The organism is Bacillus sp. B28 (assembly GCF_029536185.1).
Taxonomy (GTDB): Bacteria; Bacillota; Bacilli; order Bacillales; family Bacillaceae; genus Bacillus; species Bacillus halotolerans.
The window spans coordinates 1,487,794-1,545,464 of record NZ_CP120511.1 but is presented as its reverse complement, the minus strand read 5'-3'; the positions used below and the strand labels follow the sequence as shown (position 1 = coordinate 1,545,464).

Genomic DNA, 57,671 nt, shown 5'->3' with positions numbered 1-57,671 from the left:
CCCACGTAGACTTTATGGTTGGTTCTAAGGATATGAACATTGATGGAATTACTGAAGACGGAAAAAGAGAACCTATCTTTAGAAATGGAAATTGGGCTTTTTAAATAAAGAAGAAGGCTTTCGCCTCCTTCTTATTTTTTTGCTTCATACATTTGCAGATTGGCATAAACTGTTTCTAATATTGGTGTTGACAGAGACAAACGCTTTGCTTTATCAAGCAAAAAGCCGTGCAGATGATCTCCTTCAGTCGTTTGGCCATTTTCCATATCACGGAGCATGGAGGATTTCATATGATAAGACATGCTTGTCATTGTGCGGAAGCTGTCTTCTTCAAGCTCTGGATCAGCCGGAACTCCTTCCTTGCGCAAGATCATGCCGATTTCCCCAATGAGTGTTCGCGCAGTGTGCCGGCCGCTCTCTGTTTCAAGGATTGGTCCAAGCGGTCTTTGAAATAAGGTTGTCATTCCTGCTTGTGCTGCAATAAACAGATATTTTTTCCAGATGTCTTTCTCAATATGCCCGCTAATGATGACCTCTGCCTTCACTCCTGCAAATGCTTCCTCAAGCTTTTTTATCCGTTCCGTGCGCTCACCGTTCCATTCACCGAACACAAAACGATGCGACGCACTTGTATGGTTGATTTCTCCCAGATTGTTTAAAGCACTTTCTATGAAACACAGCCCGCCCAGCACCTGATCTTTCGAAAATGCCGTAAATAGCTGCTCGTAGTGACGATAACCGTTTAAGAAAGGAATAATGACTGATTCGCTGTGGACAAAAGGTTTGACATCGCTAATCACCTGACCGAGTGAATATGCTTTAGAAGCGATGATGACCACATCAAACTGTTCTTTTTCTCCTGCAGTGATTACTGCGGGCTGAAAGAACACGTCACCCTTTTCACTATGAATAACTAGTCCCGTTTGTTTTAACTGTTCAGCTCTTTTTTGGCGGACAAGAAACGTCACCGCATTCCCTTTCTCTGCAAGCCGTCCGCCAATATAACCGCCTACTCCACCTGCTCCGACAATTAAAAATTTCAAGTTAATGTCCCCTTTCTTTTCTATGTACAAAAAAAAGCAGAGAATTCTCTGCTTTTTTTATTACGCGTATAGTTCAGCCAGTTTTTTCTGCACATCAGCATTTTCAAGGAACTCGTCATAGCTCATTTGCTTGTCAACAATGCCATTAGGCGTAATCTCTATGATTCTGTTGGCAATCGTCTGTACAAATTGGTGGTCATGTGATGTAAACAGCATAGCGCCTTTAAAGCTGATTAAGCCATTATTGAGCGCTGTAATAGATTCTAGGTCTAAGTGGTTGGTCGGTTCATCCAAAATTAAAATATTGGCGCCAGAAAGCATTGCTTTCGAAAGCATGCAGCGAACCTTTTCTCCCCCGGATAAAACATTTGCTTTTTTGTGTACTTCTTCACCGGAAAACAGCATGCGTCCTAAGAAGCCGCGTAAAAAGCTCTCACTTTGGTCATGAGGAGAATATTGGCGAAGCCAGTCTACAAGATTTAAATCACTGCCTTCAAAATATTCGCTGTTGTCTTTAGGGAAGTACGCTTGAGATGTCGTCACGCCCCATTTAAATGTTCCGCTGTCAGCTTCCATTTCCCCGGAAATGATTTTGAACAGAGTAGTAACAGCCAATTCGTTACGCCCTGTAAAAGCAATTTTATCTTCTCTATTCATAATAAAGCTGACATTGTCGAGAACTTTTACACCGTCAATTGTTTTCGTTAATCCTTCTACCCGGAGAACGTCATTACCGATTTCTCGTTCCGGTGTGAAATTGACGTAAGGATAACGGCGTGAAGACGGTTTAATATCATCAAGAGAAATTTTATCAAGAAGTTTCTTTCTTGAAGTCGCCTGTTTTGATTTAGACGCATTTGCGCTGAATCTGGCCACAAACTCTTGTAGCTGTTTAATTTGCTCTTCTTTTTTCTTGTTCGCTTCTTGAGAAAGCTTCAAAGCAAGCTGGCTTGATTCATACCAGAAATCATAGTTTCCGACGTAGATTTGGATTTTGTTAAAATCAAGGTCAGCAATATGTGTACACACTTTATTTAAAAAGTGACGGTCATGGGATACAACAATCACAGTGTTTTCAAAGTTAATCAGAAACTCTTCCAGCCACTGAATTGCCTGAAGGTCTAAGTGGTTCGTCGGCTCATCAAGAAGCAGGACATCGGGCTTGCCGAATAATGCCTGAGCCAAGAGAACTTTCACTTTTTCGGAGCCGCCAAGATCTTCCATCTTCTTCGTGTGAAGATCTTCTGAGATGCCGAGACCTTTTAGAAGGATCGCAGCTTCACTTTCTGCTTCCCATCCGTTCAGCTCTGCAAATTCACCTTCGAGCTCTGCCGCACGAATTCCGTCTTCATCCGAGAAATCAGGCTTCATGTAAATTGCGTCTTTCTCCTGCATGACCTCGTATAAACGCTTATGTCCCATAATCACAACTTTTAGCACTTCATACTCTTCGTACTCAAAGTGGTTCTGTTTCAGGATGGCAAGACGCTCGCCAGGACTCATATGAACATCGCCTGTCTGAGGCTCAATTTCTCCTGATAACACTTTCAGAAACGTTGATTTACCAGCACCATTGGCACCAATTAACCCGTAGCAGTTGCCTGGGGTAAATTTAATATTTACATCTTCAAATAACTTGCGATCCGCAAAACGCAAGCTCACATTATTTACTGCAATCATTTAATATCCTCCATCATGTCTATCATCATTAAAAGTATACCATGAATGGAAGACAAGAGAAATGCTTCACTGATAAAAGCAGGCAGAAACACTTCTACACTAAAAGGGCGAAGCTGTGATACAATTGAAGACAAAGAGGATGCATCCAGATGGAAAATCATACATTCTTACTCGGAGGAACACATTGAGGCTTTTAACACTGACTGAATATTGCTTATTGATCTTTTTTACAGGCTTTTACCTTGCCGTAACTGGCTTTACCGCCAAAGATATCGGATTATATATCGGGATCGCCCTGATTTATATCTTCTCACATATCTTCTCTAAACGGTTATTAGAAAAACGCGGCAAAGAGAACAAGCAAGTGCACCTTTTCTTCAGTGTGCTGGCCATTATCGGTTCAGTATTTGTCACTGTATTATGCATTGCATTAGTCGCTTCTTTTTCCAATTAAAAAACGCCTGCTGTCCAAAGGCCAGCAAGGCGTTTTTATTTGGTTTGGCGCATTTCATTAAACGGGAAAAATACAAACTTCGACGTACCCACAATCCGATCTTCCGCAATCAGTCCGAGGCCATTTCTGCTGTCCATGGAGTTTAGCCGGTTATCCCCCATGACGAAATATTTGCCTTTCGGTACTTTCACCGGGCCAAAGTCGCCTGTAAGACTGACACCAAGCTTTTCTGCCTCTTTTTTGTTTTTAGACAAATAAGGCTCGGCAACTTTTTTTCCGTTTATATAAAGCGTGTCATCCTTCATTTCCACGGTTTCTCCAGGCTTACCGATCAATCGTTTGACGTAATGGATTTTTGAAGTCTCACCATTGATAATGACGATATCTCCCCGCTCCAGGTCACCGATATAGTGTACCGTTTTATTGACAAACAGTCTTTCGCCGTCATGTAAAGTGGGGTACATAGATGAACCTTCGACTAAATACGGTTCAAATAGGAAGTGGCGGATAATGAGTGCCAGCAGGACAGCAATGACAATTGCTTTTCCCCATTCCCAATACGTATTTGTTTTTTTCTTCCCCGCTTTTTCAGTTTTTGTTTGATTTTCTTCGGTCAAAGTGTTTCCTCCTAGACGATTGCTATGTCAGTTGTTTCCCTTCTTTTACTTTATCATAATTTATTATAAAATACATAACTTAACCGCGCTGCCGCGAGAAGATAGAGAAAAAGCGTCCTTTAGTAACAGGACGCTTTTTTTCCTTATTTTTCAGTTACAGGTTTTTTCACGATACCTAGGATCATCGCCATAATCACAGCACCAATTACAATACTTAATAAGTAAAGGAGCGGATGGTTTGTAATAAAGGCTACGAATATGCCCCCGTGAGGTGCAGGAAGGGTTACACGGAAGAATTCAGTTAATCCGCCGGCAACCGCTGCACCGACCACAGCCGCTGGAATGACGCGAAGCGGATCCGCCGCAGCAAACGGGATTGCGCCTTCTGTTACGAAAGCCGCACCCATGAAGTAGCATGTAATACCTGCTTCACGGTCACGCTGAGAGAACTTGTTTCTGAAAATTGTTGTTGCAAGTGCGATACCTAATGGAGGAACCATACCGCCGGCCATGATCGCTGCATGAGGCGCATAGTTGCCTGCATCAATCATCGCAATACCGAACGTGAAGGCTGCTTTGTTAAGCGGACCGCCCATGTCAATCGCCATCATACCGCCTAAAATAATACCCATTAACACCAAGTTTCCAGTACCAAGGCTTTGAAGCCAGTCTGTTAAGAAATTCATGAATGCTGCTACAGGTGTATTGATTACAAATTGCATTAATACGCCAGTGATAAAAATACCAAACAGCGGATAAATCAATACAGGCTTCAATCCATCAAGGGACTGAGGGATAAACACAAATACTTTTTTCAATAAAATCACGACATAACCAGCAAGGAATCCGGCAATCAAACCGCCTAAGAATCCAGCATTCGCTTGAGTGGCCATAAACCCGCCGACCATACCAGGAGCAAATCCCGGACGATCTGCAATACTCATCGCGATAAAGCCGGCCAGAACTGCAACAATCAGTTTTAATGCATTGTCGCCGCCAATAAAGTTCAATGCTGCAGCAAACGTATTGTAGCTAGGATCATTCGGATCTGAAGAATGGATACCCCAGAAGAATGAAATTGCAACGAGTATACCGCCGCCCACTACGAATGGAAGCATGTTGCTGACACCGCTCATAAGGTGCTTATAAAACGCGTTTCCAATGCCGCCGGATTTGGCTTTTGGTTCATTTTCATCACTTTGTGCAGAAGAACCGCCGCCGCTGCCTTGATAAATCGGTGCGTCTTGATTCACCGCTTTTTCGATAAGCTCTTGCGGACGTCTGATACCTGCCGTTACTGGAACCTGGAGCACGCGTTTGCCTTTAAAGCGCTCCATTTCAACCTGCTTGTCCGCTGCGACAATGATTGCAGGTGCATCTTCAATTTCTTGAGCAGTTAACTTGTGCTTAATACCGCTTGAACCATTTGTTTCAACCTTAATTTCAACACCAAGCTCTTTCGCTTTTTCTTTAAGGGCATCCGCTGCCATGAAAGTATGGGCGATACCTGTCGGACAAGCTGTAACCGCTAGGATTTTACCTTTTCCGGCTGGTGCTGGTGCCGTTTCTTCTTCTTCTTCCTCTTCGTCATCATCTTTATCATGCTGATTGATAATGTCAATAATCGCGTCTTCTGATTCGGCTTCAAGCAGCTGTTTGCGAATTTCTTCACGCATTAACAGCGTAGACAGTCTTGACAGTGCTTCAAGGTGAGTGTTGTTTGCACCTTCAGTCGCTGCAATCATGAAGACCAAGTGTGCCGGCTGGCCGTCTAGTGATTCATAATCGACACCGTCTTTTGAACGCCCAAACGCAATCGCCGGGTTGATAACGCTTGCCGTTTTCGCATGCGGAATAGCAATTCCTTCACCGATACCCGTTGAACTTTGGCTTTCACGATTTAAAATGGCTTCTTTATAGGCTTGTCTGTCATTTAATTTTCCAGCCTTATCAAGAACTGTGACCATTTCGTCAATCACGTTTTCTTTTTCTTTGCTTTCAATATTAAGCTTTATCGTATGCTTCGTTAAAAGCTCAGTTATTTTCACTTTTGTTTCCTCCTCTATAGACGTGTGACCTTAACTTCAGGAAGAAGCTGCTGGACAAATTCTTCTGTACCAAGTTCCTCAGAAAACGCGGTAGCGCTGCCTGATGTAACTCCTAAGCGGAATGCCTCTTCAAGCGGCAGCTGCTTGGAAACACCGGCAAGAAAACCTGCAACGACAGAATCTCCTGCTCCGACTGAGTTTACCAATTTCCCCTTTGGTACGTTTGCAAAGTAAACGGCATCCTTCGTAAACAGAAGCGCTCCGTCACCGGCCATGGATACGATTACATGCTCAGCGCCTTGTTCTACAAGCTTTTTCCCATAAGGAACAGCTTCTTCAACAGATGAAATCGTTGTTCCGAACATTTCACCAAGCTCGTGATGGTTCGGCTTCATCAAAAACGGTTTCATTTCTGTTGCTTTCATAAGCGCTTCGCCAGAGATATCTAACACAACACGTGCGTTCTGCTGTTTGCAAGCCTCTGCGATTTTTTCATAGGTATTTTGAGGCAGTGAAGAAGGAATGCTTCCAGCAAGAACGACAATATCCCCCTCCTGCAAAGATGTAAACTGTTCTAAAAAGGCATTGAAATCTTCGTCTGAAATCGTTGGTCCCTGACCGTTAATTTCCGTTTCATCACCAGTTTTCAATTTTACATTGATGCGGGTATCTTCTTTTACTTCAGAAAAAGCTGTTTCCAGGTTTTCTTCGCGCAAAAATGTTTTGATATATTCTCCGGTAAATCCGCCGATAAATCCGAGCACTTTTGACTGAACATGATGTCTTTTCAGCAGTCTCGATACGTTGATGCCTTTTCCCCCTGGATACTTTGTATCGTATGCGGAACGGTTTAGGCCTCCTACAGTAAAATCTTCAACGTGAACAATATAATCGACAGATGGATTAAGTGTTACAGTATAAATCATGGTTTCACTACCTTTACGACAGTTTTTTCTTGGTAATTATCGAATGTAAGCTCTTCAGCGTCAGTCGTAATGATTGTTGCGTCGCCTATGCCGGCAAATGCCGAAAATGAAATTTCTCCAAATTTCGAAGGGTCCGCTAAGACGTAAGCGTGTTTTGCCTGTTTGACAGCCTTCGTTTTCAATAGGGCTTCATCAGGGTCAGGCGTTGTGAAGCCGGCCTCTGTATGCACACCGTTTGCCCCCAGAAAACTCTTATCGAATCTGTACTGATCCATGGCAATCAGTGAAGCGCCTCCGATAACCGCGCCCGTTCTGTGCTTTACATATCCTCCAAGCAGATAAAAAGATATTTCTTTCCTTATCAATGCGTCGATGTGCATAACCCCGTTCGTGACTACAACGATATCTTTGCTTTTATCCATAAAATCAATCATGTGCAAAGTCGTCGTGCCCGCATCGAGATAAATGCAATCCCCTTCCTCCAAAAGTGAAGCGGCTTTTTCAGCAATCTTCAATTTGTCTTGAAGGTTTTTGGATGATTTTTCAAGCATATCAGGTTCAAGTCTGATATCGGAAAGCTTGGCAGCTCCCCCGTGAACACGCTTTAAAAAACCGCGTTCTTCAAGCGTCGATAAATCTCTTCTGATTGTAGATTCAGAAGCATTTGTAAGATTTATGAGCTCTTGAATCTTTACCACATCATGCTTTTCTATTTGATCAATAATCAACTGATATCTTTCAGGAGTTAGCATGCTTCACCTCCTAATGAAAACGTATTCATTTTGAATACAATTTCATTGTAAACGCTTTTTTTACAATAGGCAACTAAAATCATTCAAATTCATTCAATAACTATCAAAATCTTTCACGTTTCTCCATATTAACGTATGTATATAGGGTTTGTAAACTGTAAATTCGACAAAAATAAGGACAATTGTATGACTTTTTCTTCTTATCTTAATGTAAAAAGTCTTTTATATTCATAGTAAAAAGCACCAAACATAAAAAAACCTCATGCATATGCATGAGGTTACTCGTAACGCAGCGCTTCAATCGGATCGAGCTTGGCAGCTTTATTTGCAGGAAGCATTCCAAAGACAACGCCAATAAGCATACTGAACAGCACGCCTCCGCATACGACCTGCCAGGATACTAATGACGGCCAGCCGGCAATGGCAGAAATCAGCGCGGCCCCTCCGTATCCGATCCCGATCCCTATTAGTCCGCCGATAAGCGTTAATACGACTGATTCGATTAAAAACTGGGTCAGAATCTGTCCTCTCGTCGCTCCGAGAGACTTCCGAATCCCAATTTCCCGCGTTCGCTCTGTCACTGACACGAGCATAATATTCATGACACCGATTCCGCCGACTAAAAGCGAAATGCCTGCAATTGAGCCGATAATCGTGGTCATGATTGTTGTGATCTTTCCAATTCCTGCTGCAATCTCTTCCATGTTCATGACTTGATATGAATCCTCAGTGCCATGATGGTCATTCACCAGCTGTGCCGCTTCTTTTCCGATAGATTTTATATCATCAGCCGATTCGACCTGCAATGATACATTACTGAAGTCACTTGTACCGAAAGACGATTTCATCATATTAAACGGCACATACATTTCACTTAGTCCGAAAGACAGCAAACCTGTTTCTTTCTTCAGAACACCGATAATTTCCACAGGCTGTCCGTTTACCCAGACAACTTCACCGAGAGGAGAGGATTTATCAAACAGCTCTTCGGCCATTTTTTGTGATATAATGCCCGCCCTTTTTCCCGCAAGAAAGTCATTATCAGTAAAGGTTCTTCCGCTTTCTATTTCTAAGGAATTCACATTCATATATCCGTCGTTGATTCCGTTAATGGTTACATCGGTTTCTTCCTCATGATAACGCGCCTTCATGCTTTCAGAAGTCGATGCAACCACTTGTTTTATCCCTTCTATATCTTTTAATCCGCTAATATCGTTTTCTGTAAAAGTTGACTCTGTTACGGCGTTCGGGTTGCTTGCAAGCTCTTCGTCACTCGGCATGTAGTATAGTTCCACCGTATTCCCCGGACCGCTGATGGACTGCTTAAGCATCTGCTCGCCGCCCTGTCCTACAGCAACGACAACAATAACAGAGCCAACACCAATGATGATTCCGAGCATCGTTAAAATGGAACGCATTTTATGTGCAAGAACAGAGCTCAAAGCCATCCTGACGTTTTCTAACAGACTCATTCCCCCACGCTCCTTTGTCCGGAGCCGGGAGGAACAATTTCTCCGTCTCGCACCATGATGACCCGGTTCGTGCAATCTGCAACTTCCGGCTCGTGGGTAACAAGTACAATCGTTGTTCCCTCGTCGTTTAACGCTGTAAATTGGTCCATAATCGCTGCACTTGTTTTCGTATCCAACGCGCCAGTCGGTTCATCCGCCAAAATTAATTTTGGTTCATTGACGATTGCCCTCGCAATGGCCACACGCTGCTTCTGACCTCCGGATAACTCATTCGGCATATGAAGCATCCGATCGGCTAATCCAACCTTTTCTAAGGCTCTTTCGGCTCTCTCTTGGCGTTCTTTTTTTCCAATGCCGGAATAAATCATTGGCAGCTCGACATTTTTTTTAGCGTTCAGCCGCGGGAGAAGCTGGAATTGCTGAAAGACAAAACCGATGGATTTGTTGCGGACTGCGGCCAGTTCTTTGTCTTTATAAGATGAGATGTCTTCACCGTCCAGCTTATATATACCGGAAGTCGGACGGTCTAGACAGCCGATAATATTCATAATCGTTGATTTTCCCGATCCTGACGGCCCCATGATCGAAACGTATTCCCCTTGATTGATGTTCAAATCAATCGAATGAAGAACATCAAACGTTTCTCTGCCGATCTGGTAGCTTTTTCGCACTTTAGAAAGCTGAATCATTTATGCTTTCACTTCCGTTCCGTCAGCCAAATCATCAGCAGGATTTAAAATGACCTGATCATCCATAGAAATTCCTTCTTTTATTTCCGTTACATCGTCTGTTACTTCCCCGATTTTGACGTCGACTCGCTTGGCTTTACCGTCCTTTACTGTATACACATAATATTGATCATCTTCTTTTTTAACTGCCTTAGAAGGAAGCGTATTGGTTTTCCGCTTATCCGTTTCTATATTCATAATGAATTTAAAACCTGGCTTTCCTTCAGGAAGATCACCTTTTATTTTGACTTGAAGCGGGTATTGTACCGCCTGATCTGTGCCAGCTGCTGCCGCGGCGTTATCCTGCTGATCTGGCACTAGTCCGACAGCTGAAACTGTACCTTTCCATGTTTTATCCTGAATGACATCTGAAGTGAGTGTGACCTTTTGGCCTTTTTTGACTTTAAGTGTATCGTATTCAGACAATTTTCCTGAAACGACAAGGTCTTTAGGATTGCCGATATGTATGACGGGCTCTTGAATATCTGACTTTTTTGATGCCGCTTCCTGGTTGACAGAAATCACAGTGCCTTCGATCTCGCTTTTCACTTGAAGATCTGACACTTGATTGGCAAGCGACTGCCGCTGAAGCTCAGTTTGCTTTAATTCAATTTGAGCTGTTTTTTCCTGCATTTCAAGCTCTGTGCGCTCAGAGTCAACTTGTTTTTCTGCTTCTTTTTTTCCAAGCTGTTTTGTCAGTTCTTTTTCTTTACTGTCCAACGCTTGTAGCTTTTCTTGAATCTGATCGATTTGCAGCCGGTTCGATTCAGAGGTCAATTGATTCTGTTCTTTTTCCAGACTAAGCTGCTCATTTGTATAAGTGACTAACGGCGTACCCTTTTTAACTTTGTCGCCTTCCTTCACTTTAATGTCGTTCAAAGTTCCTTTATCGGCTTCATAAAACACATATTGTTCATTTGAAAATTTAAGTGTGCCTGGAACCATAACCGTTGACGATATCTTTTTTTCTTCTAGACTGCCCGTCTCCACCTTCTGGCCGGCGCTGCCGCTTGTCGGAGCGGCAGACCGGTAAATATTAATTCCTATAAAAAGAGCGGCTAATGCTGCAATCCCAATTCCAATCCAGACTTTTTTCATCTATTTATGCACCTGCCACAGAGTTTATCGCCCCTGAAATAAACGAAAATGCGACCAAAAGGACGAAAAGAATAATAACGGATATCCATCCTGCTTTTTTGGAGATGCCTCCCGTTTTGTGAAGACCGATCGCTAATAACACATAGCTCCAAATGCTGAAGATTTCAAATGTATTTAACACATTGGCTAAAGGCATGTCTGAAGGAATAATTCCCGCAAGTGACGTCATGCTGTAAAGTGAACTTGCGTCCGTTGTAAAAGCAACAATTCCGTTAATTAATAATCCTAAGCTGCTGATTAAGGAGACAAACAGACCGAGAGAAAGCATTTTCTTATACGTCGTTACGCCTCCTGATATTTTCACACAGAGCCAATAAATGAGAGGTGCAATAAATAAAGCTGCAATTCCGCCGAGAATTGAACCTGCCATTGCTCCAAATTTGGTAATGGTTGCGACAGTTGAAATCTGCTCAGGCGATAAGCCTTCAGTATCCGTCGTTTTAAGAAGCTCGCTATAATCCGTTCCGAGACCCTGCAATACAGCACCAACTATGATGATTGCCGCAACAACCAAGAGCGGGCCCCATACCACCGGCCTTTCTCTTATTCTCTCAAATTGAGTTCCAGGACTTGTGATCACTCCAAAAAGGGATGGCTTTTCAGTTGACACTCCGCCGTTTTTTTCTACATTTGCTTCCATATATAAAACCTCCTTGAACATATCTAGCTGATAATACGAAAGGACCTAAAAAAAGTTTCATATTTTTAAAAAAATACCGTAATCATTCAAAGGGCCTTCAGATTTTCAAGCTGAAGGCTTTTATTCGGCAGCTATGCTGTATTGCGCTTGCACCAGTCCTGCATAAATACCTCCTTTAGCAAGCAGCTGTTCGTGGCTGCCCTCTTCCATTTTCCTGCCGTGATCAAGAACGATGATATGGTTGGCGTCGCGGATTGTGGACAATCTATGGGCAATCATGACGGCTGTTCGATCTTTCAGCAAAGTTTTTAAAGCCTGCTGGATTTTGACTTCTGTCTCTGTATCAATGCTTGCCGTGGCTTCGTCAAGAATGATAATAGCAGGATCTGCGAGCAGCGCTCTTGCGAAGGAAATGAGCTGGCGCTGACCGGCAGATAATACGCTGCCCCTTTCTTCCACTTCTGTTTCGTATCCTTCTGCTAAACCAGAAATAAACTCATCCGCTCCGACTGCTTGAGCAGCTTTTATCACTTCTTCGTCTGACGCATCCGGCTTTCCGAAACGAATATTTTCCATAATCGTTCCGGAGAAAATAAACGTATCTTGAAGCACAATGCTGATTTGAGAGCGTAAACTGGCAATGGACAGGTCTTTTATCGGAGTGCCGTCTATTTTAATGGTTCCTCCTGTTGCATCATAAAATCGGCTGATTAAATTGGCAATCGTTGTTTTCCCGCTCCCCGTGTGTCCGACAAGTGCAAGTGTTGAGCCTGCTGGAATAGAAAAGGAAACGGCATGAAGTGCCTTTCGTTTTTCATCATAAGAAAATTCAACCTCTTCAAAGCTGATATGGCCTTTAATATTTTTCTTGTGAATGGCATCCCGCTTTTCTTTGACATTCGGCTGTTCGTCTAAAAACTCGAAAATCCGCTCTGACGAGGCCATCCCCATTAACAATTGGTTATAAACCTGGCCTAATCTTGAAATAGGCTCCCAAAACATGCCTAAATAGAAGGCGAAAGATACGAAGACACCTATTGTAATGGTTTGGTTCATGATGAGTGTGGCGCCATACCATATTAATACAGCCGTTCCTATCGCATTTGTCATTTCTACCAGCGGACGGAACACAGCATTTTTTCTTGTTGCTTCCCGCCATGATTGATAGTTCTCCTGATTGACTCCGTCAAAATACGCCATGTTTTCTTGTTCCTGCGTGAAAGCCTGCGTTACGCGGATACCTTGTATGCTTTCGTTTAAATGGGAGTTCAGCTTTGATTGCTTCAGACGCACCGTTTGCCATGAACGGCGGATTTTTTTTCTGAGACTTGTTGAAATAAAAAACATAATCGGCAGAGTCACCATGATGGCTATGGTCAGTTCAGGACTCAGCGTGAATAAAATGATGACGACTCCCGCCAAAAGCAATAAATCTGTTAATAAGTTAATTACGCCGCTTGTGAAAAGCTCCTGAAGGGAGTTAATGTCATTCATAATTCTGACGAGAATAGACCCTGCCGATCTCTGATCAAAAAATCGGTGGGACAAGCGCTGTACATGGGTAAATAAATGCTGGCGCAAATCGTAAATGACATGCTGGCCAAGCTGGTTCATCCATCTGATCCTTAGCATATTGGCTGCATAATTAACAGCGTATAAAACGCTGATCAAAACAATCAGCTGCATCAGCAATTCCGAATTCTTTTCTGTAATGGCTTGATCGAGAACATAAACACCGATCAGAATGGGAATGACAAGCTTCACAGCAGTCCCAATCAAAACGGTGAGAAAAGAAAGCGGCAGAATTGTTTTTCGGTACGGTTTGACATAGCTTAACAGCCGCCACATTTGAGCCCAGTTAAACGGTTTTTCAATGATTTCATCTGAAGAATAATAGAAACGCTCCAAAATCCCATGTTTTTTTGCTTGTTTCATATGTTCCTCCCTATCCGACCTGATGCGGCTCATTTATCATATTGACGTCCCGGTATTGCAAATCGTATATCTTTTTGTAATAGCCGTTCTCGGCAAGAAGCTCGTGATGATTGCCTCTTTCACGAATGCTACCTTTATCGAAGACAAGAATTTCATCTGCGTGTTTCAGTGAAGAAATGCGGTGAGCGATGATAAAGGTTGTGCGGTTTTTCATGACTTCTTTTAACGCAAGCTGTATGCTGTGCTCAGTTTGCATATCTACTGCACTTGTGGCGTCATCTAATATTAAAATGCTTGGGTTTAAACAGATGGCTCTGGCAATAGCAATGCGCTGCTTCTGGCCTCCTGAAAGACCCAGCCCCCTTTCTCCAAGCATGGTGTCATATCCGTCAGGCAGTTCCATAATAAAATCGTGAGCCTGAGCTCTTTTTGCCGCATTTATAATGTCGTCCATCGAAGCATCCGGCTTCCCGTATGAAATATTTGATCGAATAGTAGATGAAAATAGGAATGATTCTTGAAGTACAACTCCAATATTTGAGCGAAGGGTTTTTAATGAATAATCTGTGATAGGTTTATGATCAATCGTAATGATTCCGCCTGCAGGGCTGTAAAATCTAGTGAGGAGCTGTGTGACTGAGCTTTTTCCAGATCCCGTAGGGCCCAAAAGTCCGATCATCTTTCCGCTTTTTGCTTCAAAGCTTACATCGGAAAGCGCGTTCGTTTGTTCATTTCTGTATGTGAGAGTTACATCTTTGAATGAGACATCTCCGGTTAGCTTTGGCTGATGTAAAGCATGAACGTGGTCTTTGATGTCTTCCTCTTCATCAAGAATGTCTAACAGACGCTCTCCTGAGGCTTTTGCCTGAGAAAACATATTAATCACAAAACCTAAGTTCATGATTGGCCACATCATATAATTGACCAGACTGAAGAAAGCGACAAGCTCACCCGGATTCAGCTGATTTTGCATGACCAAATAGCCGCCGTATGAAAGAAGAGCCACAATACAAATATTGCCGATAAACTCCATCAGCGGAAAATACGCAGACCAGATGGATGACGTTTGTAAATATTTTGTTCTGTAGGCCGCATTTGCCTTATTAAAGGCGCTGATTTGAAAATCTTCTCTTGATAGTGACTTCACTGTGTTGATGCCGCTGATATTTTCCTGCACCTTTGTATTGAGTTTCGCAAACGATTTTCTGATGCCTCGGAAGGCGGGGTGTACTCTTTTGTCAAACTGATATACCGCGACCGCCAGAAAAGGCAAAGCAGCGATTGTTACCAGCGTAAGCGGAGCCGAATAGTAAAACATGACCGATAAGCTGATTGCAACCAGCAAGCCGAATCGAATAAACTCAGCAAGCCCGTAGGATAAAAAAAACCTGAGCCCTTCAACATCGGCTGTCAGCCTGGACATCAAATCACCTGTTTTTGCGTTGTCATAGTAAGAAAAAGAAAGCCTCTGCAGTTTTGCATACAGGCCATTTCTCAGCCGGTAAACAGATTTGATGCCAAACATATCACCTAAATACTGATGAAAAAAAGTGGCGGTTCCTTTTACAGCCATAACCGCAATAAATCCCAGACTGATCCATGCTGCAAGCTGATACTGCCTCCCCAGTACGATCTCATCAATCGTAATTTGCAGAATGATCGGATAAACGACCGTAATGGCTGTCATCAAAAGCATCGCCAGAAGCGACCACATAAACACCTTTCTGTACGGCCAATAAAATGATTTTAATCTTTTAAATGTCTCCATACCCAGCACCCTTCCAGTTTTTTCACCCTTACTATATCGATTCCCGAAATAAATTTCTATTATTTTTCGAAAATTCAATCTAATGATGGAGATGGTCTCTTACTTTATATGGCGGGACTTATGTAAAATAAATGCCTACAGAAAATCATTGTATGCAGGATGATGAGCAGGATATGCAAAAAATGAGGGATATGGCTTTTAACGCAAAAACCGGACGGCTTTATCGCCGTCCGGTTTTTATCCCCCGCTGACAGGTGGAATAACAGCCACCGTGTCACCGGAAGATACTGAGGTATTTTCTTTGACGTAGTTTTCATTTACAGCAATCATAGCCGTATCAATTGATTCAAGTCCGTATTGTTCCTTTAATACCGCTTTTATATCATCGGTTGTTGCTTGTTCCATATCAATTTCAAGCGTTGACGTGCCGGCCTTTTCAGCAAGTCCCGCAAACAAAAGAATGTTAATCATGCTGCTCTCCCTCACTTACATCTGGTTTTCCATTCGGATAAGCTGTTGTCTCAAGCTGGTCACCGATCCATTGCTCTCCGTCTTCCCAAATTTCTTTTTTCCAAATAGGCACAATCTGTTTAATGCGTTCGATTGCATACTCATTGGCTTCATAAGCGGCTTTTCGATGGGGAGAAGACACAGCGATGACAACTGCCGCTTCGCCGATATCCAGTACACCGATCCGATGTGTGATAGCAGCCGAAGCACCTTTCCATTTCTCTTCTATTTCAGCCCCGATTTGGGCCAGCATCTGCACAGCCATCGGTTCATAAGCCTCATATTCCAGCCGGATTGTTTTTTTTCCGTTTGTCCACTCCCGAACTGTCCCGATAAACGTGGTAATAGCTCCGGCTTCCCGTCTCTCTACTTTTTTTATGATATCTTCAGTAACGATGGGTGTTTTCGTAATCTCAAACCGTCCCATTACACAGATTCCCCTTTCAGCTGTGAAAGCACATACTCAACTGCTGCTGGATCATTCGCGTGAAAAACGGGTAATCCTTGGTGTGCAGCCATTTGTTCTTTTTCTCTGTATATAATTGCGATGATATTTACTGCCTGCAGTTCAGCCAGATCATTCTTATCTCGTACTATTACTACTTTAGGATAAGGAGCTTTTTTAAAGCCTTCTATGAGCAGGCAATCCATATCGAGAAAGCGATATAACTCGATCAGCTGCGGGAGATCCCATTTACGGCGGGCTGTAAGCTGTAAAACACCCGCTCCTTCTACTGCTGTTACATCAGCTCCCGCAGCTTGGTAACGGTCAGTGTCTTTTCCTTCAGTGAATGCTTCCGGTTCACCGCCATGACCGTGATGCTTCAGGCAGCCTGCATGCAGTCCCTGTTGTGCGGCTTTTTTAAGAATATGCTCTATCAACGTTGTTTTTCCGCTGTTTTGGAATCCTACAACTTGGACGATCGGGAAAGGACGGACCAAGGCCACTCACTTCCATTCTCTTCTCTGATCAGCAGCACGTGGACCGTTCTGCCTGATTCGTAACCTCTCGTACCGCCCGGCAGGATGATAAACGCATTCGCCTCTGCAAGTGAAGTGACAGAGCTTGACTTATCTAATCCAACGGGAGCCGCTAACAGCTTTCCTTCCTGATGGTGTACATAAGCACGTACAAATCGGGTAAAAGGATTCGGCTTCGGAAAGTCCTTAGTCAAAACAGCTTCTGCGCAAATCGGATGCGGTTTATCATGAAGCAGCCATGACCGGATCATCGGTTTTACAAACAGTTCAAAACCGACATAGCATGCCGACGGGTTACCTGACAGCCCAAACAGCAGCATATCGTTTGCATGAGCCACAGTCGTTACACTTCCCGGGCGCATAGCAACTTTATTAAAGAGCACATCAGCCCCGAGTCTTTCATAGATTGCAGGCAAAAAGTCAAAGTCACCCACTGACACGCCGCCTGTGGTGATTAGAAAATCAACCTTTTCCATTGCTTCCTCGACCGCAGCAAAGCTTTGATCAAGATCATCGGAGATTTTCCCTAAGTAAAGAGGTGAAGCGCCCGCTTCGATAACTTGTGCATATACCATACTGGCGTTGCTGTTACGGATTTTCCCCGGCTCCAGCGGGTCACTGACATTCAGCAATTCAGTGCCGGTAGCAATAATCCCGACAACAGGCTTTCTCACGACAGGCACAGAAGCGTATCCAAAGGTTGCCAGAAGAGCTGTTACCCCCGGGGTAATTCGCGTGCCCTTTCTGACTAAAACGCTCCCTTTTTGAGCATCTTCACCTGTTTTTGAAATATTGTCCCCTGGCTGGAAGCGGCGTTTTAAAGACATAAACGGTTGACCATTCTCTTCAAAGGTTTGAGTCAGCTCAATCATGACCACGGCATCCGCGCCTTTTGCAATTTGCGCACCTGTCATGATCCGCACTGCCTGAAACGCAGCAAGTTCTTTTTCAGATACAGCTCCCGCTCCGATATGGTCAACGACCTCAAAGCGGACAGGGTGCTCGCGTGAAGCTTCAGCCGTATCACATGCTCTGACAGCAAAACCGTCATATGGCGAACGGTCAAATGCAGGCACATGGTGGTCTGCCGTTACATCTTCAGCTAAAAATCGGTGAAGGCTGTTTTCAAGCGCCACCCATTCTGTTTCCCCTCGTTTTTGAAATCGGCTGACACGCCGAACAGCTTCATCTACCGGTATCGGTGTTCTTTTCTCCAGCATTCTGAACCCTCCTGTTGTTACAATCCGATTACTCTTGCCAACACAGAATTGGCTTCTTTCACATCACTTGTTCCGTGTATCAGAGCCCGTCCGTCATTAAAAATGACGATTCTGAAATGTTCATAATAGATATGAAGCAAAAATGCATTGGCCTCTACCTTGCCGATTGTTTTCAGCCGACTGGCGAGCTCCTGCTTCGGTATTCTTTTTAATGACTCTGATCTGACTTGAACCGTATCACGGCCGCACAGCACAGCCGCTTTTGGCGTGTTCCAGTCTTGAAGATAAGGATAAACTGCGTGTGCGCCGCACGACGGACAATCTTCGACTCGTACAGTGCTAACGTTGATTTTCATATGTGAATTGTTCCAGACATCAAACGTGACAAACCCGCGCTGTATCGCTTCTGTGTTTCCCGTTAACAGTTTCAGCGCTTCCGCCTGCTGATAGGCTGAAACCATATGGACCGCAGGAGGAATAATCCCCGCTGTATCGCACGTCGCTCCGCCGACAGGAATTTGCTCAAACAAACAAGACAAACAAGGTGTTTCCCCCGGAATAATCGTCATGAACATCCCTTGGCTGCTTACACAAGCGCCATAAATCCACGGTGTCTTTGTTTTCTGAGCTAGATCGTTGATAAGCATGCGTGTTTCAAAATTATCTGTTGCATCGATGACAACATCCGCTTTTTCGATCAGCGGTTCAAGCGTTTCAGCCGTCCCCTCTGTAACGTATGCCTCAATATGTATGCCGCTGTTAATAGCGGATAAATGTTCTTTGGCAGCCATAGCTTTTGGCATGCGGAGTTCCGCATCGCTTTCTGTATAGAGCTGCTGCCTTTGCAGATTGCTCCATTCTACATAATCACGGTCAATGATGGTGACGGTTCCAACTCCCGCTCTCGACAGCCCTTCAGCTCCGGCTGTTCCGAGCGCTCCTGCTCCTACGATCAGCACGCGGCTGTCTGCCAGTCTTTGCTGGCCCTCTTCTCCAATTTGCTTAAATCTGATTTGCCGTGAATAACGCTCTTCCATCAAACCTGATCTCCTTATCTTTTATGTCAATCATACCATGATTTCCGCCCGTCAGTCCCACCAGGAGAATGTCTTGAGTTCATTCAAACGCCTATAGTCATGTCGTGTATTAATATTCATAAACTCTTCCGGCACTGCCGCGATTTCCTCTGCCTGTACGTAACGAACTGAAATACGGTCTAGGAAATCTGATAGTTTTAATTTTTTCTCAGATAGCTGTTCATATAGAATAGGCATAATCCTTTTATGATACAGTGCTATCAATGGCTGCACTCGTCCGCCTGATATCGGGATGACTGCGTCCGTATCGGCAGTTACCATGCGCCTGAGCTCCGCCATCGTCCTTTTTCGTATCAGCGGTGTGTCACAGGATAGAATCGTATAAAGGTCACCGTCTGTCTTTTCAAAAGCAGTATAGATACCAGCCAATGGGCCCATTCCTTGGAACGGCTCCGCGTCTTGATACACTTCGGTTTCGCCATTCTCTTGAAATCTATCGATAAACTCGGGACGGCTGATGATGACCGCTTGCTCACCCAGCGACTTTTTAGCCCATTCGTAAAACATACGGCCTCTCCATTTTACAAACGCCTTGGGCTCCCCAAACCGGCGTGAAGCTCCTCCTGCTAAAAGTACACTTATATGTTTCATGCTCTCACCTCTAGTTACCAAAAGCATAGCAAAAGCAAGGCCCCAACGCCAATGCTTGTCTGTTTATTAAAGAGGAATAGCTGTTCAGTATTTGCATATTGTAATGTTAACATCATGAGGGAGATGGTTCGATTGAAAAGAACAGGTCCTTTTTTCCATGACGTGTCACAGGAGAACCTTTATTTAAAATCAGAGCTGTCAAGGTGCCGTAAACTAATTTCCGAGCTTGAGGCAAGCTACTTCCATCAGAAAAATAACAAACTGCTCAAAGAAAATACCAATATGAAAGAAAAACTTCAGCAGCTGTCCGCTGAGCTAAAGCAAATGTCAATGAAAGAACAACACGCCTCCTATACGAGCCATACACTGCATCAAATGAGAGCCGAACTGCTCGATAAAATCGTCACCTTGCAGGAGCTTCTTTCCGCAGAAACCTACAAACGCAAAACCGAAATCGAAGAAAAACATAAGCTTCATATCGAAAAAATCAAAATTGAGGAAGAAAATAAAAATTTGCATAAACAAATTATTCATCTTAATACCTCTATCCAGCGGGAACAGAACGAATTGTTTCAAGCGAAGCAGCAAACTGAAACGATAAAAGCCGAAAACGGACGCTTGAAAGAGCAAATGATAGAAAAAGAATACCAGCTAAAACATATCAAAATAGAAATAGATCATATGAAAGACCGAATCATAGAAACGAAAGAAAGGCTGCTTGAAATAGAAAAAACGAAAGAAAAACTATTTCAAGAAACTATTATTTCGTACAAACGGCAGCTCGATGAAAGTGATGCCTGGATTGCTTCTCATTTTGCCGATATTGATGGCGGTGCGAAACAGAAAGAAAAAACGGCAGAAGAAGCTCAAACCGTTTACGCACCGTCAAGTCATGTAGAGACCATCCTTGAAGATGTCACAAAACAAGTAAATGAGCTTCAAAAACAGCTGACCCGAGCCCAATCATCTGACCAGCTTATCAATCATAAAATTGAAGAGCTGAAGAGCCGTGCCGCCGAAGAAAAACCTTATCAAAAATGGGTGTATAAGCTTAATCTTGAAAAAGAAAACAAACCTTCACCGAAAAAAACCCAATAATAAAAAAACTGCTTGAGCTCCCAAGCAGTTTTTCTGTGTGTTTATTCTGTTGCTGATTCAGCTGATTCGATGTCACCCTCTAAAATGTACTGGCCGCGATACGGTTTTTTCACTTCCGGATACATTTTAATTAAACTTTGCATAAATGTTGTCATATTAGGGATTTCAAGACCGCTTTCCTTTTCAATCTCTTTTTGAAGTTCAGAGCTTTTAATTGCCGCGTTGTGGCGTTTTAATGTTTTAATAGCCGCTTCACGCAGTTTAGCTGCTTTAGATCCCGGTCTTGCCGTTCCTCTTCTTCTTCGTGTTGTTCCGTCTGGTATACCGGCAGGAAGAGAGGAAATAGATTGAAGCTGAGGCTGAACAGACTGCTGCTGTGATGGCGGCTGATAGCTTCTGATTTCCTGAGCCGCAAGCTCGGCGAGAACCGGCAGAGAGTCAGTTTTTCGTTCAGAACGGAAATCCTTTTTGACTTCGGAAGGGCTTCCATTTCTGTCCAGCTCTCTTAATTTAGCGTATATTTTATCGCGTTCAATTTGATATTCACGAATGACTTTCACTTCAGCTTCATTTAATTGTTCTAATCGCAAGCGCAAAGCTTCTCTTTCATTAAACATTCCTCAATGTACCCCCTATCAGAATTAACATCTTTAATTAAGATATTAGATTACAAAAGTAATTTTATCAACTATTATTTTAGCATTTTACTATTATATTTACTCTATGAAAAATTCCTTATTTTCTGAAAACGTTTTATTTTTTAACAGACCTCTTTATTCACAAGGGTTCAAGAGCTTATGTCAGTCATTTGGAATAAAGTTGAAAATATATCTTTTAATTACTTCTTTAATGAAATTTAGTGTAATATCTACAATTTTCGCGTGCAGAGATATGAAAAATATCTAAATATGAAGAAAAACATAAGAAATTAGGTCTCGTTTTTAGAAGATAAATCATTAAAAAGCGTTTTTCTTATACCCAAATATGGAAAAATAAGCTTCTTACTCTTTTCCTTTTTTGCGCAAATAAAAAAACCTGATTAGGATCAGGTTTTTAATTTGCACACAATTATTCCGCTGCTTGTTCTGTTTCAGCCAGAACGCGGTTCACACGTTTTTCAAGCATTTTCATGCCGCTGCCGCCGGCTTGGAAATGACGAAGCTGTCCGGTTTTATCAAACACATAGTACGCAGGCACATACTCGTTTTCAAATGCGTCGGTTAAGGCGTGGTCGCTGTCAACAAAAATAGGCTGAGTAATGTCATGTTCAGCAGCTACTTCCTTGATTTTGTCGAGATCCAGGTCATCTTCGGAACGAGGCATATGAACAGCTACAACGTTCAGCTTGTCTTGATATTTGTCCCGGAATTCATTCACCTGCGGCATTGCTTCTTTGCACAGATGGCAGCTGATGGACCAGAAATGAATAAGTGTCGGTTTTTCTCCAATCAGTTGTTCTTTTGTTACTTCACCATTGAACCAAGCTTTTTCTCCTGTCAATTCAGGCATTGGCTGACGTAATTTCATCGCTTTTCCCTCCTAGTGAGCAGTAAGAGTCAAAAAGGCCTAACGAATTGTTAGACCTTTTTCTTTCGTTCTCAAAAAGAATTAAAGTGTTTTTTGACCTGGTTTCCAGTTAGCCGGGCATAGTCCGCCTGTTTGAAGTGCTTGCAGCACTCGAAGCGTTTCATCAACGTCACGTCCGATGTTGTTATGGAAAACCGTTTGATATTGCAGCTCGCCTTCAGGATTGATAATAAACAATCCGCGAAGTGCAACGCCTTCTTCTTCAATTAAAACGCCATATTCACGGGATACTTCATGGTTAGTATCAGCAGCAAGCGGATATTTCAGCTGACCAAGACCATTTTCTTTACGGTCTGTGTTGATCCACGCCAAGTGAGTATGGATTGTATCAGTTGAAACGCCGATCACTTCAGCATCAAGATCTTCGAATTCGTCATAACGGTCAGACATCGCTGTAATTTCTGTCGGACAGACAAAAGTAAAGTCCATTGGATAGAAGAAAAGAACCGTCCATTTGTCGTTTTTCATGTTTTCTTCAAGACTTACTTTGCCAAATTCCTTATTTGCAAGGACTGCTTCCATTTCAAAACGAGGAGCTTGTTTACCTACCATACGTTCTGCCATATGTATCCCTCCAATTGATAGTTTGGCTTTAAAAGCCAGATGAACAAGAAAATAAAGGAAAATATTCCTTATTTCGTCAATAACCTCACAATGACTATTATATCGAACCGCATTTTCCCAGTCAATTTTTAACAAAGAATACATGTCTTTGCCTTCGACATTTTACGGTAAAAAGTTTAACATGTTCATGTATAGGGAAACAAACTTTAACATGCTGCAACACATTCAGAAAGGGAGCACCAACATGGATTTTATTACACACTATGATTGGGCAGGTCTTGTCACCAATGCGGGTGTTTTACTCATTAAGCTCGTCATTATGATTTGCCTCTATTTTATCGTTCGATCTGTAGGCATGAGAATTATTAAACATCTATTTGCAAAATTTGAAGCGCAAAACAACCTGACTATCGGACGCGCTCACACGCTCCGAAGCCTGACACTTAACGTATTTGCTTACATATTGATTTTTATTTTTTTCGTTATGGTTCTGGATTTGTTTCATTACGACCCGAGCGCTCTTTTAGCAGGGGCGGGAATCGTAGGTCTGGCGGTCGGTTTTGGCGCCCAAGGCCTTGTCAGCGACATCGTGACAGGTTTTTTTATTCTGCTTGAAAAACAATTGGATGTCGGAGATTATATAACTGTTGCGATTTTTGACGGAATTGTGGAGCAGGTCGGTTTAAGAACGACCCAAATCCGCAGCTTTGACGGCACACTGCATTACATTCCGAACCGGAACATCACAAATGTAAGCAACCATTCCCGCGGAACGATGCAGGCGCTGGTTGATATTAAAGTCCCGGCTGAAAGAAACCTCGATGAAACCATTCACATCTTACAACATGTATGTGACGAAACGGCAGCTGCTCTTCCGCAAATAAAAGAGGGTCCTAATGTCATTGGCATTCAAGAGCTGGGAACCTCTGAAATTGTGATCAGAGTCATTGCCAAAACAGAAAATATGGAACAGTGGCGGGTCGAACGCGTGCTGAGAAAAGAAATAAAAACCGCACTCGACCGCGCTTTTCCTAAAGAAACAGAATAACAAAAGAACCGAAGCTTTTGCTTCGGTTTTTACTTTACTGAATTCTGCTTTCAACTTCGCTGCAAATTTCTTCAGCAGTCATCCCGGAAGCTGTAATGACTGGTGCTTGTGTTACTGTATCGGCAATACCTTGCACATTGTTGTCTAGCCCTGTTACGACACAGCAGTCACAGCCTTTTGCATCTGCAGGACTTTTCATCATGACAACGTCATATCCTTTTTCTCTTAATGCAGCTTCTACATCTGATAACGACTGTTCAATTCCTATTTTTTTTGTCATAAAGAACACCTCCGTTAAATAGGGTGCTCATCATATGGCATTTTATTCTTTCTATTGTACTTAATTGGCATAAACAGAAAAATAACCTGTCATCACGTTAACCGCTGTTTCGATCGCATTTTCATCAGGATTCAGCTTTGCGTGATGGAGTCCATGCGCGGAATCAGCGCCGAGCCAGAACATGAAACCCGGGTATTTTTTCAGCATGTAGCCAAAATCCTCTCCGGTCATCGCTTCTTTTGCTTCGATTACTTGTGCCAATTTTTGCTCAGCAACAAAAGACATAAACTCCTCTGTGAGCCCGCTTGTATTGTAAACTTGGTGATACACAGACGGATACGTCACTTTTCCTTTACAGCGGAAGCCGATTTCGATTCCCTTCACTAAATCTTCGATCCGTTCCTTTACCTGCTTCATGGATTCTTCAGAAAGCGTGCGGATTGTGCCTTCCAGGTGAGCTGTTTGCGCAATGATATTTTGCGCGGAGCCGCCCGTAATCGTACCGATAGTAATCACAGCGCTGTCCAGCGGGTCTGTGTTTCTGGAGATGATTGTTTGCAATTGAGTAACGAGTGTGCTTGCCGCTACAACCATATCCTCAGCTAAGTGCGGATAAGCGGCATGCCCCCCTTTGCCTTCCAGGTCAATGACAAGCTCTGATGTATTCGCAAAAAGCAAACCGCTTTTTGTCGCGATGGTGCCGACCGGAAGCTCTGGAGCAATATGAAGCGCAGTGATGAGATCAGGCTGCCACTTTTTTAAGACGTCGCTCTCAAGCATCGGTTCCGCTCCGCCTGGCCCTTCCTCTGCCGGCTGAAATAAAAAGAGCAGATCATGCTTAACAGGGTGATGAACAAAGTGGTCGATGATGCCCAGCGCAATCGTCATATGCAAATCATGTCCGCAGGCGTGCATTTTGCCGTGATGCTCTGATGCGAATGGCAACCCTGTCTGCTCTTCGATTGAAAGCGCGTCAATGTCCGCTCGGTATCCGAGCATTTTTTCCGGCGCTGTTCCGTTCACTTTCACAAAAAGTCCGGTTCTCCATTTTTCAATTTCAATTCTGTCTTTCGGATATTGCTCCAAGACGTTTAATAAATATTGCTGTGTTTTGAATTCCTGAAATCCAAGCTCGGGTATACGGTGCAGATCTCTGCGGATTGCAATGAGCTCCTCTTTCTTCATTTTCATTTCCTCCTGCCTATACGAATAAGGCGTGGATATATCATCCACGCCTTTTTGATCAAATCATTCCTTACAGCTGGCGTAATTCCTGCTTGATTTCAGTTTTGCCTTTTGTTTTCTCATCAATATCTTTGATTTTCTTAGCAGGTGTTCCCGCAACAACTGTGTATGGCTCAACATCGTTCACTACGATCGCTCCCGCAGCGACAACAGCTCCTTTACCGACTGTTACACCTTCGAGTACGACAGCATTTGCACCGATTACAACGTCGTCTTCAATGACAACCGGTTTAGCGGATGGCGGCTCAATAACGCCCGCAAGCACAGAACCCGCACCGATGTGACAGTTTTTACCGACAGTAGCTCGTCCGCCAAGAACAACGTTCATATCGATCATTGTACCTTCTCCGATAACTGATCCGATATTGATAGAAGCCCCCATCATGATGACTGCGTTATCGCCGATTTCAACTTGGTCGCGGATGATCGCACCCGGCTCGATGCGCGCTTTGACATCCTTAAGATCAAGCATAGGAATCGCAGAGTTGCGGCGGTCATTTTCAACCACGTAATCTTCGATTTTGCTTTGGTTTTCTTCAATTGCTGTTTTGATTTCGCTCCATTCACCGAAAACAACACCAGTGTTTCCGTTTAGAAAAGCTTTCGCAGAATCACCGAAATTGATTCCTTCCAGCTCACCTTTTACATAAACCTTTACAGGTGTAGATTTTGTACTATTTTGTATAAATGAAATAATTTCATTTGCGTCCATCATTTTCATATGTATAGTCCTCCTCCTGATTTTCTACCTCATTACTGTATCAAAGGAAAGATACAAAGACAAGAAAAAAAGGAAACACCCGCTCGGCAGTTCCCTTTGCATCTATCAAACAGCACAGCCGCATTTTCTGGCAAATTGTCTGCCGAATTCCTTTAATACTTCTTCTTCTTCCCCTTCAGGATTCATTTCAACCTTTACGGAAGGAAGCACAATTTCGCCGCCTCGTTCTTTTATTTTCTCTTCAAGCGTATCTACAGCACCGCAGAAATATTCATATGCTGTATCACCGGAACCGAAAACGGCGCATGTTTTTCCGGTAAAGTCAAGGGCTCCCATTTCTTCGGCAAGGTCAAGAAATTCGTCAGGCAGATCACCGTCTCCCCATGTATAGGTTCCTAAGATGATATGTTCATAATCATTAAACAGCTCGGCATCATCAATGTCCATTGCTTCAAATCGATCTACTTCCGCTTCCGCCTCCTGAAGACCCTTTTCAATCAAATCAGCCATGGCTTCTGTGTTGCCTGACATCGTTGCGTAAACCAGCAAAATCTTCCCCAATTCCGTATTCCTCCTCTAATGAATCATTGCTGAAACTTCGTACGGCTGGACAAATTTACATTCATACAAGCCTGCACAAAAGAAATTTTCTCTTTGATTGGCGACTCTCCATCCATGACCTTTAATGGTATCGAACCATTTTAGCTCTCGGGCCTCAAGATCAGCCTGATAAATCCTCGAATAGCCATTTTCGTCTTGAGCCGTTGTGACATAAATAATGCCATCATCCTCTGAAATATCAAGAAACGATTCTTCCTTTTTGATCATGCTGGAATGTATCGTGACTTCTTCAGCCGTTGAAATATGCTGTGCAGTGACGGCTCCGCGCTTTCCTTTTGCAGAGCCCATTGCAGCAACCAGCCATTTATCATCGAACACAAGCATGGATGCCGTCATACGGCTGTCTTCTTTTTTTACCATTCGGACAGCGCCTTGTTTGAAATCGTAAGCCCAAATCCCTCCGAAACATTCGTGTATTTGTGTACCAATATAAAGATTCCCGCCATGCAGACACAGTGAACGAATAACAGGCGGATGTTCAAATTCCGCAAAGGGTTTGGCAACCCGCCACGAAATACCGAAGTCTTCTGATACATAAATGCAATGCTTGCCATGGGCGCAAACAAATCCATCACTCCTGCCGGTCATCGACCACACTGTCGCATTTGTCGGGAAGCTCGACATCGTCCAGCTTTTCCCTTCGTCAGATGAACGAATGATCGTTCCCTTTTCACCGACACCGAATAAGTAAGGACCGATATAACTGATGCAGTGTATTTTCGCTTTTAAATGAAAAAGCTTTTTCCAGCCTTGTTCCAAAGAATAATGAAAAATGCCTTCTCTTTTCACTGCCACAAAATAGCCAGAAAACGCCGATGCCGCAACAGCTGTCGCCCCTTTATGAAACATGGCTTTTTCCCTTGTTCACAAAGTCTGCCCATGCAAGAAAACCTCTTGCAAATTCTCTGCAGCTTTCCACGTCATCATCCGTTTCAGGGGCAAGCTCAATTTTAAGTGTTTCTTGATAGACAGCAGCTCCCGCCTCTTGCAGCATGTCACTGAATAAATTAACAGCTTCGCAAAACTTTGGATAAGAGTAATCCCCCGAGCCGAAGCAAGCTGTTTTCAAACCGTTCAGCTGAAGCTGCTGAACCTCTTCGAAAAAGTCCTCTGCTTCGTAAGGCAAATCGCCATCTCCCCATGTGTAGGTGCCAATGAGCACATAATCATAAGAAGTCAGAGACGATGCCTCCGCGTCATCCATATCGATGCAATCAATGTCTAAACCATATTCCTGCAGTGTATCTTTTATAATTCCGGCAATGTCTTCGGTATTTCCTGACATGCTGGCATATGTAATCAAGGCTTTTGCCATGTTATCACCTCATAATTGATAATGATTTTCAATATCATATGTATCACTTTAAATGATAATGATTTTCATTGTCAATATATAAATAAGAAAAGACAGCCTTGTGCTGTCTTTTCTCTTAAAATGGGTGCTCTTGATCAAGCATCTCCTTTACAACTGAAACAAAAGCTTGAACTTGCTTCAGTTCAAAAGCAGGTTCATAGCCTAATAACCAGGTATCCCGCCCGATAGGGTTGCCTTTCACGTCTAACAGAGGCATTTTATTGACTTTGTCTTCGTTCTGAAGGGTAACAGACGGCAAAATCGCATATCCGATCCCGTGCAGCGCCATCTGTTTGCACGTTTCAATCTGATCAACCAATATAGTCTGTTTTGGCGACGTTTTAAATTTTTGATGCCACCAATGCTGAATCTCCTGAAAATAAGTGCTGTCGCTTTTAAATTGGATAAACGGCCGTTCTGTATGAGCAATATCTTCTATACAAGAGATTTCAGTGTCGACTAAATACAGATGGTCTGTCATTAAATAGTCTTTGCGGCCTTTCCACTCGGGGTTTCCTCTAATAATGCCAATATGAACCTGATCCTCATAAAGACTTTTCAGCATTTCGCTGCTCCAGCCGGTAATGAGCGAGACTTTTGCATTCGGATACTTTTCCACATACGTTTTTAGAACTTTAGGAAGCCAATGCTGGCCGATGATGGAGGCGACGGCAAGCTTCAGTGTGCCGTGAATTTCTCCTTCGAGCTCATCGATATTTTCTCTAATTCTGTCCTGCTCTAACGTAACGTCATTCGCAAACTGAATGATTTTCTCTCCGGCCGGCGTTACCGTCAATCCTTTTTGGGATCTTAAAAATATCTTTGTCCCCCACGCCTTTTCAATGGTTTGTAAACGCTGAGATAAAGCCGGCTGGGATACAAAAAGCCGTTCCGCCGCCTTTCTCATATTTAACTCCTCAGCTAAAACTACGAGCATATGAAGCTCTTGAAGCTGCATGTCGTCCTCCTTTTTATTGTCAATAAGTTTTTCTTATCTTCTATTCTAATAAAATCTTAGTTTATGATTCAAGTCCTTTTCACCCTAATTTATGTATGCGCTTTCTTTATTGCTCTGCAAATATAATAAAAAATAGGCTGAGCAGCCTACTTGTTCAATGAGCGAATATGCTTATGCAATTCCTTCAAAACCACTCTTCTTGTGAAAATCCCCTCAAAGACCTGATCATCATTTTCAACGCAAACAAACCCGTTATCAATGACCATGCTGAATCCTTTGATAATCGGATCATTTATATGAAGACGCGGAATATCAGTCAGCATAACTTCCTCAACGGTAATCTGGTCAAGCTTTTCAAATTCAATTCTTTCAAGACCAAAAATGCTGTTCATGATCATATTAGTTCCTATTAAGCCGTGTAAACGATATGACGCATCCAGCACCGGGATGGCAGTGTACCCTGTTTTTGTCAGCACTAATAAAGCGTGCTCCAGGTTGTTTCCAACTTGAACGTGCGCTACTTTGTCCGCCTCAATCATAAATTGTCCAACTGTTGCCTCAAGAAGCTGATCTGATTGCAAGCTTATCATGTTTTCGACCCCTTTTCATTTTCATCAACACATACATTCCCTATACTACAATAATATAAACTTTATCAGTATTTGTCGAAAAGTTTCCTTCAATAAAAAAGATACTCTTTGGAGGAGTATCAATTATAAGGTGTGCCATTAATTTTCAAATCGAAATCGGTCGTATAGCGTTACAAGTTTTTTGTAGGTGGTTCCGTCAACGTTTTTGGTTCCTGTCTCTATATCGTTGATCTCACTGCTTAAAAGCTCGATAGCATACTCATGGTTGATCAGGATATTCAGCAGAAGTTTTTGTTCTTCTTCTGTAAATCGTTCACCGATAAGACTCATTCGTAATCAGGCCCCCTGTTTTATACTGAATACCTCTGAAAGCAAGAAAACTTACTTTCAGCTCTACCGCTAGAATAAGTAATCAGAAAACAATCGTCAACCGCATAATTCGACATTTCCCTCGGCTTGCGAGCCGGAATTATTTTGTGAAACGATTTGCATAGCTGAAGGCTGTGTATGAATCCGGTTTGATTTTAGCCTCAATCCCCATTGAAGTTATGCGCCCTGTCATTTCTTGAATCAGTTCTTTTGTAAGCCCTTTTTTCCCAATATCCAAGTGAACCTCAAATGTAAGATCCGCCCCTTCGCCTGTAAAAGGCAGGAGCAGATCGGTAATATCCATCAAGTGTCCATCCAGAATATAGGCGGCTGTTTCTTGACTGTACGCCGTTTCTAACGAAATCTTTTCACGAAGGCTATGTATGGGTCTGTCGACTGCGTGGTTTTTCAAGCAGCCCCAAGCTCCCTTGCCTGTACGATGCAAATGTAATGCAGTAATAAACTTTGTGTAATCACGATAAACCTGTGAATCGGTTCCGATCGATAACACATATGAAGAACGGGGATCCCTTCGAATAAAGGCTTTAAGCCGTTCCATCACATCTTGAAAGGTCATCTGTGCTTCTGAAAGATTATAAAACAGAAAAGAATCGGCCACGACGACACTCCTTTTCAAGGATTTACAACCATGAAACAAGTATGTTCCTTACCGTTTATTTCGATTACATGCTGCAAAGCGAAAGCTTGTTTCCCCTATATCAAGAGTCTTACTGCAGAAGTTCAAAGATTTCGATTGAAACCATGTCGATATTATCAAACGGATATGTGTTCGGCTTTTCACCTTTTTGGAAAACCGTCAGTTCAAACGTTTGATTTTTTTCGAAATATTTAACACTGCATATTTTCTCACCATTTACTTCGAAGTAGCGCTGCATTGGCTCGTTAGCCGCTTCCGCCGTTTCTTGCAGACTTTGCAGCCGTGTGATGATACCCATTAATTGTGACATTCTAAAAAAAGACTCCTTTCAAAAAACAACTTCAAATCAACAAGTATTTATTATAATACAAGTTCTATTGAGCATCATACCATAAAGTCGGACAGGATGGCATTTTCCCTGCTGAATTTAAGAAAAGAAAAAAAGTGAAAAAACTATTTTTACGTAGTTTGAGGCTTTTTTTGGAATGTCATACACACAATTATGATTTTTTTGATATTCCGGCAGAATCCAACAGCCTTTTTGCAATTTCGTCAAAATCCTCTTTTGAAATCCCGGGAGCAAATTCCTCCGGCACTTCTCTGAAATCAGGAACGGGCGCTCCCTTAGGGCTTCCCTCAATGACATGAAGCTCACTGCCGTCTATCGGATGCTCACCTTTCCAGATTTTATTGATATCCTTGTAATCCGTATCACTGAATGTATACAGCTTCGTATGAATTCCCTGCTCTTCGAATTTTCTGGCTGTATCAAAATGTTTATTATCAAGGTTCGGGATCGGAAGCATTTTGCCGATATTTACGCCAGTCGCAATCTCAAGCGCTTTGGCATACGCCACGATATGAACGCCGCCGCGCACGAGCAAATAACCGATCATTTCTCTGGCCACCGGATGATCAGTCATTTCATACACTCTCATTTTGTGAGTTCGGGCGCCGCATTCCAGGAAAAAGTTTTGGAGCAAATCCAGCACCAGATTTCCGCTGTTAAACACATTTTCACCGGTCCAGGCTTTCCCCATCGAATCAAACGGATAAGACGTTTGAGCCGTTTCAATAAAATGCAGGGAATTTCGTTTATTTTTTGCATCTCTCATCGGTGAAACGTCGGGATCACCTTTAAATGTCGAACCTGTCAGCATTAAAGATATCGTATTAGACACAAGCTCAACATGGCCGAATTCTTCAGCGGTAATGCTTGATACGAGATCGTAAAACGGTTTTAATTTTTTCTTGCTGCGAAAGTTAAAGGACTGGAACATATAATTATTGAGAGTGGACATTTCACCAAATTTGCCGCCTAACAGCTCTTGAACCGCCGCTGCCGAATTTGGGTCAGGATGTTCTGGGGTTGGAAGGTCAATAAGCAGCCTATTGCTCCTTTTGAACATGTTTGTACCTCCTAGTGCCGTTGTTTACCACTAATAAGGTTTATTGTTTCTATGGATTGTCTTATGCGTTGACAAATAAAAAACTTGGCGGGGGTAGCGCCAAGCTTTTCGGATCTTGATCTGATAGAGGGGTTGGGGAACAGAGAGTAGCTTCTCTCTATAATTAAATGATAATGATTCTCAGTATCAATGTCAATCGTTTTTTGATATTTTTTTCAATTCATAAAAAAAACGGCTCTTCAGCCGTTTAAATCAATCCATCCTGCTCATATAAATAAGAATACGGCAGGTCTATAAACAAATATATTTGATCATCCATCGGATATGAAAACGTTCTGATCATTTCGCCTGTTTCCAAATCGCTGTACAAATCACTGAAAAACCCTTTTCTGAGGTTTCTCATTCTCATGATGTTCTCCAGAAAATAAGGACGCCAGCTCCAGTTCTTCTCCGTATACTCCGGCTGGTAAATCCATTCTCCGTCTTGTTTAAAAACATTTCCAGTCAGCTGATCGCCTTCTCCATCACAGATATAAATTCTAAAGCTGCAGTCCGTCAGCTCTTCCGCCAGCTTTTTAATAAAGTCATCATCCGGAGACTGGCTGTTTTTTCGCAATGATGTAACAGCCTGGTGCACCCGTTTGTAAAACTGTTCAGAGTGCTCATAGACGGTTTCTAGTTTCTTTTTCTCATGTGTGATAAATTGGTGAAATTCAGTCTTAAGTCTTCGCTTCAATACATCTCTCTCTAAAAACGTTTCTGACGGGGACACCAAATAATAGCCCTGAAAATAGCGGCCGCCATTTCTCCATGCGTATTGAAGCTGAAAATTCGCCTCAATATCTTCGTAAAGCAGCGCCGCACCGATTTTTCTTGCTAATAATGAAATGCTGTACAGCACATGCTCATAAGACGGAGATGGCTGTGAGATTTTCAGCGCCTGTAAATCGATTTTTAACAAATCTGGCGATAGCAGCGCAATTCTGTCCAGATTGCTGCTTTCTTTTCCGATATTATCAACTGCAATTTTGATTCCGTATGTACGATAGTAGGCAAGCATATGGTAAAGCTGCTCAATATCCCCTTCAAAATTGTGCTCTGTAATTTCAAGCACGAAACGATGAAGTTCGATCCCTCTCGCTTCATATTCTTTCAGAAGCTCAAGAAAGCTTTCGCCGTGATCAAGCATTAAAAGATTGGCATCCTGATTCATAAAAATCAGCAGATCAGAATCCGCTTCTAAAAAGCGGTCAAGAGCCTGGCGGATAATTCTGTTATCAACCTCTAACTTATATTCTTCGGGTATCCCTGCATCTAAAAAAAAGGGTCCGAGACTTTGAATTTCTGAATCTGCCAATATACGTCCCAGCACCTCATATCCGACGATTTTCTGCTCCTCGGCACTGAAAATCGCCTGGTAATATGGGAGGACATCATCAATGTTCGTTAAAATATCAAGTGGATCCAACATGTTATCACCTGCTTCTCTATCTTTGTCTGATTATACCACATTGAATCCAAAGTTTAATATGCTTTAAAACGGATAAGGATTCAGCCATTGCCCCCCATCCAGAGTGACACATTCCCCATTCATATAGGACGCTTCATCAGAAAGCATAAACGCGGCCAAGGCGGCGATTTCCTCGGGTGTGCCGAGCCGGCCGAGCGGCACACTGTTCATCGTTCGGGACATCGCTTTTTCTGATTCAAAAAGCTTCTCTGCACCGCCTGTTCGTTCAATTGGACCGGGTGCAATCGCGTTTGTACGGATTCCGTATTGACTGCCCCACTCTACGGCGAGAGTTCTAGTGAGCGACAATACGCCAGCTTTTGCCGCAGCGGAATGAACAACCCCCGCTCCCGCTCCCCACGCATATGTGGCGGCCATATTTAGAATAACACCCCTCTGCTGATGCTCAATCCAGTGCCTGGCTGCGGCTTGGCTGCAAAAAAACGTGCCATTTAATACAATCTCAATTACCGCTTTCCATCCATTGGGCGTGAGCTTTTCTGCCGGGCAAATAAAATTGCCGGCCGCATTATTAATAAGTGCATCAAGACGCCCAAACACATGTAACGCTTCTGCAACCATTTGTGCTGCCCCAGAATCAGAACGGACATCCATTTGAAAACAGGCAACTTGGCCCTCAAAGGTTTCAATTTCTTTTTTTGTTTCTTCAAGTGCTTCATGGTTCCGCCCTGTTATCATGACATTCCAGCCCAATTCGGCCTGTTTTTTTGCCATTGCTTTTCCCATGCCGCTTGACCCGCCGGTAATAATAACAACCTTTTTTTCCATTGTATGATCCCTCCTGTTATGAATGAGTATTCATTCAATATTATTCTACCATTATACGCAAGCTTCTGTCAGTACATGCTAAGATGAGATTTTTTCAAGTTACAGGTGATATAATAGAAAAACTCTACTAAAGGTTGGTTTGAAATGAAAAAGATGTCCAGAAGACAATTTTTAAAAGGAACGCTCGGCGTTTTTGCGGCCGGGGTTTTAACGGCCAGCGGGGGATATGGCTATGCCCGCTATCTGGAACCGCATATGATTGAGACTACTAAACACACGATTAAAAGCTCTCTCATTCCCCATGGATTTGACGGTTTTAAAATCGTGCAGTTCAGTGATACACATTTAAGCGATTATTTTACGCTTGAAGACTTTAGAACTGTCATCCTGACGATCAATGAAACTAAGCCTGATTTAATTGTTTTTACCGGGGATATTATCGATAACCCTGATACGTATCAACATTATCAGGCAGTGATTCCTTTTTTGAGAAAGCTGCAAGCACCCTTCGGCAAGTTTTGTGTTTACGGCAATCATGATCACGGCGGCTATGGAACCGATGCTTATAAAAGCCTGATGTCATCAGGAGGTTTTACGGTATTCCGCAACGCCTATCAAAAATTGACGCTCACAGACGGCAGCGAAATTGAGATCGCTGCGCTCGATGATTTAATGCTCGGCAAGCCCGATTATGAAGGCACCCTATCGAAACTAAGCGAAAGGCTTTTTTCCATTTTGCTCGTCCATGAGCCTGATGCTGCCTTGAATACAAAAACATATCCTGTCAATCTGCAGCTATCCGGACACACACACGGCGGGCAGATCCAGCTGCCCTTCTACGGACCGCTTATTACGCCTCCGTACGGAAAAGTCTATACCGAAGGAATGTACCAAACAGGCGACACTCATATTTATGTGAACCGCGGCCTCGGGATGACGAGACTGCCTTTGCGATTTCTGGCTAAACCTGAAATCACAGTCTTTACATTAAAAAGCACAACTTAATGTAGCAGAATGGGTTCCTCATCAATACTTATAAATAAAAAAGGGAGGATGAGGAAACTGCTTACGTACCAGATTAAACAAGGCGATACACTCACCAGCATCGCGGCCGATTTCAGAATCAGCACTGCTGCTTTGATCCAAGCCAACCCATCGCTGCAATCAGGAGTTATCGCCGGACAGCGCATTGTCATCCCCGGTCTGCCAGACCCAAATACGATCCCATATCATATTGCAGTCTCTATTGGGGCTAAAACCCTTACTTTGTACCAAAATAATCAGGTAATAAAAACTTATCCGATCGCCGTCGGTAAAATACTGACACAAACACCAACTGGCGAGTTCTACATTATTAACCGCCAACGCAATCCCGGCGGCCCATTTGGTGCTTATTGGCTGAGCCTTTCAAGGCAGCACTATGGAATACACGGAACGAATAATCCCGCTTCGATTGGCAAGGCTGTGTCTAAAGGCTGTATCCGCATGCATAACAAAGATGTTCTAGAACTCGCTTCAATTGTGCCAAACGGAACAAGAGTCATGATTAACCGGTAATGTTTTCTTATTTGTTTCAAAAACAGGCGGTTTATAATATGATAAAGTGGGACCTTTAGGGTAAGGAGCGTTTTTATGGATATATTTAAAAATCGTAATTTTGTTCGTCTATTTTTCGCAGCACTCGCTTCTCAAATGGGCACGACAGTAGGCAACATGGCATTTGCTTTTTTCTTGCTGGACCGCTTCAGCAGCCAGCCTTCTTACACAACCTTGGCTGAACTGATGTATTCCCTTCCTACAGTATTTGTGTTTTTGCTTGTGGGAGTCGTTGCGGACCGGTTTGACAGAAAAAAAGTCGCGGAAAACTGTGATTGGATCAGAGCCGCCCTGACTGTCGTACTTTTTTTCACTTTATTTACCGGCAATATTCCTCTTGTTTTCTGTATTTTGTTTGTCAGAAGCGCTGTAACCAAGTTTTTCTTTCCTGCAGAAAACAGTTTAGTACAAGCCATCCTGCCGAAGGAGCATTATGCGAAAGCGGCCGGGCTTAATCAGATGCTTTTTAGTATCTTTATGGTATTTGGCGTTGGAATCGGTGCTTTTATGTATAACACAATCGGAATTCATGGAGCGATTATTCTTGATTTTGTCAGCTTTATTATTTCCGGCATGCTTATCCGCACCTGCCGGATTCCGAAAGAAGCCAGACAGCCGAACGGCACATTTAACTGGAGACAAGCTTCCGTCAAGGATTCGATAAACGATTTTAAGGAAGGCATTGTCTACATTTTAAAAAACAAGCTGCTGGCCTCTCTTATTTTCGGTTTCTTTGTTTTTGGTTTTGTGAACGGAGGATTTGCTGTATTGCCAATGTTTACAATGAAGTATGGACTGGCCCCCGACCGTTATGAATGGCATACATCCGTATTTACGATCGCAATCGGGTTTGGTCTTTTGGCAGGAAGTGTGATCGGCACGTTAATCTCTAAAAAAGTGAAGCCTCACTTTTTAATGTCGGTGCCGATTTTAATTGCGGGCTTGCTGATTTTTGTCCTTGGCTACACCAAAGTTTTATGGGTGTACTATGCAACTACTTTTGTACTGGGGATGTGCATCGGTCCGGTAAACATCGCCATTGGGGGATGGATGCCTAAGATTGTCCATCCGAAGCTGATGGGACGTGTAAGCGGCTGGCAAGATCCTTTTATGATGTTTGCGCAGTCTTTGACACTTGGCTTAGTGGCGCTGTTATTCCCTAAGTTTGTATCAAACATCGATTATCTGTATTACGGCATGGGCGTTTTCATTTTAGCTGTTTTCATTTTCTATTTTGTCGCACTGCCAAAATACAGTGCGCAGGCTGTAGAAGTGAATGTACAGGAAACATTTCAGGCTCAGCCGAGAAAGAAAGCAAAATCTGTATAATATAAGTTGAAAATGCGCTTTTTTCCCATAGAAAAAGCGCTTTTTTGCATTCAATATTTGCATTTCAACCTTAAAAAAGTATAATCTAATCATAAGAAATTTGATAAGAGCAAAGGAGAGAAATAATGGACGACCATGCATACTCGAAAGATCTGCAGCCAACCGTAGAAAATCTTTCAAAAGCAGTTTACACTGTGAACCGCCATGCAAAAACCGCCCCCAACCCTAAATACCTATATCTGCTGAAAAAACGGGCTTTGCAAAAGCTTGTCAAAGAAGGTAAAGGAAAGAAAATAGGGCTTCATTTTTCAAAAAATCCAAGGTTCAGCCAACAGCAATCGGACGTGCTTATCTCAATCGGAGACTACTATTTTCACATGCCTCCAACTAAAGAAGACTTCGAACATCTTCCGCATTTAGGTACACTTAATCAGTCGTACCGAAATCCAAAAGCTCAAATGTCTTTAACAAAAGCAAAACACCTATTGCAAAAATACGTCGGCATGAAAGAAAAGCCGCTTGTGACGAATCGCCAGCAGCCCGCTTATCATAAGCCTGTCTTTAAGAAACTCGGCGAGAGTTATTTTTAATAAAAAAAGCCGATGCCACTTATGGCATCCGGCTTTTTTTTATTAATCGATCACATACGTATCCACTTTTTTAATCAGATCGCTGATTTCCGGCTTGCTGATTTGCTCATCGGCGCCGACCACTTCTCCCCGGTGACGCAAATCATCTGTAATTAATGATGAGAAAATCATAATCGGCACATCAGAACTCTTCGGATTGTCTTTAAGCAGCTTTGTCAGCCTGTGTCCGTCCATTTTCGGCATTTCAATATCACTGATGATCATATCGATTTGTTCTGTTAAATCATTGCCGCTTTCGGTAAGGTTCATGATATAGTCATATGCGTCTTTTCCATTCTCAAACGCTGTAATATTGTTGTATCCAGCTTCGGTTAATTCATCTTTTAAAAGGCGCATCAGAAGCGGTGAGTCTTCTACAATGATAAGCTTTTTATCAGTTCTTCTTTCATCAAAGCCCTCGGTATGCATATTGTACGTATCAACACCTGAGTCTGATTCGATATCATAGATGATTTTTTCATAATCAGGCAAAAAGATCATCGTTTCTTCCAGTTTGATTATGCCTGTGAGATGCCGCTCCATTCCTTGATTTAAGGAAGTCGGTTTTTCAATCGCTTCCCATGAAACCCTGTGAATTTGAGAAACAGACCCGACATGGAAAACAATTTTTCGCTTATTAAATTCAGTTACGATATACTTCTCGTCTTTTGATCCCTCAGGCTCCACCCCGAAAAAGGAAAACAGGCTGATGACTGGGAGAATTTCTCCTCTTAGTTTAATCATTCCTTCTACATGCTGGTGGGAGTGAGGCACTGATGTGACCTCGACAGGCTGAATAATCTCTCTCACTTTCATGACGTTAATGCCGAAAGCATTGCCACCAACGCCAAACTTCACAATTTCTAATTCATTTGTACCAGAATCCAATAAAATTTCGTATTGTTGTAACGACAATTCAATCCCTCGCTATTCGCATTCAGTATTGTACTGTATATATCGGCGAAAATTATGAAAAATGAATGGTGAGGCTCTTCAAAATCCTATTCTGGCGACAGTTATGCTGATAACCTTAAAAAAAGAAACTTTTTTCCTAATGACCATTGACTTTCCAACTGACAGTGATAAAATAGTCAAGGATTTTTCCAAAGAAGGGTGTAAATAATGGGTACTTTAGTAATATTTAAAGAAAATGAAATGACTGTTTTAGAGGATATCAGTGAAGAGACTTATCTTCATATGAAGAAAGAATCTGCTGATCTTCAAGAAGAGCATCCCCCGTACATGATTTGGCACGAAGACCTTCATTTTGACTATGGTTATTGATGAAATTGGCACATATAAACAATAATAGAACATGATACAATAAAGACAATCAAATCGCTGGTTGTCTTCTTTTTTTCTGAGAAGGAAGGTATGTTTAGTAAATAGGCGCATACAATCGAAATATATCGGTTAAAAAGGTGACAAATGGCCAGCTAGTGGTAAAATAGGAGAAACTCATTATATATATTAAGGTGATGAATTATGGAACATTTGCTGAATCCGAAAGCCAGAGAGATTGAAATTTCAGGAATACGCAAATTCTCAAATCTTGTATCTCAACACGAAAATGTCATTTCACTTACGATCGGCCAGCCTGATTTTTTCACGCCGCATCATGTGAAAGCTGCCGCAAAAAAAGCCATTGATGACAACGTTACGTCATACACTCCAAATGCCGGCTACCTGGAATTGAGACAAGCTGTTCAGCTTTATATGAAGAAAAAAGCAGACTTCAACTATGAAGCTGAAAGTGAAATAATGATCACAACAGGAGCAAGCCAAGCCATTGATGCAGCATTCCGCACCATTCTGTCTCCCGGCGATGAAGTCATTATGCCAGGTCCGATATATCCGGGTTATGAACCTATTATCAATTTATGCGGTGCCAAGCCTGTCATTGTTGACACGACGTCTCACGGGTTTAAACTCACAGCCCGGCTGATTGAAGAAGCTCTGACTCCCAATACCAAGTGTGTCGTGCTTCCTTATCCGTCAAACCCTACCGGTGTGACATTATCTGAAGAAGAGCTGAAAAGCATCGCGGCTCTATTAAAAGGCAGAAATGTCTTCGTATTGTCAGACGAAATATACAGCGAATTAACATATGACAGACCGCACCATTCGATTGCAACACATTTGCGGGATCAAACCATTGTCATTAATGGCTTGTCAAAGTCCCACAGCATGACGGGATGGAGAATCGGATTTTTATTCGCTCCGAAAGACATAGCAAAACACATTTTAAAGGTTCATCAATACAATGTGTCATGTGCGTCCTCTATTTCTCAAAAGGCAGCGCTTGAAGCTGTGACTAACGGATTTGACGACGCCCTGATCATGAGAGAGCAGTACAAAAAACGGCTCGATTATGTGTATGACCGCCTCGTGTCGATGGGTCTTGATGTCGTAAAACCGTCTGGCGCATTTTATATTTTTCCTTCTATTAAATCCTTTGGGATGTCTTCGTTTGACTTTAGTATGGCTCTTTTGGAGGATGCTGGTGTGGCGCTTGTGCCCGGCAGCTCGTTCTCAGCGTTTGGTGAAGGATATGTAAGGCTGTCTTTTGCATACTCGCTGGACACATTAAGAGAAGGATTAGATCGTTTAGAATTATTTGTACTAAAGAAAAGGGAATCGATGCAGACGATATAAACAACGGCGTTTAAGCCGTTGTTTTATTTTTTTGGAAATGAGATTTTAAACGCTGTGCCTTTATCCGGCTGGCTGTCTACATGGATAACGCCTTGATGATTCTCAATGATATTAAATGTTACCATCAGCCCGAGCCCTGTTCCCTTTTCTTTTGTCGTTAAAAATGGTTCTCCAATACGGTTGAGCACCTTTTCAGGTATGCCCTCCCCTTCGTCCTTGACGGTAACATGAACAGAATGCTTATCCTCTGTTACGATAATGTCTACAGTGCCTCCGTCAGGCATAGATTCTACTGCATTTTTTATTAAATTAATGAATACCTGCTTCAGCTGATTTTGGTCCCCGTTTATATAAATGCTGTCATTCTCATAACGGGTTCTGATGAAAATCCCGTTTAAATTCGCCTGGGTTTCCAGCAGCGCAGAGACTTCACCGATTAGTTTTTTCAAGTTCAAATGCTCTTTCACGGCATTCTGCTGGGGCTTTGCCAGCATCAGCAGTTCACTGAGTATTAATTCAATTCGGCTGAGCTCAGAGAATACAATGTCAAAATAATGTTCATTTCCTTCCATCGTCGGTTTCATCAGCTGTAAAAACCCTTTAATCGCGGTAAGCGGATTGCGGATCTCATGCGCGATTCCCGCTGCGAGCTGTCCTGCGATAGATAATTTTTCTGATTTAAGCATGAGTTCCTCTGTTTGTTTTCTCTCAGAAATATCACGCAGAATGACTTGGACAGCCGCTTCACCGAAAAAGGTCGTCGGAATGCAGACCATTTCCGTGTAGATGACCCTGTTCTGAAAGGTAAACCATGATTGCTTAACGATTTCCGATTCTGTTTTTTGCTCGGCAATGTTTTGGATTCTCTCTTTCACGTCCTCATGATCGCAAGGGTGGAGCTGATCGTATATATTTTTGCCGATTAAATCCTCATAGGTCGCCGCTTCAAACAGCGAAATTCCCGACTCATTCATAAACACCCATTTCCCATTATGAATCACAGCAATAGTATCGATTGAATTTTGAATCAGCAGCTGATATCGTTCACGGCTTTTTTGCAGGATGGTTTGGAATTTTTTCCTTGAAGAGATATCGATTAGCAGAAGCAGTTCAGCCTGCTGGTTTTTGTAGACGGTCGGGGACGCTTTCACTTCTAAATGAACAGGTGTGCCATCAAGCCTTTTCCACGTCTGTTCAATCATTCCGACTTCCATTCCTTTTTGCATTCGTATAATTCTGTTTTTCACGATATCATGATACTCTTCCTCAATAAATTCATAGGACCATTTGCCAATAACAGCATCCTTGCTTTTTGCTCCCAGCATGGAAAGCATCGCGCTGTTTACATAGACGATTTTGCCGCTGACACTGATGCATAGCGGGCTTGGAAGATTTTCAACTAGCCGCTCATAATCATCCGTTATATATGTAGTTGATTCCGGGTTCGCAGGCTCAATTTCATGTTTTTCGCAGGTAAGAGGCTGATGCCCGGACTCTTCTTCGAGAATCTTCATTTTCAAAATGATTTCCCGTTCCGTCCGCTCAGCTCTCGTCGTCACAATTTCTACTGCAGCCTCCACCCATACAATCGTATGATCTTTTTTAATGAAACGAAAGGTGCACGGCATCAGATGATGTTCATTATAAAAATAGCTTTCAACTAAAAATTGGTCTTCCTCATGCAGAAATGTCTTGAGGAATGATCCGATCATTTCTCCCTGAAGATAACCCAGATACAGTTTGGAGTTGGCTGATATATAAATAATGCGTCCATTAGAAGCCAAGACTGCATGAATATCGGTTTTCGTTTGAAATGGCTTAACATACTGCGTATCCTGTTCCACAGAATCCCTCCTTTGCATGATTATCATGTTCGACATTTACAGATTGACTTTTACCTAGTATGATTCGCTAGAAAATGAGTATTCTCCTTCTATTCTTATAGTGATCTCTAATTTTTGAGGAAAAGAAAGGGCACACAATCTGTCAGATGTGCACCCTGTTTTTTATTTTTCGCTATTTTTCTTTTCGAGCTCTGCGTAAGCGTGTATGGCTCTTTTGGCGATTAACTTATTGATCGGATCGTGATCGTTTGCTACTGAAGGTACAACCACACTAAATGCAACTTTTGGATTTTTCGATGGGTAATAGCCGACAAATGTTAGATTGTATGTCCTTTTTCCCCACCAATTTTGATTTGTGCCGTAGTAAAATGTTTCCGCTGTTCCCGTTTTTCCAGACACGTCTTCTGTAAAAGTATTTTTAGCGGTCCCCGAAGTTGTAACTAATTTCATTCCAGTTTTCACTTGCTGAATATCACTTTCCGTATTATTGATTTTATTCAGGATGTTGGGCTTTCTTTGCTCAATTGTTTTTCCAAGCTCCTCTTTACTGCTGGGTTTATGGATACTTGTGACGATTCTAGGCTGTATGCGGTACCCGCCATTTGCGATTGCCGAAATGTACTGTGCCATCTGAAGCGGTGTGTATGTATCATATTGACCGATGGCCAAGTCTAAAATTAAGCCCCCTACAACATCAGGTGTCGTTTGCATTCCTGCAGATTCCTGCGGCAGGTCAACACCAGTCTTGACTCCAAGGCCAAACTGGCTGTAGTAATTTCTCATTTTGAGCAGATCCTTCTGATCAGCAGGAAGCGGTCCATACGGCTTATACGTTACCCCAGCTATATGCATAGCAACATTAAACATATATACGTTTGAACTTTTTTGCAAAGCCGTTAATTCATTGATGGTTCCCATATTTGTGTAAGATTTTTTTATGAGCTTCCTTCCTAAATGCATCGGCGCATCATGGAAATATTTATAATGCGGAATCCCATCCTGATAGCCCGCGAGAACGGTTGCACCCTTAACAGCTGATCCCATTTCATATTGGGTTGTAAAAGCACCGATCGCATAATCTTGAATCTTATTTGTTTCTAAATCTATCTTTTTTCCTGCCATCGATAAAATATCGCCGTTATTCGGATCCATCATCACAACAAAGGCCCGGTCAAGCATATAGTTTCCGCGCGCGCGGCTATTTCTCACTTCTTCTTCAACAATCTTTTCTACCTTTGCCTGCAGCTCCATGTCAAATGAAAGCCGAAGATCATAGCCCCGGCTGCCTTTGTCGATTGTTTTCTGGCTGACGACATTTCCTTTATTGTCTTCCACGTATTCCACTTTTTCTTTATGAGAATTTAAATAGTCCTCATATTGATACTCCAAATAACTTTTGCCGACTCTGTCATTACTCGCATAGCCTCTCGTAACATAAAAGTCTTTCCGGTCGCTGAGCAGCCCTTGATCAGGTGTTGTGACACCTCCAAAAACGGAATAAAGTGTTTTGTCATAAGGGTATTTTCGTGTCCAATCGTTTACGACATCTATCCCCGGCAGCTCTTCTAAATGCTCAGACACAATAGAAATTTCATCATATGTTAAATCATTTTTCGGTCTTTGCGAGGAGTTTTTCTTTTCATCAAGCAATGATCCGTTTTTGCCGTTGCCGTTGCTGTCATTTGGGTCCATCGCTTTTACAATCTGAGGTTCATACGCATTCCCGCTTGAAAATCTTGTGTATATGGCCGCGGTTTGCATTTCTTCGTCATCCCGCTGGATGGCCTTCAATTCTTCAGCCGGGACGCGTTCAACTTGAAGCTTATAGGCCTGTGTCCCCTTCAGATTGCTTTCAGATTCCTTTAACAGGCCGAGAGCTTTTTTTGGATGAGAAGCGAGCCAGTAATCACGTAAATCTCTATCCTTTAAAAATTCGGTATCAATATCGATCAAAGCGGCAAGCCGTTTAGCTGTTTTGATTTTGTCCTCTGTTTTTGTGCTTGATGTTGAGACATACACAATTTCCGGCACGCTCTGGTTCTCAACAGCCACTTTCTCGTTTCTGTCATACATCTTCCCCCGAGGCGCTGGATAATACGCTGTCTTCGCATTAGCTCTCTTAGCGTTTTCTTCATGCTGTTCGCCTTCGACAATCTGAACAACGCCAAGCTTAAAGATTAATGCAGTAAATAGAACAAAGACCGCCAGGAAATACAGATTCATTCTGATTGCTCTGTTTCCTTTGCGCTTTTTCTTTGGTTCACGTCCTATTTCAGTCACTTCTGGTTACCCCTCTCAAATCATTCAATATATTTACATATACTGTTTTTAATTGTAACACCTTTGTAATAGTTGTTACAGCGAAAAGGGATAAAAAAAGTTGTCAATATTGAAATACATTAAAATATAACTAACGATTCAAAAAATAGGAAGCTATGTAACTGTGAGATAAAGTCCCTACATATGCGTTACTCGCTTGCCATCAGCGGTTCAGCGCGTTTTGATTACAAAAATGACAAACACCATTTGTCAAAGGAAAGTGATGGATTCTTTATGACAAAAAAGCTATGTTATGATTTTTTTGTAGAAAACAAACAACTCTAGGAGGTTACGAACTAATGAAAAAAGCATTTATTTTATCTGCTGCCGCTGCGGTTGGATTATTCACATTCGGAGGCGTACAGCAAGCATCAGCGAAAGAACTCTCCTGCCAGCCTGTGGTAACGGTCAAAACGGGGAACACAGTGCAAAACCTTACACTTAATGATGTAGTGAAAAAGCTACATATTAAAACAAATATAAAAACACTAAACGCGGCTAACGAAAAAGAGCTCGAGAAGCTTCTTCAAAAGCACGCGAAACAATCCAACATGAAGATTCAGGATGTTCAAAAGCCCGAAGCTGCAAAGCCAGCCCAAAAGGCTCCTGAAAAAGCCGCTGCTGATAAAAGCACTGCTGCTAAAGCACCGGCTACTCCTGAAAAAACAAGCAATAATACAACAACAGCTGCACCTTCATCTGTAAGTGCATATGAGAAAAAAGTTGTTGAGCTGACAAATGCAGAAAGACAAAAACAAGGTTTAAAACCGCTTCAAATTGATGAAACATTAAGCAAATCTGCACATGCAAAATCACAGGATATGAAAGACAAGAACTATTTTGATCACCAAAGCCCAACGTACGGCTCACCGTTTGATATGATGAAATCTTTCGGAATCAGCTACAAAACAGCTGGTGAAAACATTGCTAAAGGACAAAAAACACCTGAAGAAGTAGTAAAAGCTTGGATGAACAGTGAGGGCCACAGAAAAAACATTCTTAACCCTAACTTCACACACATCGGTGTCGGTTATGTTGAATCCGGCAGCTACTGGACACAGCAATTCATCGGAAAATAATAAAAAAGAGATTGCCTGTTTTGGACAGGCAATCTCTTTTTATTTCACCCAAAGCTTATAAATGCTTTGAGTCCCGCTGTTTTCTTCTCCTTGTGCGGCAAGTTGGTCATATAATGATTTCGCAAGCGACAAGCCTGGCATTTCTTCACCCATTAATTCAGCTTCCTCTAAGGCAATTCCCATATCTTTGATAAAATGCTTTACATAAAATCCTGGCTCGAAATCACCCTTCAGCATACGCGGGGCGAGATTTGACAATGACCAGCTTCCTGCCGCTCCAGTTGTAATGCTCTTCAGGACATTTTCCGGCTGAAGGCCTGATTTTTGGGCATAAGCCATCGCTTCGGCTACACCGATCATACCTGCTGCAATCGCGATTTGATTACACATCTTTGTGTGCTGCCCGCTTCCTGCCGGCCCTTGATATTGAATATTCTCTCCCATTAAAGTGAAGATGGGCAGGCAAGCTTCAAACGCTTCTTTTTCTCCTCCGACCATAATCGCCAGTGTTCCGTTTTGCGCGCCGATGTCACCTCCTGAAACAGGTGCGTCTAAGGCAAATAACGATTTTTCTTTGGCTGCCTCCGCAATTTTTTTGGCTAACGACGGTTTGGAAGTCGTCATATCAATGAGATACGCACCTTTTTTAGCATGTTCAATAATTCCGCTGCTGCCGAAATACACTTCTTCTACATCACTGGGATAGCCTACCATTGTAATAATGATATCCGCTTCTTTCGATAGTTCTTTTACAGTGTCTTTCCACACCGCGCCTTTTTCCAGTATGCTGTCCGCTTTTGCTTTTGTCCGGGTATACACCAATACGTGATGTCCATCTTTAAGGATATGTGAAGCCATACTGTTTCCCATTACTCCAAGACCGATAAAACCGACTGTTTTTTTCAAGTAAATTCCCCCAGACGTTAGATTTCATTTAGTTAAAATTTATCAGTTTCTAGACTACCATATCTAGTAATCATATAGTAGCGTCTAAAAAATAAAAAACCCAAAACTTGAAAAAGTCCTGGGTATCAATGTTGATTATAATGTAAATTTAGCAATAGCGTTCATAAGCTCTTGGCTTGCATGTTTTAATGTATCAGTTGAGTGTTTGACTTTCTCAAGCGTGATCAGCTGTTCATCGGTTGAGGCGTTGACTTCCTCCGCTGCAGCAGCCGATTCCTGTGATATAGCTGAGATACTTTGAATCGCTTCAGAAATGGCAAGCTGTTCTTCACTCATTCTTTGTATTTCTTCGTAAATTTGATCAATACCTTGGACAAGTGACTGCATTTCCGCGGTGATGGTGTTTAATACTTCACCAGTCTCATGAATTGCGCTGTTTTGTTCATCATTCATTTTACTTGCTTCAACCATTGCGTGAGAAGCCTCTTTTGTTTCAAGCTGAATCAGCTTCACTGTCTCACTGATATGCTTGGTGGAAAGCGCTGACTGCTCGGCAAGCTTCCGCACCTCTTCAGCCACAACTGCAAATCCGCGTCCGCTTTCACCGGCTCTGGCTGCTTCAATACTGGCATTTAAGGCAAGTAAATTGGTTTGATCCGAAATATTTGAAATCGCAGTAACCACTTCTTCAATATTCTTCGTTTGATTTTCCAAATCCAGCAGCATCGTTTCGACTTTCTTTGTTTCCGTATTGGCTTCGTTTGATTTCATCAGCAGCTGGCCGAGCGCGTCAAGCCCTTTATAGCTTGCATCCTCTGAGGATTTTGAACGTGCTTTCATGCCGCCTGCCTGATCAGCAATTCGTCTGATTTTAGCAGACAGGTTTTCTGATTTTTCGTTAATGGTCTCAACTTCTGAAGCCTGTTCCGTTGCCCCTGCTGCCACTTCTTCGATCGCTTTTGCAATTTGTCCGCTCGTTTCATTGGTTTCAGCGGAGACAGCTGTTAATTGTTCAGAGGTGTCAGACACTTTTCCTGAAGAATGTCTGACTTGTTCCACCATTTCCTTCATGTTTTCAACCATCTGATTAAAGTCTCTTGTTAACATGCCGACTTCATCCTTGGTCTTTGACTCTGCCTGTACTGTCAAATCGCCTGCAGAGACGGCCTTTGTTTTTGCAATCAGCTGCTGGATCGGCCCGGTTATTGTTTTGGCGAGAAAGTAGCTGAGAATAATCGTCACCGCCAGCGCGATGAGTGAGATGAAAAGGTTCGCCCGATTCATTTTATCTGAAATCCACATTAATTTATTTGTGTCAAATTGTGTTCCGACTTTCCATCCTGTTTCTCCAACCGTTTGATACACAATCATTTTTCCCATTGCATCTTGTATCCCGTTTTTGTCAGATGCAATGTTTTTTAATGTTTGGTCCTTGGAGATATTTTTTCCTTGGTTTGACGGATGTGCTAAAAGATTGCCGCTTGCATCAGCTAAAAAAGCAAATCCATTGTATGGCACCTTTTGCTTATTTACCATGGTCTGGATGGAAGAAAGTTTCAGATCATAACTGGCAACGCCTATCACCTTCTGCCCGTCAAGAATTGCTTTTGAGGCTGTGACGATCATTTCTCCCGTCACGACATCTTTATAGGGTTCCGTCCAGACGACTTTATCCGGTGTTTCAGCCGCGCGCTTATACCATGGTCTAGAAACCGGATCATAATCTTCTGAAAATTCCGCTTTCGGATATGTAAACATTTCTTTTTTTGCGGTGCCTATATAGGCCATCGCCACATAATCATCGTTTTCTTTAATTTGTTTAATGTCATCATTAAACAGCCTGGCAGCTTCTTTACTTGAATTTGTCACAAACGCACGTGTTAACTCTCCATTTGCCAATCTTAACAGCGAAATGTCATAACTCTTTAATTGCAGTTCAATATTTTGTTCAAGCGAGTTTGTTACGTTTTGTGTCGTGTTTTTCCCATCCTCTGTAATCATCGGTTTTAACGTCAGGTAAGAAGAAAGCATCAAAAGAACAACTGTGACGATTAACATGATAGAAACGAAAACAGCAATCTTCATGTGAAGTTTTTTAAACAAACCAATCCCCTCCTATTTTCTATATCGGCCTTTTCACCCAAAAATGAATAATCATAAAATAAATTATATTGAAATCACAAGATATTTACTGAAAATTCTAACTAGATGTGTTTCAGCAGTTTGGATTACGATATAATAAACAGCACAAGGAGAGTGATTATCATTTTTAAACAGATGTATGTCCATAATGGCATTAAATTTGAGCGGCTGACGATCAGAAATTATTTGAGAACAGACATAGAGGGCTTGCTTTCTCTTCAGAAAGAGTGTTTTCCCCCTCCATTTCCGCAGGAATTGCTGTGGTCAGAAGAACAGCTTGCCAGCCATATCAACACCTTTCCGGAAGGCGCCTTATGCGCGCTGGTTAATGGTGAGATCGTCGGTTCGATGACGTCTCTTATCGTGCATTTTGAACCCGATGCTCCCGAGCATACATGGGCGGAGACAACAGATAACGGCTATATTACATGTCATGATCCGCAGGCAAATACGTTATATGTAGTGGATATTTCGGTTTCACCGCATTACCGGAAGCTTGGAATAGGAAAATGGCTGATGAATACGATGTATGAATTAGCCGTTGAAAAGCGAATGGAACGGTTACTCGGCGGCGGACGTATTCCTTTTTATCATAAGTACGCACATGAGATCAGTGCTTCACAATATGTAGAGGATGTTATAGAAGGAAAAAAGAAAGATCCTGTACTGTCATTTCTCCTCCATTGCGGCCGTTCACCGCTCTGCATCGTCAGCAATTATTTGGACGATGAAGAATCCTTGAATTACGGGGTGTTGATGGAGTGGAAAAATCCCTTTTATGAAAAAACGAGCTGTAAAGCTGACAGCCCGTTTACGTGAAATATTCAATTTTTGCATTAGGAAAATACGTATCGATATAAGATTCAAGCGTTTCCCGAAGCACATGCTCTTCATCTTTCTGATAAATATATTTTCCGATCCCGTAGCGTCCCCATTTATAGCGCCGCTTTTCTTCATCTAACTCAAGCTTTGTTTTTGGATAATTCTTCTCAATGACTCGTTTCGCCGGCTTCGTAAATCGATGCTGAATCAATTCAAAGGTAATATCATGTCTGACATCCTGCGGCAAAGCGGCATCAAGTTTTTCAAACAGATGTCTGTATCCATCCTCCCAGCCTTCATGGATGTAAATCGGCGCAACAATAAAGCCTAACGGGTAGCCTGCTTTCGCTACTTTTACAGCCGCTTCAATACGTTTATCGAGAGGAGAGGTTCCCGGCTCAAAATTCTTAATCACATAGTCAGCATTTATGCTGAATCTGAATCTTGTTTTCCCGTTATGTTTCGCATCCAAAAGGTGATCAACATGGTGAAACTTCGTGACAAATCTGAGCTTGCCAAGCTCACTCTGTCCAAAATGTTCAATGGCGTGCTTGAGCGTATGTGTCAAATGGTCGATGCCCACAATATCCGAGGTACATGAAGCTTCAAACCTTGTAAACTCCGGTGCACGTTCTTTCATATACTGATCCGCCTGGTCCAAGATTTCTTCGACATTTACATAGGTTCTGATATAGGGTTTTGTTCCCATTGTGGTTTGTAAATAGCAGTAATGGCAATGCCCCATACAGCCTGTCGCAAACGGGATCGCATATTCAGCTGACGGTTTTGAAGAATCAAACTTTAATGTTTTTCGGACACCGATTACTAAAGTTGATTTTGCATTACGGTATTGCTGAAGATGGTTTTTACCAGGAATATTGCGCACTTGGTTATGGGACGTCGTTTCTCTGATTTCGATGCCCATTTTTTCAAATTTATCATGTAATTCCTGTGCCAATGGATATTCCATTGCTCTCGGTTCAATATAAACGAGCTGCGGAACAAATGGGTTCTGCATGGTGCCACATCCTTTTCCTTTTCTACCGTTACTTTTCTCATAAGGCGGAAAGGATATGAGTTGTAATGTTTTCCTTGTTACTCGTACGGATCGATATCAAATAATTCTTTGTAAAGCGTTTTTGCTTCTTCATAGCTTGCAAAAACAGCATCATCCTCGGCAAACGGATGGTAGGTTTCAAATATAAACAGGGAAAGCTCACCCTCATGGTATGGGTGATGCACAATTTCAGCTTCCTTTATATGAGCAACATTGGCGGCGTGCGGATTTCTGTAGATGACGTAGACTGTATCTCCTGCGTTAAATTCGTTTGACATTCTATCCCTCCTAGCCATGTTATTGTGCCCCGCTGCATCCCTGATTATGAAAAAAACCAGACAGGCCGGAGGCCGTCTGGTTTTGTGCATTACTTGAATGTTTCTTTTACGAACGCGACAACTTCTTCTGTCGTGCTCATAGATAAGATTTTCTCTTTGAATGACTCAGCTTCTTGTTTAGACAATTTGCTGATTTGTGTTCTTGCCGGAAGGATAGAAGTTGCGCTCATTGAGAACTCATCTAAGCCTAAGCCAAGAAGAATCGGAATCGCAATTTCATCTCCTGCCATTTCTCCGCACATGCCGACCCATTTTCCTTCTTTATGTGCCGCTTCAATTACAAGTGTAATTAAGCGAAGGATTGCAGGGTTGTATGGCTGATACAGGTAAGATACACGTTCATTCATACGGTCAGCTGCCATTGTGTATTGGATCAAATCATTTGTTCCGATACTGAAGAAGTCAACTTCTTTAGCAAACTGATCAGCGATAACTGCAGTTGACGGAATCTCAACCATCATACCGACTTCAATGTCGTCAGATACAGTTTGTCCCGCTTTGACAAGCTTTTCTTTCTCTTCAAGAAGGATCGCTTTCGCTTCTTTAAATTCGTTAACTGTCGCAATCATAGGGAACATGATTTTCAAGTTTCCGTATGTACTTGCACGAAGCAGCGCGCGAAGCTGTGTTCTGAAGATTTCTTGCTCTTCAAGGCAAAGACGAATCGCTCTGTAGCCCAAGAACGGGTTCATTTCTTTAGGAAGCTGCAGGTAAGGAAGCTCTTTGTCTCCGCCGATATCAAGTGTCCGAACGACAACTGATTTTCCTTCCATACGCTCAAGAACCGTTTTGTAAGCGTCAAACTGCTCATCTTCTGTAGGCAGCTGATCTCTTCCCATGTAAAGGAATTCTGTACGGTAAAGACCAACTGCTTCTCCGCCGTTTTCAAGAACACCTTTCACATCATCAGGAGTACCGATATTTGCTGCAAGCTCTACATGATGACCGTCTTTTGATACAGTCGGTTCATTGACCAGCTTCGCCCACTCAGCTTTTTGAGCTAAATAAGCGTTATGTTTTTCTTCATACTCTTTTACAGTTTCCGCAGAAGGATCGATAATGACATCGCCATTAATACCGTCAACGATAACAGTCACGCCGTTTTGGATCGTGCCTGTAGCCGCTTTCGTTCCGACAACTGCAGGAATCTCAAGAGAACGCGCCATGATGGCAGAGTGAGATGTGCGTCCGCCGATATCAGTTGTGAATCCTTTTACGAATTCACGGTTTAATTGAGCTGTGTCAGACGGTGTTAAGTCTTCAGCAACAATAATAACTTCTTCTGAAATCATGCTTGGGTTTGGAATTTCAACGCCAAGCAGGTGGCCCGTTACGCGTTTTGTTACGTCGCGGATATCTGCCGCACGCTCTTTCATGTATTCATTATCCATAGATTCAAACATGGTAACGAACATAGAAGACGTTTCTTTTAAAGCGAATTCAGCGTTTACAGAATCAGAGCTGATTTTTTCTTTCACAGGATTCAGAAGCTCAGGGTCACTGAGAACTAAAAGGTGAGCAGAAAAAATATCAGCTTTATCCTGACCCAGTTCTTTCAAAGCATGCTCTTTGATTTTTTCGAGCTCTTCTTTAGAACGTGCAATCGCTTCATCAAAACGGCTTACTTCCGCTTCAGAATCAGAGATGTTTTTCTTTTCAACCGTTAAATCTGGCTCTTCAAGCCGGTACGCTTTTGCAATCGCGATGCCGGCTGAAGCACCAATCCCTTTTAATTCTTGCATTACTCGCCGAGTCCTTCGCTTTTCATTGTTTCTTCTAAAGCGTTAAGAGCATCGTTTTCGTCAGCGCCAGCAGCAGAAATTGTGATTTCAGCGCCTTTAGCGATTCCAAGAGACATAACACCCATGATTGATTTAAGGTTTACAGTTTTGCCGTTATATTCTAAATTAACGTCAGCGTCGTATTTGCTTGCAGTTTGTACAAGAACTGTTGCAGGACGAGCGTGAATTCCAGAATCTGCAGTTACTTTGAATGTTTTTTGTGCCATTTTTATCATTCTCCTTTTAACTTAAAGCTATATTACTTCACAATATTATATCATACAGCCGTACTTGTCATCTGACAAGCACAGCGTACTATATACCCTTATTTTTCAATCTTCACAATGTCTTCTTGCTCTCTGTTAACTGATCCGCTTGCCTTAATGCTGACTGTTTCTCCTTCAGCAAGGTTCGTAAATACGATCGGTGTCATCAGAGACGGTACATTCGGTTTTACTGCGTCCAAGTCAACTTCAAGAAGCTTTTGTCCAGGCTCAACGCGGTCCCCTTCTGATACGAAAGACGTAAACCCTTCGCCCTTGAGGCTGACCGTATCAATGCCGAAGTGGATCAAAATTTCTTTTCCACCGTCGGATTGCAGGCCGATTGCATGTTTTGTCGGGAAAACATTTAATATTTTTCCTCTTACCGGAGAAACGACGATGCCTTCAGAAGGAAGGATCGCAAAGCCGTCACCCATCATTTTTCCTGAGAAGACTTGGTCAGGAACATCAGTAATCGGGTGAATTTGTCCAGCAATCGGAGAAACAAAGACTTCCTCGCCAATTTCATTTTGCAGCGGTTCTGCAATGACTTCCTCAACCTGCTGCCCTACTTCTTCCTCAGCGGATGTTTTCGGTTCAGGTCTTGGTTTGCGTCCAGCGATGATGTCCTGCATTTGTGTTTTTAATCCGTCAGAACGCGGTCCGAAAATCGCCTGAATATTGTTGCCCACTTCCAGAACCCCGGAGGCGCCAAGCTGCTTCAGACGGTCTTTATCAACCTTTTTCTGATCGTTTACTGTCACACGCAGACGAGTGATACAAGCATCAAGGTGTTTGATGTTTTCCTGGTCACCCATTGCCTGCAGGATCTCGTAAGGAAGGTCGCCTGCTTCTCCTGTTTTCCCGGATGCTGCTGTTTCAGCTGAAGCATCCTCACGGCCTGGTGTTTTCAGATTAAATTTGCGGATCGCAAATCGGAATCCGAAGTAGTAAATCAGCGCAATCCCTAAACCAACAGGGATGACAAGCCACCAAGCCGTCCGGTTCGGTAAAATGCCGAAAAGGAAGTAGTCAATTAAACCGCCGGAGAATGTCATACCAATCTTAACATTCAACAGCTGCATGACCATGAATGAGAGCCCTGCAAACAAACAGTGAATCGCAAATAGGACAGGGGCAACGAATAGGAAAGAGAATTCCAATGGCTCTGTGATCCCTGTCAAGAAGGATGTCAGTGCTGCTGAACCCATAATACCTGCAACAAGTTTTTTGTTTTGCGGTTTTGCTTCATGATAAATCGCAAGCGCTGCAGCAGGAAGACCAAACATCATAAATGGATATTTACCTGTCATGAACGTACCTGCTGTTAATTGTACGCCGTCTTTAATCTGCGCCATAAAGATGCGCTGATCCCCGCGGATGATCTCTCCGGCTGCACTTTTGTAGCTGAAGAATTCATACCAGAATGGCGAGTAGAAAATATGATGCAGACCAAATGGAATAAGCGAACGTTCAATGACACCGAAAATAAATGCAGCAAGAGTTGGATTCGCTTCCACTAATCCAGTTGAAAAGGCATTCAATCCATGCTGGATCGGAGGCCAGATCACTAACATAATAAGACCCAGAATCAGTGCGGAAATTGACGTAATAATCGGTACGAAACGTTTACCCGCAAAGAAACCAAGATATTGCGGCAATTCAATTGTATAAAATTTGTTAAACAACAATGCCGCCAGCACACCGACGATAATACCGCCGAATACCCCTGTCGCCAAGGTAGGTATGCCGAGCATGTTTACATATGCCGGGTGGTTTTCAGTGAAGAACTTGGCTCTTTCGATTGAATCGGAAGGAATGGTTCCGTTTGCAAGAAGAACCGCACTCATGGATACGTTCATCACCAGATAACCGATAATTGCTGCTATCCCGGCAACTCCATCTCCGTTGGCAAGCCCGATGGCTACACCTACTGCGAAAAGAAGCGGAAGGTTATCGAAAACAATCTGCCCAGCGCTTTCCATCACACCCGCTACGAGCTGAACATTGTCATTGCTTAGGAAATGCAGGACTTGAATCATGTCCTTGTTTTGCATTGCATTCCCGATCGCAAGCAAAATACCCGCCGCAGGAAGAATCGCAACTGGAAGCATAAGCGCACGCCCGATTTTTTGGAGAACGCCGAATAATGCTTTAAACATAAGAATTGACCTCCTCTTTTTACTAGTCTGACCTTACAGCTAAAAATCATGACAACGAATTCACAGGCGTAAGTCTTCCAGTTTAACCGTTTACATTTGCCCTTTTACACAACAAAAAAGGCATGAGCAAAATAGGGTGCGCAAAAGAACGAGAATGATCTTCCCGTTTTTTCCCCTCAATCACTCATGCCTGATCGGATCAGTAACACGTTTTTAAAGGATAAACTGAATTTATGAAATTTTATTGGTTAATCGGTACAGATGAAGCGTGAGATAAACCGCTTCCGCCTCATGAACTGGTTTCTTCAATGTTTGCTGCAAGATTTTAATCAATTTCCAAGCTGTATTGTAGCATAGCGGATATTCATTTTTCAATAACAACATTAATTTTTCTGGTTCTTTAGTCGGTTCCTCTTTTTTAATTCTTTCTATCGTAAATCTGATGTGCCGGATAAGCCGTAAATAGTTGACGCTTTCCTTATTTACTTTCATTTGAAACGAGTCTTCAATCACCTCTACAAGCTGCGCCATCAGCTGAGAGTGCTTATTGACTTCGGACAGCGGGCGATTCGTCAGGGCTGAATGAATATGCAGAGCGATAAAACCGATCTCCCCTTCCGGAAGGCAGATGCCCGCTTTTTCATTAATCATATCAATGACTTCTTTGGCAATCTGATATTCATCCGGATAAAGTGACTCCGTCTCCATTAAAAAAGGATTTTTCATATCAAAGCCCTGCTTCTGCCTTTTGATTGCAAATGCAATATGGTCAGTCAGTGCAATATGAATATGTTCATTTAGTGAACGGTTTGTCCGATTGCTGATGTGGTATATGACATCGTTTGAAATATCAACAAGCTTTTCATCAACATAGTCGAGGAGCTTTTTAAACTGCTTCTGTTCCTTTTCGTCCTTTAAAATGAACATTTTATCGTACCCTTTATCTTCAATCACATCATCTTGTTTTTTCCCGAAACCAATTCCTTTTCCGATCAAAACTACTTCACTGTATTTATGATGAGAAGCAATTAATACGTTATTATTCAGTACCTTTTTCACTGTAAAGGACCCATTCACGATCCTCAGCTCCTTTGTCATTCAATACCTCATATCGTACATAACGAACGGAATGCGCGTCAAACCTTTTTTCATCCTTTCACTAAACAGTCGATCTTTCAATGAGACGGTAATCAAGAACCCTGCTTTCAATCGGCTGACCTTGAATCCTTTTTTCCAGCATTGCAAACGCCTGCTTGCCCATTTCCTTCGCTTGAATATCGATAGTTGATATCCCAAGCAATTGGCTGATTTCATGGTTATCAAAGCTTAAGATCGCAAGTTCACCCGGAACAGACACTTGCTGAGCTTTCGCTTCGAGTAAAAGCCCTGCCGATACCTGATCATTGGCGACAAAAATAGCCGTCGGCCTTTCCCTCCAGTTGTTCCATTTATGAAAAAGCGCTTTTCCATCGTTCATTGTAATCGCTTTCTCAATCACCCATTCTTCATTGAATGTTTCTCCGATCTCTTCCAATGCTTCTTTATATGCTTTGATGCGAAAATGACTGTTCATGCCTTTTTTTCTCGCTAAACAAATCGCTATTTTTTTGTGCCCTTTGGCGATTAAATAGTCGAGTCCGTCCCGGAATGCGGCTTGATGAGGGATGCTGATTGTGGGAAACCCGCCCTTATTTGAATTCTGACAAAGCAATATCGGCCCTTCCCACTCCTTGAGCTTGTCATCAGACAGCGCCTTCGAGCAAAAAATCAAACCGTCAACCTGGCGCTGTTTTAATTGGGACAGCGCAAAGATTTCTTTCTTCACGTCATAATTTGTCTGGAATAAAGAGAGGTGAATGCCTGACTCTGCGGCAGCGTCTGAAATTCCCGCCATCAGTTCCGCAAAATAAGGAAGGCCGATCGTCGGCATTACAACACCGATCATGTTTGAAAACCCCTTCGACAAATGCACAGCGTGGACATTTCTTGTGTACTCCAACACTTCCATTGCTTCAAGCACTCTTTTTCTTTTCTCTTCACTTACATAAGGATGATTGTTTATGACTCTGGAAACCGTCGTAACGGAGACACCGGCTTTTTCTGCAATGTCTTTAATATTAGCCATAAATTCCCTTCTTTCTGATTTTCCTTGATCTGGAATGCGTTTCATACAATACGATAAGAACGTACCGACAGATTAGATGGTTTTTTGCTGAAAGGAGAAGATATAAATGGGTTTCTTCATTTTAATTGGATTATGTCTGGCCGTTCTGGGCGGAAGCTGCCTGGCTGTAAGACCGCTCAATCAAAAACATGAAGTGAAACCAT

Annotated in this window: 60 protein-coding genes and 1 pseudogene (2 of these 61 only partly in view); 13 read left to right on the top strand and 48 right to left on the bottom strand. The window is 42.5% G+C overall.

Features of this window, described 5'->3' with window-relative positions; translation table 11 throughout:
- A protein-coding gene (locus P3L57_RS07815; RefSeq protein WP_069486626.1) for an aminopeptidase crosses the window boundary here: on the top strand, positions 1-104 show its end. It extends 1,129 nt beyond the left edge of the window; only the last 104 of its 1,233 coding nucleotides appear in the window; its start codon lies off the left edge, out of view; its stop codon occupies positions 102-104.
- 27 nt (positions 105-131) lie between these two features.
- Here the strand turns inward: P3L57_RS07815 and P3L57_RS07810 are convergent, their stop codons facing one another.
- Genes P3L57_RS07810 through P3L57_RS07800 form a run of 3 tightly spaced genes read right to left on the bottom strand, consistent with a single transcriptional unit; the run spans position 132 to position 2,857 of the window.
- Positions 132-1,043: a ketopantoate reductase family protein gene (locus tag P3L57_RS07810; RefSeq protein WP_044156034.1), complete on the bottom strand. Its 912-nt coding sequence runs from the start codon at positions 1,041-1,043 to the stop codon at positions 132-134.
- A 60-nt stretch (positions 1,044-1,103) separates the two neighbouring features.
- Complete coding sequence (locus P3L57_RS07805) at positions 1,104-2,723, bottom strand: ABC-F family ATP-binding cassette domain-containing protein (protein WP_024121248.1); 1,620 nt, start codon at positions 2,721-2,723, stop codon at positions 1,104-1,106.
- The gene (locus P3L57_RS07800) at positions 2,720-2,857 is read right to left on the bottom strand and encodes a hypothetical protein (protein WP_157722710.1); all 138 of its coding nucleotides are present in this window, start codon (positions 2,855-2,857) and stop codon (positions 2,720-2,722) included. The genes P3L57_RS07805 and P3L57_RS07800 overlap by 4 nt, the downstream gene beginning before the upstream one ends.
- Positions 2,858-2,907: 50 nt before the next feature.
- Between P3L57_RS07800 and P3L57_RS07795 the strand changes: the two genes are divergently transcribed.
- On the top strand, positions 2,908-3,177 hold the full coding sequence (locus P3L57_RS07795; RefSeq protein ID WP_010334087.1) for a hypothetical protein: 270 nt from the start codon (positions 2,908-2,910) through the stop codon (positions 3,175-3,177).
- A 35-nt stretch (positions 3,178-3,212) separates the two neighbouring features.
- On the opposite strand, the gene sipT is transcribed toward P3L57_RS07795, so the two are convergent.
- The 16 genes from sipT to P3L57_RS07715 form a co-directional block, all read right to left on the bottom strand.
- Entirely contained in the window at positions 3,213-3,794 is a 582-nt protein-coding gene (gene sipT, locus P3L57_RS07790; protein ID WP_044156035.1) for a signal peptidase I sipT, read from the bottom strand.
- A gap of 143 nt (positions 3,795-3,937) precedes the next feature.
- Positions 3,938-5,842 carry a PTS fructose transporter subunit IIABC gene (locus P3L57_RS07785; RefSeq protein ID WP_044156037.1) on the bottom strand — a complete coding sequence of 635 codons (1,905 nt, stop codon included), beginning with the start codon at positions 5,840-5,842 and terminating at the stop codon, positions 3,938-3,940.
- A gap of 14 nt (positions 5,843-5,856) precedes the next feature.
- Positions 5,857-6,768 (bottom strand): 1-phosphofructokinase, encoded by a 912-nt coding sequence (gene pfkB / locus P3L57_RS07780; RefSeq protein ID WP_044156038.1) that lies wholly within the window; start codon positions 6,766-6,768, stop codon positions 5,857-5,859.
- Positions 6,765-7,520, bottom strand: coding sequence for a DeoR/GlpR family DNA-binding transcription regulator (locus tag P3L57_RS07775; RefSeq protein WP_044156039.1), 756 nt, complete (start codon positions 7,518-7,520; stop codon positions 6,765-6,767). Before P3L57_RS07775 ends, pfkB begins: the two co-directional genes overlap by 4 nt.
- A 278-nt stretch (positions 7,521-7,798) precedes the next feature.
- Positions 7,799-8,992 carry a sporulation-delaying-protein transporter subunit SkiZ gene (gene skiZ, locus P3L57_RS07770; RefSeq protein WP_069486488.1) on the bottom strand — a complete coding sequence of 398 codons (1,194 nt, stop codon included), beginning with the start codon at positions 8,990-8,992 and terminating at the stop codon, positions 7,799-7,801.
- A complete protein-coding gene (locus P3L57_RS07765) occupies positions 8,989-9,681 on the bottom strand; it encodes an ABC transporter ATP-binding protein (protein ID WP_044156043.1) in 693 nt (230 codons plus the stop codon). Before P3L57_RS07765 ends, skiZ begins: the two co-directional genes overlap by 4 nt.
- Positions 9,682-10,818 carry an efflux RND transporter periplasmic adaptor subunit gene (locus P3L57_RS07760; RefSeq protein WP_069486487.1) on the bottom strand — a complete coding sequence of 379 codons (1,137 nt, stop codon included), beginning with the start codon at positions 10,816-10,818 and terminating at the stop codon, positions 9,682-9,684.
- Between the two features lie 4 nt (positions 10,819-10,822).
- Positions 10,823-11,518 (bottom strand): YknW family membrane protein, encoded by a 696-nt coding sequence (gene yknW, locus P3L57_RS07755; protein WP_069486486.1) that lies wholly within the window; start codon positions 11,516-11,518, stop codon positions 10,823-10,825.
- Positions 11,519-11,638: 120 nt separating this feature from the next.
- Positions 11,639-13,453, bottom strand: a complete 1,815-nt coding sequence (locus tag P3L57_RS07750; protein ID WP_069486485.1) for an ABC transporter ATP-binding protein — start codon at positions 13,451-13,453, stop codon at positions 11,639-11,641.
- Between the two features lie 10 nt (positions 13,454-13,463).
- A complete protein-coding gene (locus tag P3L57_RS07745; RefSeq protein ID WP_044156048.1) occupies positions 13,464-15,221 on the bottom strand; it encodes an ABC transporter ATP-binding protein in 1,758 nt (585 codons plus the stop codon).
- Positions 15,222-15,458: 237 nt separating this feature from the next.
- The gene (moaD, locus tag P3L57_RS07740; protein WP_044156050.1) at positions 15,459-15,692 is read right to left on the bottom strand and encodes a molybdopterin converting factor subunit 1; all 234 of its coding nucleotides are present in this window, start codon (positions 15,690-15,692) and stop codon (positions 15,459-15,461) included.
- Positions 15,685-16,158: a molybdenum cofactor biosynthesis protein MoaE gene (locus P3L57_RS07735; RefSeq protein ID WP_044156051.1), complete on the bottom strand. Its 474-nt coding sequence runs from the start codon at positions 16,156-16,158 to the stop codon at positions 15,685-15,687. Before P3L57_RS07735 ends, moaD begins: the two co-directional genes overlap by 8 nt.
- Positions 16,158-16,679 carry a molybdopterin-guanine dinucleotide biosynthesis protein B gene (gene mobB, locus P3L57_RS07730; protein ID WP_059335869.1) on the bottom strand — a complete coding sequence of 174 codons (522 nt, stop codon included), beginning with the start codon at positions 16,677-16,679 and terminating at the stop codon, positions 16,158-16,160. The genes P3L57_RS07735 and mobB overlap by 1 nt, the downstream gene beginning before the upstream one ends.
- A complete protein-coding gene (locus tag P3L57_RS07725) occupies positions 16,640-17,932 on the bottom strand; it encodes a molybdopterin molybdotransferase MoeA (RefSeq protein WP_069486484.1) in 1,293 nt (430 codons plus the stop codon). Before P3L57_RS07725 ends, mobB begins: the two co-directional genes overlap by 40 nt.
- Before the next feature lie 17 nt (positions 17,933-17,949).
- Entirely contained in the window at positions 17,950-18,969 is a 1,020-nt protein-coding gene (locus P3L57_RS07720; protein ID WP_069486483.1) for a MoeB/ThiF family adenylyltransferase, read from the bottom strand.
- A 51-nt stretch (positions 18,970-19,020) separates the two neighbouring features.
- The gene (locus P3L57_RS07715) at positions 19,021-19,620 is read right to left on the bottom strand and encodes a molybdenum cofactor guanylyltransferase (protein WP_044156056.1); all 600 of its coding nucleotides are present in this window, start codon (positions 19,618-19,620) and stop codon (positions 19,021-19,023) included.
- A 132-nt stretch (positions 19,621-19,752) separates the two neighbouring features.
- Between P3L57_RS07715 and P3L57_RS07710 the strand changes: the two genes are divergently transcribed.
- Entirely contained in the window at positions 19,753-20,718 is a 966-nt protein-coding gene (locus P3L57_RS07710; protein ID WP_069486482.1) for a coiled-coil domain-containing protein, read from the top strand.
- Between the two features lie 41 nt (positions 20,719-20,759).
- Here P3L57_RS07710 and rok read toward each other — a convergent pair whose 3' ends face one another.
- The 3 genes from rok to ahpA all read right to left on the bottom strand — a co-directional run bounded on the left by rok (position 20,760) and on the right by ahpA (position 22,869).
- Positions 20,760-21,335, bottom strand: coding sequence for a transcriptional regulator Rok (gene rok / locus P3L57_RS07705; protein WP_044156058.1), 576 nt, complete (start codon positions 21,333-21,335; stop codon positions 20,760-20,762).
- Positions 21,336-21,786: 451 nt separating this feature from the next.
- Positions 21,787-22,245: a thiol-disulfide oxidoreductase YkuV gene (ykuV, locus tag P3L57_RS07700; RefSeq protein WP_059292859.1), complete on the bottom strand. Its 459-nt coding sequence runs from the start codon at positions 22,243-22,245 to the stop codon at positions 21,787-21,789.
- A gap of 81 nt (positions 22,246-22,326) precedes the next feature.
- Positions 22,327-22,869, bottom strand: a complete 543-nt coding sequence (gene ahpA / locus P3L57_RS07695) for a biofilm-specific peroxidase AhpA (RefSeq protein WP_010334066.1) — start codon at positions 22,867-22,869, stop codon at positions 22,327-22,329.
- 244 nt (positions 22,870-23,113) lie between these two features.
- On the opposite strand from ahpA, the gene P3L57_RS07690 reads away from it, so the two are divergent.
- Positions 23,114-23,917, top strand: coding sequence for a mechanosensitive ion channel family protein (locus P3L57_RS07690; protein ID WP_069486480.1), 804 nt, complete (start codon positions 23,114-23,116; stop codon positions 23,915-23,917).
- A gap of 34 nt (positions 23,918-23,951) precedes the next feature.
- Here P3L57_RS07690 and P3L57_RS07685 read toward each other — a convergent pair whose 3' ends face one another.
- From P3L57_RS07685 to fadH, 14 genes are all read right to left on the bottom strand, one after another.
- A complete protein-coding gene (locus P3L57_RS07685; RefSeq protein ID WP_010334064.1) occupies positions 23,952-24,197 on the bottom strand; it encodes a YkuS family protein in 246 nt (81 codons plus the stop codon).
- A gap of 60 nt (positions 24,198-24,257) precedes the next feature.
- Positions 24,258-25,382, bottom strand: a complete 1,125-nt coding sequence (locus P3L57_RS07680; protein ID WP_069486479.1) for an N-acetyldiaminopimelate deacetylase — start codon at positions 25,380-25,382, stop codon at positions 24,258-24,260.
- Positions 25,383-25,452: 70 nt separating this feature from the next.
- Positions 25,453-26,163, bottom strand: coding sequence for a 2,3,4,5-tetrahydropyridine-2,6-dicarboxylate N-acetyltransferase (gene dapD / locus P3L57_RS07675; RefSeq protein WP_059352842.1), 711 nt, complete (start codon positions 26,161-26,163; stop codon positions 25,453-25,455).
- Between the two features lie 105 nt (positions 26,164-26,268).
- Positions 26,269-26,724, bottom strand: a complete 456-nt coding sequence (locus P3L57_RS07670) for a flavodoxin (protein WP_059352841.1) — start codon at positions 26,722-26,724, stop codon at positions 26,269-26,271.
- 15 nt (positions 26,725-26,739) lie between these two features.
- Positions 26,740-27,633 carry a WD40/YVTN/BNR-like repeat-containing protein gene (locus P3L57_RS07665; RefSeq protein WP_059352840.1) on the bottom strand — a complete coding sequence of 298 codons (894 nt, stop codon included), beginning with the start codon at positions 27,631-27,633 and terminating at the stop codon, positions 26,740-26,742.
- On the bottom strand, positions 27,623-28,099 hold the full coding sequence (locus tag P3L57_RS07660; RefSeq protein ID WP_059292864.1) for a flavodoxin: 477 nt from the start codon (positions 28,097-28,099) through the stop codon (positions 27,623-27,625). The genes P3L57_RS07665 and P3L57_RS07660 overlap by 11 nt, the downstream gene beginning before the upstream one ends.
- A gap of 115 nt (positions 28,100-28,214) precedes the next feature.
- Positions 28,215-29,096, bottom strand: coding sequence for a transcriptional regulator CcpC (ccpC, locus tag P3L57_RS07655; RefSeq protein WP_044156069.1), 882 nt, complete (start codon positions 29,094-29,096; stop codon positions 28,215-28,217).
- Positions 29,097-29,242: 146 nt separating this feature from the next.
- The gene (cbpB, locus tag P3L57_RS07650; RefSeq protein WP_044156071.1) at positions 29,243-29,686 is read right to left on the bottom strand and encodes a cyclic-di-AMP-binding protein CbpB; all 444 of its coding nucleotides are present in this window, start codon (positions 29,684-29,686) and stop codon (positions 29,243-29,245) included.
- Positions 29,687-29,824: 138 nt separating this feature from the next.
- A complete protein-coding gene (abbA, locus tag P3L57_RS07645) occupies positions 29,825-30,016 on the bottom strand; it encodes an AbrB antirepressor AbbA (protein ID WP_003218673.1) in 192 nt (63 codons plus the stop codon).
- Between the two features lie 139 nt (positions 30,017-30,155).
- Positions 30,156-30,674: a ribonuclease H-like YkuK family protein gene (locus P3L57_RS07640; protein ID WP_024121220.1), complete on the bottom strand. Its 519-nt coding sequence runs from the start codon at positions 30,672-30,674 to the stop codon at positions 30,156-30,158.
- A gap of 109 nt (positions 30,675-30,783) precedes the next feature.
- Positions 30,784-31,023, bottom strand: coding sequence for a YkuJ family protein (locus tag P3L57_RS07635; protein WP_003218671.1), 240 nt, complete (start codon positions 31,021-31,023; stop codon positions 30,784-30,786).
- Between the two features lie 190 nt (positions 31,024-31,213).
- Positions 31,214-32,122, bottom strand: coding sequence for a manganese catalase family protein (locus P3L57_RS07630; RefSeq protein WP_069486478.1), 909 nt, complete (start codon positions 32,120-32,122; stop codon positions 31,214-31,216).
- Positions 32,123-32,369: 247 nt separating this feature from the next.
- Positions 32,370-33,593, bottom strand: coding sequence for an EAL domain-containing protein (locus P3L57_RS07625; protein ID WP_024121218.1), 1,224 nt, complete (start codon positions 33,591-33,593; stop codon positions 32,370-32,372).
- Between the two features lie 63 nt (positions 33,594-33,656).
- Positions 33,657-34,421 (bottom strand): 2,4-dienoyl-CoA reductase, encoded by a 765-nt coding sequence (gene fadH / locus P3L57_RS07620; protein ID WP_059335882.1) that lies wholly within the window; start codon positions 34,419-34,421, stop codon positions 33,657-33,659.
- A 144-nt stretch (positions 34,422-34,565) separates the two neighbouring features.
- Here fadH and P3L57_RS07615 point away from each other — a divergent pair, with 144 nt between their 5' ends.
- The 4 genes from P3L57_RS07615 (at position 34,566) to P3L57_RS07600 (ending at position 37,936) form a co-directional block, all read left to right on the top strand.
- Positions 34,566-35,426: a metallophosphoesterase gene (locus P3L57_RS07615; protein ID WP_059292869.1), complete on the top strand. Its 861-nt coding sequence runs from the start codon at positions 34,566-34,568 to the stop codon at positions 35,424-35,426.
- Positions 35,427-35,483: 57 nt separating this feature from the next.
- The gene (locus P3L57_RS07610) at positions 35,484-35,978 is read left to right on the top strand and encodes a L,D-transpeptidase family protein (RefSeq protein ID WP_081638296.1); all 495 of its coding nucleotides are present in this window, start codon (positions 35,484-35,486) and stop codon (positions 35,976-35,978) included.
- A gap of 75 nt (positions 35,979-36,053) precedes the next feature.
- Positions 36,054-37,346 (top strand): MFS transporter, encoded by a 1,293-nt coding sequence (locus P3L57_RS07605; RefSeq protein ID WP_069486477.1) that lies wholly within the window; start codon positions 36,054-36,056, stop codon positions 37,344-37,346.
- A gap of 125 nt (positions 37,347-37,471) precedes the next feature.
- Positions 37,472-37,936: a YkyB family protein gene (locus tag P3L57_RS07600; protein WP_024121211.1), complete on the top strand. Its 465-nt coding sequence runs from the start codon at positions 37,472-37,474 to the stop codon at positions 37,934-37,936.
- 42 nt (positions 37,937-37,978) lie between these two features.
- On the opposite strand, the gene cheV is transcribed toward P3L57_RS07600, so the two are convergent.
- On the bottom strand, positions 37,979-38,890 hold the full coding sequence (gene cheV / locus P3L57_RS07595; protein WP_024121210.1) for a chemotaxis protein CheV: 912 nt from the start codon (positions 38,888-38,890) through the stop codon (positions 37,979-37,981).
- 207 nt (positions 38,891-39,097) lie between these two features.
- Between cheV and P3L57_RS07590 the strand changes: the two genes are divergently transcribed.
- Both P3L57_RS07590 and P3L57_RS07585 read left to right on the top strand, forming a co-directional pair.
- Positions 39,098-39,259 carry a hypothetical protein gene (locus P3L57_RS07590; protein WP_003238943.1) on the top strand — a complete coding sequence of 54 codons (162 nt, stop codon included), beginning with the start codon at positions 39,098-39,100 and terminating at the stop codon, positions 39,257-39,259.
- 201 nt (positions 39,260-39,460) lie between these two features.
- A pseudogene (locus tag P3L57_RS07585) lies at positions 39,461-40,644 on the top strand (aminotransferase A).
- A 9-nt stretch (positions 40,645-40,653) separates the two neighbouring features.
- Here P3L57_RS07585 and kinA read toward each other — a convergent pair.
- Positions 40,654-42,474 carry a sporulation histidine kinase KinA gene (gene kinA, locus P3L57_RS07580; RefSeq protein ID WP_069486476.1) on the bottom strand — a complete coding sequence of 607 codons (1,821 nt, stop codon included), beginning with the start codon at positions 42,472-42,474 and terminating at the stop codon, positions 40,654-40,656.
- Between the two features lie 162 nt (positions 42,475-42,636).
- Positions 42,637-44,754 (bottom strand): peptidoglycan D,D-transpeptidase FtsI family protein, encoded by a 2,118-nt coding sequence (locus P3L57_RS07575; RefSeq protein ID WP_059292872.1) that lies wholly within the window; start codon positions 44,752-44,754, stop codon positions 42,637-42,639.
- Positions 44,755-45,092: 338 nt separating this feature from the next.
- Between P3L57_RS07575 and P3L57_RS07570 the strand changes: the two genes are divergently transcribed.
- The gene (locus P3L57_RS07570; RefSeq protein WP_069486475.1) at positions 45,093-45,872 is read left to right on the top strand and encodes a CAP domain-containing protein; all 780 of its coding nucleotides are present in this window, start codon (positions 45,093-45,095) and stop codon (positions 45,870-45,872) included.
- Between the two features lie 39 nt (positions 45,873-45,911).
- On the opposite strand, the gene P3L57_RS07565 is transcribed toward P3L57_RS07570, so the two are convergent.
- A complete protein-coding gene (locus tag P3L57_RS07565; protein WP_059292874.1) occupies positions 45,912-46,778 on the bottom strand; it encodes an NAD(P)-dependent oxidoreductase in 867 nt (288 codons plus the stop codon).
- A gap of 135 nt (positions 46,779-46,913) precedes the next feature.
- Positions 46,914-48,881, bottom strand: a complete 1,968-nt coding sequence (locus P3L57_RS07560; protein WP_069486474.1) for a methyl-accepting chemotaxis protein — start codon at positions 48,879-48,881, stop codon at positions 46,914-46,916.
- A 156-nt stretch (positions 48,882-49,037) separates the two neighbouring features.
- Between P3L57_RS07560 and P3L57_RS07555 the strand changes: the two genes are divergently transcribed.
- On the top strand, positions 49,038-49,739 hold the full coding sequence (locus tag P3L57_RS07555) for a GNAT family N-acetyltransferase (protein ID WP_082687909.1): 702 nt from the start codon (positions 49,038-49,040) through the stop codon (positions 49,737-49,739).
- On the opposite strand, the gene splB is transcribed toward P3L57_RS07555, so the two are convergent.
- From splB to P3L57_RS07520, 7 genes are all read right to left on the bottom strand, one after another.
- On the bottom strand, positions 49,732-50,760 hold the full coding sequence (splB, locus tag P3L57_RS07550) for a spore photoproduct lyase (protein WP_059292876.1): 1,029 nt from the start codon (positions 50,758-50,760) through the stop codon (positions 49,732-49,734). The genes P3L57_RS07555 and splB overlap by 8 nt on opposite strands.
- Before the next feature lie 77 nt (positions 50,761-50,837).
- Positions 50,838-51,077: a splAB operon transcriptional regulator SplA gene (splA, locus tag P3L57_RS07545; RefSeq protein WP_044156104.1), complete on the bottom strand. Its 240-nt coding sequence runs from the start codon at positions 51,075-51,077 to the stop codon at positions 50,838-50,840.
- Positions 51,078-51,166: 89 nt separating this feature from the next.
- A complete protein-coding gene (ptsP, locus tag P3L57_RS07540; protein WP_059292877.1) occupies positions 51,167-52,879 on the bottom strand; it encodes a phosphoenolpyruvate--protein phosphotransferase in 1,713 nt (570 codons plus the stop codon).
- Positions 52,879-53,145, bottom strand: a complete 267-nt coding sequence (locus tag P3L57_RS07535; RefSeq protein WP_010334034.1) for a phosphocarrier protein HPr — start codon at positions 53,143-53,145, stop codon at positions 52,879-52,881. The genes ptsP and P3L57_RS07535 overlap by 1 nt, the downstream gene beginning before the upstream one ends.
- Before the next feature lie 98 nt (positions 53,146-53,243).
- Positions 53,244-55,343, bottom strand: coding sequence for a PTS glucose transporter subunit IIABC (ptsG, locus tag P3L57_RS07530; protein WP_059292878.1), 2,100 nt, complete (start codon positions 55,341-55,343; stop codon positions 53,244-53,246).
- Positions 55,344-55,574: 231 nt separating this feature from the next.
- Positions 55,575-56,441, bottom strand: coding sequence for a glucose PTS transporter transcription antiterminator GlcT (gene glcT, locus P3L57_RS07525; RefSeq protein WP_059292879.1), 867 nt, complete (start codon positions 56,439-56,441; stop codon positions 55,575-55,577).
- A gap of 61 nt (positions 56,442-56,502) precedes the next feature.
- A complete protein-coding gene (locus P3L57_RS07520) occupies positions 56,503-57,468 on the bottom strand; it encodes a LacI family DNA-binding transcriptional regulator (RefSeq protein WP_059292880.1) in 966 nt (321 codons plus the stop codon).
- A 106-nt stretch (positions 57,469-57,574) separates the two neighbouring features.
- Here P3L57_RS07520 and P3L57_RS07515 point away from each other — a divergent pair, with 106 nt between their 5' ends.
- A protein-coding gene (locus P3L57_RS07515; RefSeq protein ID WP_010334030.1) for a hypothetical protein crosses the window boundary here: on the top strand, positions 57,575-57,671 show its 5' portion. The gene runs 29 nt beyond the window's last position; only the first 97 of its 126 coding nucleotides appear in the window; it begins with the start codon at positions 57,575-57,577; its stop codon lies off the right edge, out of view.

What these genes read in the sequence shown, in the direction of transcription:
- P3L57_RS07805 (WP_024121248.1), bottom strand. Translation starts at nt 2,723, where the DNA reads ATGATTGCAGTAAATAATGTGAGCTTGCGTTTTGCGGATCGCAAGTTA.
- pfkB (WP_044156038.1), bottom strand. Translation starts at nt 6,768, where the DNA reads ATGATTTATACTGTAACACTTAATCCATCTGTCGATTATATTGTTCAC.
- P3L57_RS07775 (WP_044156039.1), bottom strand. Translation starts at nt 7,520, where the DNA reads ATGCTAACTCCTGAAAGATATCAGTTGATTATTGATCAAATAGAAAAG.
- skiZ (WP_069486488.1), bottom strand. Translation starts at nt 8,992, where the DNA reads ATGAGTCTGTTAGAAAACGTCAGGATGGCTTTGAGCTCTGTTCTTGCA.
- P3L57_RS07765 (WP_044156043.1), bottom strand. Translation starts at nt 9,681, where the DNA reads ATGATTCAGCTTTCTAAAGTGCGAAAAAGCTACCAGATCGGCAGAGAA.
- P3L57_RS07760 (WP_069486487.1), bottom strand. Translation starts at nt 10,818, where the DNA reads ATGAAAAAAGTCTGGATTGGAATTGGGATTGCAGCATTAGCCGCTCTT.
- yknW (WP_069486486.1), bottom strand. Translation starts at nt 11,518, where the DNA reads ATGGAAGCAAATGTAGAAAAAAACGGCGGAGTGTCAACTGAAAAGCCA.
- P3L57_RS07750 (WP_069486485.1), bottom strand. Translation starts at nt 13,453, where the DNA reads ATGAAACAAGCAAAAAAACATGGGATTTTGGAGCGTTTCTATTATTCT.
- P3L57_RS07745 (WP_044156048.1), bottom strand. Translation starts at nt 15,221, where the DNA reads ATGGAGACATTTAAAAGATTAAAATCATTTTATTGGCCGTACAGAAAG.
- moaD (WP_044156050.1), bottom strand. Translation starts at nt 15,692, where the DNA reads ATGATTAACATTCTTTTGTTTGCGGGACTTGCTGAAAAGGCCGGCACG.
- P3L57_RS07735 (WP_044156051.1), bottom strand. Translation starts at nt 16,158, where the DNA reads ATGGGACGGTTTGAGATTACGAAAACACCCATCGTTACTGAAGATATC.
- P3L57_RS07725 (WP_069486484.1), bottom strand. Translation starts at nt 17,932, where the DNA reads ATGCTGGAGAAAAGAACACCGATACCGGTAGATGAAGCTGTTCGGCGT.
- P3L57_RS07720 (WP_069486483.1), bottom strand. Translation starts at nt 18,969, where the DNA reads ATGGAAGAGCGTTATTCACGGCAAATCAGATTTAAGCAAATTGGAGAA.
- P3L57_RS07715 (WP_044156056.1), bottom strand. Translation starts at nt 19,620, where the DNA reads ATGAAACATATAAGTGTACTTTTAGCAGGAGGAGCTTCACGCCGGTTT.
- rok (WP_044156058.1), bottom strand. Translation starts at nt 21,335, where the DNA reads ATGTTTAATGAAAGAGAAGCTTTGCGCTTGCGATTAGAACAATTAAAT.
- ykuV (WP_059292859.1), bottom strand. Translation starts at nt 22,245, where the DNA reads ATGAAATTACGTCAGCCAATGCCTGAATTGACAGGAGAAAAAGCTTGG.
- ahpA (WP_010334066.1), bottom strand. Translation starts at nt 22,869, where the DNA reads ATGGCAGAACGTATGGTAGGTAAACAAGCTCCTCGTTTTGAAATGGAA.
- P3L57_RS07690 (WP_069486480.1), top strand. Translation starts at nt 23,114, where the DNA reads ATGGATTTTATTACACACTATGATTGGGCAGGTCTTGTCACCAATGCG.
- P3L57_RS07685 (WP_010334064.1), bottom strand. Translation starts at nt 24,197, where the DNA reads ATGACAAAAAAAATAGGAATTGAACAGTCGTTATCAGATGTAGAAGCT.
- P3L57_RS07680 (WP_069486479.1), bottom strand. Translation starts at nt 25,382, where the DNA reads ATGAAGAAAGAGGAGCTCATTGCAATCCGCAGAGATCTGCACCGTATA.
- dapD (WP_059352842.1), bottom strand. Translation starts at nt 26,163, where the DNA reads ATGAAAATGATGGACGCAAATGAAATTATTTCATTTATACAAAATAGT.
- P3L57_RS07665 (WP_059352840.1), bottom strand. Translation starts at nt 27,633, where the DNA reads ATGTTTCATAAAGGGGCGACAGCTGTTGCGGCATCGGCGTTTTCTGGC.
- P3L57_RS07660 (WP_059292864.1), bottom strand. Translation starts at nt 28,099, where the DNA reads ATGGCAAAAGCCTTGATTACATATGCCAGCATGTCAGGAAATACCGAA.
- ccpC (WP_044156069.1), bottom strand. Translation starts at nt 29,096, where the DNA reads ATGCAGCTTCAAGAGCTTCATATGCTCGTAGTTTTAGCTGAGGAGTTA.
- cbpB (WP_044156071.1), bottom strand. Translation starts at nt 29,686, where the DNA reads ATGATAAGCTTGCAATCAGATCAGCTTCTTGAGGCAACAGTTGGACAA.
- abbA (WP_003218673.1), bottom strand. Translation starts at nt 30,016, where the DNA reads ATGAGTCTTATCGGTGAACGATTTACAGAAGAAGAACAAAAACTTCTG.
- P3L57_RS07635 (WP_003218671.1), bottom strand. Translation starts at nt 31,023, where the DNA reads ATGTCACAATTAATGGGTATCATCACACGGCTGCAAAGTCTGCAAGAA.
- P3L57_RS07630 (WP_069486478.1), bottom strand. Translation starts at nt 32,122, where the DNA reads ATGTTCAAAAGGAGCAATAGGCTGCTTATTGACCTTCCAACCCCAGAA.
- P3L57_RS07625 (WP_024121218.1), bottom strand. Translation starts at nt 33,593, where the DNA reads ATGTTGGATCCACTTGATATTTTAACGAACATTGATGATGTCCTCCCA.
- fadH (WP_059335882.1), bottom strand. Translation starts at nt 34,421, where the DNA reads ATGGAAAAAAAGGTTGTTATTATTACCGGCGGGTCAAGCGGCATGGGA.
- P3L57_RS07615 (WP_059292869.1), top strand. Translation starts at nt 34,566, where the DNA reads ATGAAAAAGATGTCCAGAAGACAATTTTTAAAAGGAACGCTCGGCGTT.
- P3L57_RS07605 (WP_069486477.1), top strand. Translation starts at nt 36,054, where the DNA reads ATGGATATATTTAAAAATCGTAATTTTGTTCGTCTATTTTTCGCAGCA.
- P3L57_RS07600 (WP_024121211.1), top strand. Translation starts at nt 37,472, where the DNA reads ATGGACGACCATGCATACTCGAAAGATCTGCAGCCAACCGTAGAAAAT.
- P3L57_RS07590 (WP_003238943.1), top strand. Translation starts at nt 39,098, where the DNA reads ATGGGTACTTTAGTAATATTTAAAGAAAATGAAATGACTGTTTTAGAG.
- P3L57_RS07570 (WP_069486475.1), top strand. Translation starts at nt 45,093, where the DNA reads ATGAAAAAAGCATTTATTTTATCTGCTGCCGCTGCGGTTGGATTATTC.
- splB (WP_059292876.1), bottom strand. Translation starts at nt 50,760, where the DNA reads ATGCAGAACCCATTTGTTCCGCAGCTCGTTTATATTGAACCGAGAGCA.
- splA (WP_044156104.1), bottom strand. Translation starts at nt 51,077, where the DNA reads ATGTCAAACGAATTTAACGCAGGAGATACAGTCTACGTCATCTACAGA.
- ptsP (WP_059292877.1), bottom strand. Translation starts at nt 52,879, where the DNA reads ATGCAAGAATTAAAAGGGATTGGTGCTTCAGCCGGCATCGCGATTGCA.
- P3L57_RS07535 (WP_010334034.1), bottom strand. Translation starts at nt 53,145, where the DNA reads ATGGCACAAAAAACATTCAAAGTAACTGCAGATTCTGGAATTCACGCT.
- ptsG (WP_059292878.1), bottom strand. Translation starts at nt 55,343, where the DNA reads ATGTTTAAAGCATTATTCGGCGTTCTCCAAAAAATCGGGCGTGCGCTT.
- glcT (WP_059292879.1), bottom strand. Translation starts at nt 56,441, where the DNA reads ATGACAAAGGAGCTGAGGATCGTGAATGGGTCCTTTACAGTGAAAAAG.
- P3L57_RS07520 (WP_059292880.1), bottom strand. Translation starts at nt 57,468, where the DNA reads ATGGCTAATATTAAAGACATTGCAGAAAAAGCCGGTGTCTCCGTTACG.